This is a genomic window from Bacillus sp. JJ1773 (assembly GCF_036962035.1).
In the GTDB taxonomy this organism is placed as follows: Bacteria; Bacillota; Bacilli; order Bacillales; family Cytobacillaceae; genus Cytobacillus.
The window spans coordinates 19,532-75,697 of record NZ_JBALNX010000034.1 but is presented as its reverse complement, the minus strand read 5'-3'; the positions used below and the strand labels follow the sequence as shown (position 1 = coordinate 75,697).

Annotated in this window: 48 protein-coding genes, 3 tRNA genes and 1 pseudogene; 13 read left to right on the top strand and 39 right to left on the bottom strand. The window is 41.2% G+C overall.

What is annotated here, in order from left to right; genetic code table 11:
• Positions 1 to 128 precede the first annotated feature (128 nt).
• Both rhuM and V7127_RS09635 read right to left on the bottom strand, forming a co-directional pair.
• Entirely contained in the window at positions 129 to 218 is a 90-nt protein-coding gene (gene rhuM, locus V7127_RS09640) for a RhuM family protein (protein ID WP_335485272.1), read from the bottom strand.
• Between the two features lie 196 nt (positions 219 to 414).
• The gene (locus tag V7127_RS09635) at positions 415 to 1,059 is read right to left on the bottom strand and encodes a VTT domain-containing protein (protein WP_438823992.1); all 645 of its coding nucleotides are present in this window, start codon (positions 1,057 to 1,059) and stop codon (positions 415 to 417) included.
• A gap of 470 nt (positions 1,060 to 1,529) precedes the next feature.
• Here V7127_RS09635 and V7127_RS09630 point away from each other — a divergent pair, with 470 nt between their 5' ends.
• Positions 1,530 to 2,189 carry a hypothetical protein gene (locus tag V7127_RS09630; protein WP_335354060.1) on the top strand — a complete coding sequence of 220 codons (660 nt, stop codon included), beginning with the start codon at positions 1,530 to 1,532 and terminating at the stop codon, positions 2,187 to 2,189.
• A gap of 144 nt (positions 2,190 to 2,333) precedes the next feature.
• On the opposite strand, the gene V7127_RS09625 is transcribed toward V7127_RS09630, so the two are convergent.
• The 4 genes from V7127_RS09625 to V7127_RS09610 all read right to left on the bottom strand — a co-directional run bounded on the left by V7127_RS09625 (position 2,334) and on the right by V7127_RS09610 (position 9,656).
• Positions 2,334 to 3,581, bottom strand: a complete 1,248-nt coding sequence (locus V7127_RS09625; RefSeq protein ID WP_335347409.1) for a TerD family protein — start codon at positions 3,579 to 3,581, stop codon at positions 2,334 to 2,336.
• A gap of 131 nt (positions 3,582 to 3,712) precedes the next feature.
• Positions 3,713 to 4,813, bottom strand: coding sequence for a metallophosphoesterase (locus V7127_RS09620; RefSeq protein ID WP_335354059.1), 1,101 nt, complete (start codon positions 4,811 to 4,813; stop codon positions 3,713 to 3,715).
• A gap of 543 nt (positions 4,814 to 5,356) precedes the next feature.
• Positions 5,357 to 6,454: a serine hydrolase domain-containing protein gene (locus tag V7127_RS09615; RefSeq protein ID WP_335354058.1), complete on the bottom strand. Its 1,098-nt coding sequence runs from the start codon at positions 6,452 to 6,454 to the stop codon at positions 5,357 to 5,359.
• A gap of 712 nt (positions 6,455 to 7,166) precedes the next feature.
• Positions 7,167 to 9,656, bottom strand: a complete 2,490-nt coding sequence (locus tag V7127_RS09610; protein ID WP_335485263.1) for a beta-glucosidase — start codon at positions 9,654 to 9,656, stop codon at positions 7,167 to 7,169.
• A gap of 531 nt (positions 9,657 to 10,187) precedes the next feature.
• Between V7127_RS09610 and V7127_RS09605 the strand changes: the two genes are divergently transcribed.
• Positions 10,188 to 10,904: a hypothetical protein gene (locus V7127_RS09605; RefSeq protein WP_335346058.1), complete on the top strand. Its 717-nt coding sequence runs from the start codon at positions 10,188 to 10,190 to the stop codon at positions 10,902 to 10,904.
• Positions 10,905 to 11,187: 283 nt separating this feature from the next.
• Here V7127_RS09605 and V7127_RS09600 read toward each other — a convergent pair whose 3' ends face one another.
• Positions 11,188 to 12,150, bottom strand: coding sequence for a helix-turn-helix transcriptional regulator (locus V7127_RS09600; RefSeq protein WP_335354057.1), 963 nt, complete (start codon positions 12,148 to 12,150; stop codon positions 11,188 to 11,190).
• A 115-nt stretch (positions 12,151 to 12,265) separates the two neighbouring features.
• Between V7127_RS09600 and V7127_RS09595 the strand changes: the two genes are divergently transcribed.
• The 4 genes from V7127_RS09595 (at position 12,266) to V7127_RS09580 (ending at position 15,979) form a co-directional block, all read left to right on the top strand.
• Complete coding sequence (locus V7127_RS09595) at positions 12,266 to 12,751, top strand: GyrI-like domain-containing protein (RefSeq protein ID WP_335346060.1); 486 nt, start codon at positions 12,266 to 12,268, stop codon at positions 12,749 to 12,751.
• Between the two features lie 22 nt (positions 12,752 to 12,773).
• Positions 12,774 to 13,238, top strand: a complete 465-nt coding sequence (locus tag V7127_RS09590; RefSeq protein ID WP_335485260.1) for a phage tail protein — start codon at positions 12,774 to 12,776, stop codon at positions 13,236 to 13,238.
• Between the two features lie 688 nt (positions 13,239 to 13,926).
• Positions 13,927 to 14,856 (top strand): ABC transporter ATP-binding protein, encoded by a 930-nt coding sequence (locus tag V7127_RS09585; RefSeq protein WP_335346063.1) that lies wholly within the window; start codon positions 13,927 to 13,929, stop codon positions 14,854 to 14,856.
• A 1-nt stretch (position 14,857) separates the two neighbouring features.
• Positions 14,858 to 15,979, top strand: a complete 1,122-nt coding sequence (locus V7127_RS09580) for an ABC transporter permease (RefSeq protein WP_335485257.1) — start codon at positions 14,858 to 14,860, stop codon at positions 15,977 to 15,979.
• A gap of 229 nt (positions 15,980 to 16,208) precedes the next feature.
• On the opposite strand, the gene V7127_RS09575 is transcribed toward V7127_RS09580, so the two are convergent.
• Complete coding sequence (locus V7127_RS09575; RefSeq protein WP_335485254.1) at positions 16,209 to 17,738, bottom strand: right-handed parallel beta-helix repeat-containing protein; 1,530 nt, start codon at positions 17,736 to 17,738, stop codon at positions 16,209 to 16,211.
• Positions 17,739 to 17,912: 174 nt separating this feature from the next.
• Positions 17,913 to 20,360, bottom strand: a complete 2,448-nt coding sequence (locus V7127_RS09570; protein ID WP_335485251.1) for a beta-glucosidase — start codon at positions 20,358 to 20,360, stop codon at positions 17,913 to 17,915.
• 395 nt (positions 20,361 to 20,755) lie between these two features.
• On the opposite strand from V7127_RS09570, the pseudogene V7127_RS09565 reads away from it, so the two are divergent.
• Positions 20,756 to 20,924, top strand: a pseudogene (locus V7127_RS09565) (thiamine pyrophosphate-binding protein); the annotation flags it as partial.
• A gap of 74 nt (positions 20,925 to 20,998) precedes the next feature.
• Here V7127_RS09565 and V7127_RS09560 read toward each other — a convergent pair.
• Positions 20,999 to 21,733: a glucose 1-dehydrogenase gene (locus tag V7127_RS09560; protein ID WP_335346067.1), complete on the bottom strand. Its 735-nt coding sequence runs from the start codon at positions 21,731 to 21,733 to the stop codon at positions 20,999 to 21,001.
• Positions 21,734 to 21,942: 209 nt separating this feature from the next.
• On the opposite strand from V7127_RS09560, the gene V7127_RS09555 reads away from it, so the two are divergent.
• Together V7127_RS09555 and V7127_RS09550 are read left to right on the top strand one after the other, a co-directional pair.
• Positions 21,943 to 22,590, top strand: a complete 648-nt coding sequence (locus V7127_RS09555) for a TetR/AcrR family transcriptional regulator (protein ID WP_335346068.1) — start codon at positions 21,943 to 21,945, stop codon at positions 22,588 to 22,590.
• Positions 22,591 to 22,595: 5 nt separating this feature from the next.
• Positions 22,596 to 22,736, top strand: coding sequence for a hypothetical protein (locus V7127_RS09550; RefSeq protein WP_335485244.1), 141 nt, complete (start codon positions 22,596 to 22,598; stop codon positions 22,734 to 22,736).
• Between the two features lie 726 nt (positions 22,737 to 23,462).
• On the opposite strand, the gene V7127_RS09545 is transcribed toward V7127_RS09550, so the two are convergent.
• Positions 23,463 to 25,064, bottom strand: coding sequence for an FMN-binding glutamate synthase family protein (locus V7127_RS09545; protein WP_335353987.1), 1,602 nt, complete (start codon positions 25,062 to 25,064; stop codon positions 23,463 to 23,465).
• Positions 25,065 to 25,196: 132 nt separating this feature from the next.
• On the opposite strand from V7127_RS09545, the gene V7127_RS09540 reads away from it, so the two are divergent.
• Positions 25,197 to 26,831: an acetolactate synthase large subunit gene (locus tag V7127_RS09540; protein ID WP_335345054.1), complete on the top strand. Its 1,635-nt coding sequence runs from the start codon at positions 25,197 to 25,199 to the stop codon at positions 26,829 to 26,831.
• A 12-nt stretch (positions 26,832 to 26,843) separates the two neighbouring features.
• The gene (locus V7127_RS09535; protein ID WP_335345055.1) at positions 26,844 to 28,280 is read left to right on the top strand and encodes an aldehyde dehydrogenase family protein; all 1,437 of its coding nucleotides are present in this window, start codon (positions 26,844 to 26,846) and stop codon (positions 28,278 to 28,280) included.
• Positions 28,281 to 28,595: 315 nt separating this feature from the next.
• Here the strand turns inward: V7127_RS09535 and rlmH are convergent, their stop codons facing one another.
• The 12 genes from rlmH to V7127_RS09475 all read right to left on the bottom strand — a co-directional run bounded on the left by rlmH (position 28,596) and on the right by V7127_RS09475 (position 39,042).
• Positions 28,596 to 29,075, bottom strand: coding sequence for a 23S rRNA (pseudouridine(1915)-N(3))-methyltransferase RlmH (gene rlmH / locus V7127_RS09530; RefSeq protein WP_335345056.1), 480 nt, complete (start codon positions 29,073 to 29,075; stop codon positions 28,596 to 28,598).
• 80 nt (positions 29,076 to 29,155) lie between these two features.
• Positions 29,156 to 29,335, bottom strand: a complete 180-nt coding sequence (locus V7127_RS09525) for a CxxH/CxxC protein (protein ID WP_438823991.1) — start codon at positions 29,333 to 29,335, stop codon at positions 29,156 to 29,158.
• Between the two features lie 226 nt (positions 29,336 to 29,561).
• Positions 29,562 to 30,800: a S1C family serine protease gene (locus V7127_RS09520; RefSeq protein WP_335345057.1), complete on the bottom strand. Its 1,239-nt coding sequence runs from the start codon at positions 30,798 to 30,800 to the stop codon at positions 29,562 to 29,564.
• A 255-nt stretch (positions 30,801 to 31,055) separates the two neighbouring features.
• Positions 31,056 to 31,844, bottom strand: coding sequence for an MBL fold metallo-hydrolase (locus V7127_RS09515; protein ID WP_335345058.1), 789 nt, complete (start codon positions 31,842 to 31,844; stop codon positions 31,056 to 31,058).
• Positions 31,845 to 31,850: 6 nt separating this feature from the next.
• Complete coding sequence (locus tag V7127_RS09510; protein ID WP_335345059.1) at positions 31,851 to 32,654, bottom strand: two-component system regulatory protein YycI; 804 nt, start codon at positions 32,652 to 32,654, stop codon at positions 31,851 to 31,853.
• Positions 32,641 to 33,963 carry a YycH family regulatory protein gene (locus tag V7127_RS09505; protein WP_335345060.1) on the bottom strand — a complete coding sequence of 441 codons (1,323 nt, stop codon included), beginning with the start codon at positions 33,961 to 33,963 and terminating at the stop codon, positions 32,641 to 32,643. The genes V7127_RS09510 and V7127_RS09505 overlap by 14 nt, the downstream gene beginning before the upstream one ends.
• Positions 33,960 to 35,792 (bottom strand): cell wall metabolism sensor histidine kinase WalK, encoded by a 1,833-nt coding sequence (gene walK, locus V7127_RS09500; protein WP_335345061.1) that lies wholly within the window; start codon positions 35,790 to 35,792, stop codon positions 33,960 to 33,962. The genes V7127_RS09505 and walK overlap by 4 nt, the downstream gene beginning before the upstream one ends.
• Positions 35,793 to 35,801: 9 nt before the next feature.
• Complete coding sequence (yycF, locus tag V7127_RS09495) at positions 35,802 to 36,512, bottom strand: response regulator YycF (RefSeq protein ID WP_335345062.1); 711 nt, start codon at positions 36,510 to 36,512, stop codon at positions 35,802 to 35,804.
• A 224-nt stretch (positions 36,513 to 36,736) separates the two neighbouring features.
• Positions 36,737 to 38,212 (bottom strand): M23 family metallopeptidase, encoded by a 1,476-nt coding sequence (locus tag V7127_RS09490; RefSeq protein ID WP_335485241.1) that lies wholly within the window; start codon positions 38,210 to 38,212, stop codon positions 36,737 to 36,739.
• A gap of 376 nt (positions 38,213 to 38,588) precedes the next feature.
• Positions 38,589 to 38,661: transfer RNA gene (locus V7127_RS09485), tRNA-Phe, on the bottom strand.
• Between the two features lie 226 nt (positions 38,662 to 38,887).
• A tRNA-Glu gene (locus V7127_RS09480) sits at positions 38,888 to 38,959 on the bottom strand.
• A 7-nt stretch (positions 38,960 to 38,966) separates the two neighbouring features.
• Positions 38,967 to 39,042 (bottom strand) — tRNA-Lys (locus V7127_RS09475).
• Between the two features lie 317 nt (positions 39,043 to 39,359).
• On the opposite strand from V7127_RS09475, the gene V7127_RS09470 reads away from it, so the two are divergent.
• Positions 39,360 to 39,575, top strand: coding sequence for a hypothetical protein (locus V7127_RS09470; RefSeq protein WP_335345064.1), 216 nt, complete (start codon positions 39,360 to 39,362; stop codon positions 39,573 to 39,575).
• 360 nt (positions 39,576 to 39,935) lie between these two features.
• On the opposite strand, the gene V7127_RS09465 is transcribed toward V7127_RS09470, so the two are convergent.
• The 13 genes from V7127_RS09465 to V7127_RS09405 form a co-directional block, all read right to left on the bottom strand.
• A complete protein-coding gene (locus V7127_RS09465) occupies positions 39,936 to 41,228 on the bottom strand; it encodes an adenylosuccinate synthase (protein ID WP_335485238.1) in 1,293 nt (430 codons plus the stop codon).
• A 203-nt stretch (positions 41,229 to 41,431) separates the two neighbouring features.
• Entirely contained in the window at positions 41,432 to 42,787 is a 1,356-nt protein-coding gene (dnaB, locus tag V7127_RS09460; RefSeq protein ID WP_066296068.1) for a replicative DNA helicase, read from the bottom strand.
• 176 nt (positions 42,788 to 42,963) lie between these two features.
• Complete coding sequence (rplI, locus tag V7127_RS09455; protein WP_335345067.1) at positions 42,964 to 43,413, bottom strand: 50S ribosomal protein L9; 450 nt, start codon at positions 43,411 to 43,413, stop codon at positions 42,964 to 42,966.
• Positions 43,410 to 45,383 carry a DHH family phosphoesterase gene (locus V7127_RS09450; RefSeq protein ID WP_335485234.1) on the bottom strand — a complete coding sequence of 658 codons (1,974 nt, stop codon included), beginning with the start codon at positions 45,381 to 45,383 and terminating at the stop codon, positions 43,410 to 43,412. Before V7127_RS09450 ends, rplI begins: the two co-directional genes overlap by 4 nt.
• Positions 45,384 to 45,457: 74 nt before the next feature.
• Positions 45,458 to 46,399 (bottom strand): YybS family protein, encoded by a 942-nt coding sequence (locus V7127_RS09445; RefSeq protein ID WP_335345069.1) that lies wholly within the window; start codon positions 46,397 to 46,399, stop codon positions 45,458 to 45,460.
• Between the two features lie 257 nt (positions 46,400 to 46,656).
• On the bottom strand, positions 46,657 to 46,893 hold the full coding sequence (gene rpsR, locus V7127_RS09440) for a 30S ribosomal protein S18 (RefSeq protein ID WP_221847803.1): 237 nt from the start codon (positions 46,891 to 46,893) through the stop codon (positions 46,657 to 46,659).
• Between the two features lie 51 nt (positions 46,894 to 46,944).
• Complete coding sequence (gene ssb, locus V7127_RS09435; RefSeq protein ID WP_335345070.1) at positions 46,945 to 47,454, bottom strand: single-stranded DNA-binding protein; 510 nt, start codon at positions 47,452 to 47,454, stop codon at positions 46,945 to 46,947.
• 63 nt (positions 47,455 to 47,517) lie between these two features.
• Entirely contained in the window at positions 47,518 to 47,805 is a 288-nt protein-coding gene (gene rpsF, locus V7127_RS09430; protein ID WP_335345079.1) for a 30S ribosomal protein S6, read from the bottom strand.
• A gap of 236 nt (positions 47,806 to 48,041) precedes the next feature.
• Positions 48,042 to 48,932 (bottom strand): ABC transporter permease, encoded by an 891-nt coding sequence (locus V7127_RS09425; protein WP_335485231.1) that lies wholly within the window; start codon positions 48,930 to 48,932, stop codon positions 48,042 to 48,044.
• Positions 48,933 to 48,945: 13 nt separating this feature from the next.
• Entirely contained in the window at positions 48,946 to 49,866 is a 921-nt protein-coding gene (locus tag V7127_RS09420; protein ID WP_335485228.1) for an ABC transporter permease subunit, read from the bottom strand.
• A gap of 156 nt (positions 49,867 to 50,022) precedes the next feature.
• A complete protein-coding gene (ychF, locus tag V7127_RS09415; protein WP_335345073.1) occupies positions 50,023 to 51,123 on the bottom strand; it encodes a redox-regulated ATPase YchF in 1,101 nt (366 codons plus the stop codon).
• Between the two features lie 122 nt (positions 51,124 to 51,245).
• Positions 51,246 to 51,443, bottom strand: a complete 198-nt coding sequence (locus tag V7127_RS09410; protein WP_335345074.1) for a DUF951 domain-containing protein — start codon at positions 51,441 to 51,443, stop codon at positions 51,246 to 51,248.
• Positions 51,444 to 51,445: 2 nt separating this feature from the next.
• Positions 51,446 to 52,345 carry a mechanosensitive ion channel family protein gene (locus tag V7127_RS09405; RefSeq protein WP_438823990.1) on the bottom strand — a complete coding sequence of 300 codons (900 nt, stop codon included), beginning with the start codon at positions 52,343 to 52,345 and terminating at the stop codon, positions 51,446 to 51,448.
• 324 nt (positions 52,346 to 52,669) lie between these two features.
• Between V7127_RS09405 and yyaC the strand changes: the two genes are divergently transcribed.
• Positions 52,670 to 53,290, top strand: coding sequence for a spore protease YyaC (yyaC, locus tag V7127_RS09400; RefSeq protein ID WP_335345075.1), 621 nt, complete (start codon positions 52,670 to 52,672; stop codon positions 53,288 to 53,290).
• A 34-nt stretch (positions 53,291 to 53,324) separates the two neighbouring features.
• Here the strand turns inward: yyaC and V7127_RS09395 are convergent, their stop codons facing one another.
• From V7127_RS09395 to V7127_RS09385, 3 genes are all read right to left on the bottom strand, one after another.
• The gene (locus tag V7127_RS09395; protein WP_335485226.1) at positions 53,325 to 54,038 is read right to left on the bottom strand and encodes a DUF554 domain-containing protein; all 714 of its coding nucleotides are present in this window, start codon (positions 54,036 to 54,038) and stop codon (positions 53,325 to 53,327) included.
• Between the two features lie 162 nt (positions 54,039 to 54,200).
• Complete coding sequence (locus tag V7127_RS09390) at positions 54,201 to 55,043, bottom strand: ParB/RepB/Spo0J family partition protein (RefSeq protein WP_335345077.1); 843 nt, start codon at positions 55,041 to 55,043, stop codon at positions 54,201 to 54,203.
• On the bottom strand, positions 55,036 to 55,797 hold the full coding sequence (locus tag V7127_RS09385) for a ParA family protein (protein ID WP_335345081.1): 762 nt from the start codon (positions 55,795 to 55,797) through the stop codon (positions 55,036 to 55,038). The genes V7127_RS09390 and V7127_RS09385 overlap by 8 nt, the downstream gene beginning before the upstream one ends.
• Between the last annotated feature and the right edge of the window lie 369 nt (positions 55,798 to 56,166).

Sequence of the window (56,166 nt, the reverse complement as noted above, 5' to 3'; positions counted from 1 at the left end):
AAGGGACTGGTAAGAAAGGGACGGGTAAAAAAGGGACCGGCCATAACTGTTAAATATTTCTTGACTAGCAAGATTAAAAATCATGACCCGTGGTGATTTCTGTAGGGTCTTTTTCACGAAAATGTTATTTATTCATTTATTCGCTCTGTTGTCCATTGGTGGTACTGTGTACCTCGGTGGGAGCGAACACGATAGCCAATAGCGATAATCATTTCAATGTTATAAATTGAAGAAAAAAATTAGGATTCCTAATAAATCAAAACAGGCCTCTGTGTAACAAATGTCCATCAAATCAAATCAGCACCTCCCACAAGTAGTGGAATGGTGCTGTATCTGTTCTCAGAAAAACCGCATTTACTTATGATACTGTTCTACGTGACTATTCTAAGTGCGGAGTCCACATCTTTGGAACCGTCATCCTTTTTTCAATCTCCCCCGAATCACCCCGATAATGGCTGGCAGCACAGAAATGAAGATAATTGCTAAGAGAACCGTTGAAAAGTTGTCTTTGATAATTGGGATATTGCCAAAAAAATAGCCTAAGATCGTACAGATGCCTACCCATACTGCGGCACCAACCACATTATAAATCAAGAAATATCGGTAGTTCATCCTGCTCGCCCCTGCAATAAAAGGAATGAACGTGCGAATAAATGGCATAAACCGGGCGATCACAATTGTTTTTCCTCCATGCTTATTAAAGAAAGCCTCAGCTCTCATCATTTTATCTTGGTTAATCAATCTCCCCATTAAACTTCCATGTGAGATGGTTGTCCCTACTTTACTACCGATATGATAATTGACAGTATCCCCAATTACCGCCGCGAAAAAATAGACAAACAATAGTAAAAAAATGTTAAATGCCCCCATCGCGGCAAGAGCACCACTAGCAAACAATAAAGAATCACCCGGTAAGAAAGGGAAAATTACAATTCCCGTTTCCACAAATACGATTAAAAATACGATTCCATATGACCATCCGCCAAAGTTTTTGATGATTTCAACTAGATGTTCATCAATATGTAGGATGAAATCAATGATATTTTGAATTATTGTCAAATTTGTTCCCACTTTCATAGTTTTCTCATCAGGTAATCTGACTTAGTAATGTAGTCTTTTTCATTTTCACCTATATATGTTATCACAAAACACTTGAACTGCTCATCACTTAACGACTACGAGTTGTTCGAAACGGTAGATTCGAAAGAACACCAATGTATCCTATCTCATTATAAATTTAAAAGCTGTTAGCATGCCTTAGGAATACCATTTTTTCCATTTGTATTATTGATCTGCGACCAACTTACTTCACTTTCTTGTTAGATCCATATACATATAGTTTATTAACGGAAGATCGACAGTTAAAATACGAAATCACTTATAGAATATCTGAGTAAACTGGTTTATGGAGATTATATCCGAACATGCCTACTCCTTCGAAGATTTTTGAATAAAATAAGTTTTTTATTTATACAATAAGATAGGCTTATTATTTCTATTTCTATCTTTATTTAGAAAGGCAGCGGATCATGGATACTGTCATCTATTCATTACTTACCATCGCATACCTAATTCTATTCGCAGTAGTTGTCCTGTTAGCAAAATGGCACAGTTGGGCTGATATTGGAAATGTACTACTGATGGTTATTCTGGCTTTACTCTATGATAATGGGATCCTAGCACTGGGGAAATACATTGGAGAGGGAGACTTACTGAGGGCATTAAACCTAACCCGATACTATTTGCATGCCCTTATCACCCCCTTGCTCGTCCTATTTGCCTGGAATACTTTAGTAAAGGCAAATCTAAAATGGGCAAAAAAAGGCATCGTCCCATGGCTCGCTGTCTTATTGACACTTTGTTTGATTATCATTGAATTCGTTACAGTGGTCAGGGGAATTTCCCTAGAACCTACTATGAAGTATGGTGTCTTAAGCTATAAAAATGTAGGAGCAGGAAACTTTCCTCCCTTCATGATCATTGGTGTCTCTATTGTGTTAGTCGTCACATCAATTATGATCTGGATAAAGCAAAAATGGCCATGGTATTTTATCGGAACCTTGATTATGTGCCTCACACCAATGATCCACTTTTTAAAAACTGATGCCTTACATAATATAGCTGAATTCGTATTAATACTAGCCCTGCTTGCTACAAAGGCTTATCAAGATAAAAAAATATACAGTTGAAGGACTGGGAATGAAAAGTTCCCTCATAAAAAACAATAAAAATCCCAACCTTTGTTTAAAGTTGGGAAAAGTTAAAACTTCATTTACTTATGGTTCGGTTCACCCGCCATTAAACTAGCGGATTTTCAGATTCATATCTCTTGTCTACTTGTAATCATTTTTTGGTCCCTTATCCATTAAAACTTCTACCATATTTGAAGACCCCATCTTAAGTTTAGGCCTACACTCTGAGTTTTGCTTACTATAAAGCTCTAATGGACTAATAATAACTCCATTTGGCGTATTATGAAGTATTCCGGGCACACATGTATAAATTCGATCATTGTTATTTGCATTCTTGGAGGATATGGTAACGGAGGTTCCGCTATGATTATCTATACTCATGGATACCTTGTATCTGTAGAATGAGCCTGTTCCATTTGACTGAGCAGAATAAACCACAGGAACCACTGCGAGGATATCATCCGTTAACCTTAATTTAATTATTTCTGTCTTCGTTGACCAACCGCTTCTCCCAACATCCCCCATATGTTCCACTGCCCCGTTTCCATACCGGTAGAGGGGAGGTGTTCCCTCAGCCCCAAACATCGCTACATCTATCTGCTTACCATCCTTTGTATAGACTAAAGCATAAATATCATAATCTGTCCCAGTCTTCCAAGATACTGTAGCCGTAATCTCGGGTGTTTTCTCAATGATAACTGGCTTTTGGCCTTTTTCGAGACTTACCTTACCCTTTACCTTTTCAAGGCTTATCGTTGACAACGTGTTTTGACTATTATTATTTCCAGGAACAGTTAGGATCTTATCAGGTTCTTTTGGAGTTTGTTTTTGAATAGTTTTAGGTTCGGAAGGCTTGTTTTGCTCATCCGCTTCAACCTCAACACCGTAATTTTTACATAAACCTTCAAGACCAGAATCAAATCCGCGCCATACTGATCTTGCCTTTGTTTGGCCATTCCGTATATATAATTCTAATACTACTATTCCATTTTCATTTTTGAAGCTGGATGGGGTTAATTGGATTCTGTTATCATCGGTACATATCTCTGCCTTTAAATTCTTTACATTTGAAAAACCCTTGCTATTATCCTCAGTAAGCGTAATAGCTATTTTAGTAATACCTGCAGGGACTTTACTCATGTCAAAATTAATTTTATGTACTTTTGTATTACCTACATTCTCAGATGGTATAAGGGTAGCTACACCAGAAGAGCTCGTTGGTTGATTATAAAATATAATTCCGCTATCTCCTTGTACCTTATCTGAATCAGTTAAAAGAAAAGCTGTTAAGGATATATCTATCGAATTAGAAATTTCGTAGCTAACAGTAACATTCCCTTTTGGAGAACTTAAAACAGTGTTTGCTCCCATCTGAAGCAGTTGATTCATTTAAACCAATCCTTTCTTATCTATGCATTGATTACCTAACTCCAATTACGCCCTTAGCGTACAATCACAAAAAGCTGAGATTTACACGGCCTTTAATGGGACATGTTCTTGTCGCCCAGCATCAGTTGTCGTTATTCAAAATTCACCTGAATTCTCACGATTTCTGACCTCGTTCCGATCCGGATCGGCGGACCCCAGAAGCCAAAACCTTCTGTTACAATCGATTGCATGCTTCCTTTCTTAAGATGCCCCCATGCATTCTCATAAATTGAATCCGTAATTAAGTTACCTGGGAAAACTTGGCCATGGTGAGTGTGACCCGACAACATCAAGTCTATACCCGCTTTTTGAGCAATATCCAAGTCATATGGCTGATGGTCAAGCAGAATCACAGGTTTAGAAAGGTCAACCCCCTTCATGATCTGGTTCAATTCCAATCTATCGGGATCTCTGCGGTCTTTTCGCCCAATCAATGTAAGTTGGTCTTTTATTGTGACAGCTTCATCATAAAGTACGTTGATACCACTTCGCTCTATTGTATCAATTAATTCCTTCATCGTACCGTTATGCCGGTCATGGTTACCCAAAGTGGCATATACACCATAGGGGGCATGAAGCTCGGACAAAACCTCATCGATCCCCTGATCCACGAAAGGCTGAATATCATCGTCAATTAGATCTCCTGGCAATAGGATTATATCCGGTTCCATCCCATTGATTTCTTTAACTAGACGTTTCGCATGATCTTTACCAGACAGTAACCCAAAATGCGTATCCGCGGCCATTGCAATAGTTAGTGAATCAAGTGATGATGTACCTTGTTCTATCTGGATTGAAAAAGAACGAACAAGTGGATTATATGCATTATAAGTACCATAAATAAGGAAGGAAATCGTTAGAACCAATATCACTCTTCCTGCCCACTTCTGCGTCCCAGTGCGTGACAAACGAGTTAAGCGCAGCACAATCACAGAAATATGGGCAGCTGGTACTAACAGGAGAAGCAGATAAAAGATGGCCATCCAGTATGCGCCTATCTTGCTGAGAAGTGTAATACCAGAAATACGACCCATAATGAAGGAAGCAGCTGAAATGGCTACTACCATGATGTAAAGTGTTTTAAACCTTCGTGATGATTTTTCCGGACGCAGCCAACGGTATCCACGCCAGCCGATATAATATACCAACCCGACATAGATTAATAGGGCGATGATACCTATAATCATAAACATTTTTCATTCTCCTAATCCACGAATGAGGTAATCCTGAAGTTACCCTAATAAGTAAATAATCTAGTTCTTTCATTTTGATTTATCAAGTAGTATTCAATTTCAGAGTTAATTAACTTTCGCCATTTCTCTCGGAAACGAATAACCTCTTCGGATATAGTTTTCAAGATTAATCCTCCATAAAAATTCCTAATTTAATAGTAACATGAATTAGAAAATGGGGGATATTGTAAATCATACAAAAGATTTTGGCTAGTAATTATGAAAAGGACGATTTCCAAATAAAATAGTAAAAAAACCTTTAATAAATTACAAGCCAAAAAGGACATCGTAGAAGGTAATGTTTTTTCTACTGATGAGGTTTCAGGGATGATTGAGCAGAGAGTCGAATAAAAAACAGGACTGTTTGTCAGCCCTGTCATTAACCAAATTACAATATATTGGGGGTTTTTCAGTTCCCTCGTTCAATAGTAGAATCATCTTCTTTAGATTGCTAAACTCTTTTATATAATGTCCTTACAAAGGGCATTTCGTTCCCTGCTTCTTTTACAATAATGCCTCAGCTTTTTTTGTAGCTTTTAGAAGTTTATCCGTCAATTGAAGCATTAACCTAATTCCTTTTTGACCATATCCAAATTGGTTTAAAGTTCCGATGATATATGCATCCATCACAGGGTGGTAAAACATAAACGAACCGGTAGAGCCGGCATTCCCCCAAGAGTTATACTTTGCTGGCATTAACACAGGAACCGTTTTTATGTTCATCACTCCATACCCATAATCAATTCCTAAAAAGAATTTACCCCAGTCACTTTTCATTTTTTCAAGAGTTTCTTTCTTTAGTATCTGACCATTCACTAATGCTTTCATGAACTTTAACAAGTCACCAGTAGTGGATACGACACCGCCGCCAGCATACAAAATGCTCAGGCTCTCATTATTGGTCATGTCTGTTTGACGAATATAAAACTTCGCTACTTCGTATGGACTCTTTTCTATTGGTTCAGTACGAGAGAAATGGGAGTGTTTCATACCCAGAGGTTCAAAAATGTTCTTTCTCAGCACTTCATGGAAAGGCAACCCTGTGATATTTTCAATAATAAATCCCAATAGATGATATCCCGTATCGGAATAATGGAATCCTCCTCCTGGATGAAAATGGTTTTCCATGTTCTCCTTCGCCCAATTGATCACTTCAAGCGGAGTCCATATTCGATTTGGTTCTTCAACAAGCAAGTCAGGCATTGACTTTCCTGTTACCGGCTTATCCTCTACGAAATCATTTAGGCCAGAGGTATTATTTAATAAATGTTTGATTTTGATTTCGTTTGAATAATCCTTCTCTTTGTAAATATGCAGATTCGTTAATATTTCAGCATCCAAATACTTTGAAATTTTGTCCTCGTATGAACACTGCCCCTGTTCGACTAACTGTCCAAACAATACGGACGTAAACAGTTTACTAATACTAGCAATATAAAATGGTTGTTCGGGGTGGATAGCTTCTTCTCCAGCAGCCATTTTGAAATCAACCCCATGCTTCTCTGAATGAACACGCAAATAAGCATTTTGAATTTTGGGGTCTTTTTCTACTCTTTTCTTGAAAAATTGTTCAATTTCCATTTGCACCTTCGCCTTCTCCATTTCCCCATCTCCCTCTTTTTATGCATCTACTCTTTTTCATTTTTACGTATTCGGGCAGCCATTATGACATTTTTCCCAGAAAATGCTCAGGAAGCATACCATTCATATCCATGACGGAAAGCCCTAATTGAAACACTTGCAATTTAAACAACCTATATTTACAAGACAGTTCAGTATAATTTGAAAACCCCAATGGAAGGAGTGTCGTAAGAGGATATAGGCAACTTAGGTAACCCCTGCCCTATGATGTGCTCTTTAGGAGACCGAAGACGTAAATGTTCGCAAGAAGACTAAAACCTAGACAAGCGAAAAAGTAAAAACAAACCTATCATTAAATGGATAAAAAAATTACCCTAAGCTATGACAAGCCAATAGGGTGATTGACCGCTCTTCAGCGGTCTAAAATAATATAGTTTTATACTAATACTAATCAGTATATAAACAATAAATAGCCTTAAGCGTATTACTTATATAATCTAGTTAGAATATATAAGTACTTAGATTACCGCGCCGACTGTCCCGAACTAATCCCTTCATCAGACTTTTCACATCCTTCCTTGACACTTTTCGTTCCTCTCGTCGCCCATGGAGGTGTCGAGAAAAGCAGTGAGCCCGCGAGCTCGGCGATTCACGCCGAGGCCCGCGGGCTCACTATATTCGGGATGCCTGACGACCCCTACCAGGCCGCAGACGTCATCCCATGGCCAGAGGCCTAACGTTGGGAGTTGTTGTTTCCGTTATTCCCGTTATTTCCTTTATTTCCATTGTTACCATTATTTCCGTTGTTTCCGTTGTTTCCGTTGTTTCCGTTGTTTCCGTTCCCCTTGCTGTTGTCCTTGCTGTGTTTGAAGTTCAACGGGACATCCTTTTCTAACGGAGTGTCTGCTGAGGAACCACCGACATGCACGCGGTACTTTCCGTCAACAGTTGCCCACTGACCGTCAGCCCAATTCGCCAAGTTGTCCGGTTCTTCCGGAATGAAATAGGAGAATGGGTGGTTTGAGTCAGCATGGTTAATACGCAGAGTCATCTGCTTGCTCTCACCAGACTCAAGGTAAACCTTCTCAAAGTTAACAAGGCGCTTAGTCGGCTGCCCTGCCTCGTTTGGTAGGGTCAGATAGACCTGTGCTGCTTCTTTACCGGCAACGTCACCTGTGTTCTTGATCTTGAAGGACACGTCAATACCGGACAACGAGCCTTTACCTTGGACCTTCTTCACTTTAAGGTCATCATATTCGAAAGTAGTGTACGACAAGCCGTAACCAAACGGGAAGACCGGCTTCACGTTGTTTGCCTCGTACCAGCGGTAGCCCATCTCAAGGCCCTCTGTGTACTTGGCAATTAGTTGGTCGGAACCGTTACCGTACGGGCCCGGGCCACCTGGCTTGCCAGTGTCTTGACGGGTTCCAGGGTACTGCTCCTCGGTCGCGAATGCGGCCTCACGCTCAGTGGCACCGAACGTCATCGGCAGCTTGCCGGAAGGATTGACCTTACCGTAGAGCAGGTTAGCGACGGCATTGCCATCCTCCATGCCCGGGAACCACGCAGAAAGGACAGCTGGGACCTCATCCAACCACGGCATGAGCACCGTACCGGAAGTCTTCAGTACCACAGCGGTGTTCTCAGCGTTGGCCTTAAGGACTGCATCGATCATCGGCTCCTGCTCAACCCAGTCCTCTCTGTCCGGGTTCGTGTCGAGGTCGATGGCAGGGAAGCCGAGTGTCTTACGATCCACAGTCTCATGTGGGTTATCGCCGATCATGAGTAGCACGACGTCGGACTCAGCGGCCAGCTTGGCAGCAGCCTCCGGGTCACGGCCATCGTTGTACGTCACTTCGGTGTCGTAGCCAAGTTCTTTGATGACATTCTCTAGGCCCTCCTGTGGAGTGACCGTGTACGGTGTCACGACGTTCTCGTTGTTGTCCCGAACAGAGCGCGGAGACATCTTGGCCTCACCAGCGAACCACTCAACGCCGATCAGAGCGATCGATTTCGGCTCGCCGTCCAGTGGAAGGAAACCGTTGTCGTTCTTCAACAGCACGGACCCTTCCTCAGCTATCTTCAATGCGCTAGCGCCATTAGCCATCGGATCGACGATCTCCGGCAGGAACTTGTCGTAAGGCTCATCCATGTGGCCAAACTGGATCATCTTGATGTAACGCGGACGAAGCAGATTGTCGATGTCGTCCTCGGTCACCTGACCTGAGTCGAGTGCCTCCTGGATCTTCTCTTCAGTGTAGTACTGCGGTGCCCAGTCGAGCTCAACATTCATGCCCGCCTTAATGCCAGCCACCGTGTCGTGAATTGCGCGACGGTCACTCATAACGTAACCATCGAAGCCCCAGTTGTTGCGTAGGGCATCTTGGAGTAATTCAGAGCTGTCACAGGCAAAGGTGCCGTTGACATCCGGGAACGAACACATCACCGAAGCCGGGTCAGCATCCTTAACGGTCATCTCAAATGGCAACATGTAAAGCTCGTTCATGGCCTTTGAGGGAACTTGGACGCCCATCGTCCATCGCTCAGTCTCCTGCTCGTTACCAGCCAAGTGCTTAAGCTGTGCCTGGACCCCCTGGTCCTGGATGGCCTTGACCTGCTCGGTCGCTAAGATACCTGTCAGATATGGGTCCTCACTGAAGTACTCATAATTACGGCCATTGTACGGGTGACGAATGAGATTCATTCCCGGTCCGAGCAACACGTGATGCGCGAAAGCCCGTGTCTCCTCGCCGAGGATTCGGCCAACCTCATAGTTCAGCTCGCGGTCAAATGTCGCTGCCATAGCCGGGGTAGATGGAAGGCCCGTTGCTACCGGGTCATTGCCACACGATCCGCCCTTAACGCCTGTACCACCGTTGGTCATGCGGATTGTGGGGATGCCCAGTTCCTCGATCCCACGGATTTGTCGGCCAGTGTCCTGCCACTCACATCCGGGCAGGGTACCCTGTGGCTCGAATTCGCCGTTCATATACTTGCTAGTACCGCCCCTTTTGATGACGACCGTCTCACCGGTGTCGTTCTCATTGAAGCGCGAGATGGCGATTTGCTGGATCTTCTGTTCCATCGTCATCTCATCGAGAAGCAGCTCGGTGCGCTCTTCAGCAGGGAGCTGGGTGTTCATCCAAGGTTTGGTCCCTTCCGTTCCACCGTTCTCCGCATTAACAGGAATTACTAACGAAGACATAAAGATCGTTGCTGTCAAAAAAATTGAATTAATTCGTTTTATCATCTTAATCTCCTTCACTCTCTATTTGTCTATTAGTATTTAAATAATTCGTTTTATCATCGTATTCTCTCCCTTACTAACCGATTAAGTATATCAGTATAGAGAAAAACTATTACGCTAGTATTAACGGTTAATTACAGATCACTAACAAAAACCACGAGATTAGTAATAATCGTAAAGTCCTGAAAACGTATTAAAACACTGAGAAAATCATTGATATACCAAATAAACAATCAAAATAAATAAATTTAAATGAGCATTATTCTAAATATACTGAAACAGGCTGGAAGAACTTTTTTTATAAAATAAACTTTTTTAATATAATATTTGGGAGTCCAATCGAAGATGGCATGTAATGAATGAAATAAGTATTGCCTCTTATTTGCATGATGGAATTCCCAAGTTCCTATAACCTCATTTACTTATGATAAGGTTCACCTCACCTGTTTAAGCGGCATTTTATTTTTAAAAATACTTTGGGTAAAGAAGCAGGATAATCTTGTATATATGTTAAATGTAAAATTAAGTGGTGAATTACTAGCCGGGAAGCATTTATGTAGAATTGGGGATGAAACAAACATGGGGTTCGTTTTAATGTTCCTGCTTATCTACTTTATTGTAAGGTTAATAGGAATTTATAAAAAAGATATATGGCATTTCTTTAATAAATTTGCCAAAAGGATTCTGACTTGGAGTCGAAGTAAGAGAATCAAGTCATTGTTAACAGAATTAGAGGCTTTGGGATTTTATAAACATGCCGATAATCAACTTGTCGAAGAACTGAAAAAAAGGTCAAATAAAACAGGCTATCTCTTTTGGAATGAAACACAAAGAATGTATAAGTCCGATGCCGAGGATTTAGCTGAAGGGTTCATTGGTCAATTTTTTAAAGAAATTGCACCTTTTCTAATAAAAGAAGGTATTACAATCGAGAGCTACGAACAATCTCATACTGGAGATACTTATGAGATTATTGTTAATCATAAAAGGTTCTTAATTTTGGATGACAAAATCGACAACCATTTAGTTTTATGGGAGTTGGCTACAAATAGAACCTTTTCCGTTGTGAATTTGCTCTTACATGAAGCCGGATCCAATGAAAGGCTATACTCCTTATACGGTGGCAACGATCTCTTTGCCATATTTCTAACCAAAAAAATGTATGAAACAATAAGGAAATCCAAACTTATTAAGAAAACGGAGAAACCTGTGTGGCGCGGGTAAGGTTCTGCTGCCTAATAGGCGGCAAAACCTTAACAGCCGATCATTTTTTTCCTTCTAGCTATAAAAAAACGCCTCTATTTATGATACGGTTCCCCGTAACACATCTAAATAAGATTAAACCTTTTTTAATAAAATGAATAAGGAACAGTACTGATAAAAGTGCTATTACCCTTTTAAACTATTACCAACATTCGGAACCCCCCATCTCTTTTGGGTGTGCGAAAATAAAGGGTAACTGGCAGTTGGCCAAGCCCATAATTATTTGGGTTTTAACTGGAACTACTTATGGGCAAAATAAGGATAATCTCCCTTGTATAACTTCTAAAACTTTTTCTGGCACTTCCCTAGCCTTGATATCCCCACCTAGAAAAAGAAGCCAATTTGTTATTTCAGTCAATTCTTCGGGATTATTAACATTGATAAAGGTCTTTAGAATGGCTGTGGTTTGGTAAGGATTCGTATAGGAAATGGAAATTTTTAAAGGATGGTATTTTTTGAACTGGGCAATCGCCTTTGGACCAAGATCAAGGACAAGGTTAACTACTTCTTCCTCCTTACTTAGTTTTTCTAAAATCTTTTTCTTATTTATTCTTTTTTTCGCAGGGTATGGTTTAACATTGGTGAGATTGTCAACAGGGAAAATCCTCCTCTCTTCATCCTTTAAGTCATAGCCTTCAATCAGCCAAACGCCTTTTTCATGATAAAGGTGCAAGAGATAAATTGAATAAGACTTTGTTATCTTCTCTTCCTTGATTGTAATCAACAAATAGCTATCCAAAAGGAGGATTTGGATGAGTTTTTCTAACATTGGATCGGGTAGGTCCGACAAATCAAGCAGGTCGGGATTATTGGGGTTTGTCCCTTCAAAAAGCAAGATTTGATTTAAAAGAACAAGGTCATCTTGCTGGTTTTCTGAGATGAGGCCAAGTAATTTTTCAGCTAAAGACTGACGACTCTTAAGATAAGGGAGTTGTTGATTTCTTGTGGCCATAAAGGCAATAAAAAGAGCTTTAATCTCATTATCGGTAAAGCGAACAGCGGGAAGGACAGAGTTGTTCATGACAATATAACCCCCATCCCTTCCAACTTCAGCAACAAGCGGCATCCCCATGGCTTCAATTTCTCTGATATCTCTAATAGCGGTCGAACGGGAGATATTAAATTCTCGCATGATTTCAGAAATTGTAAAGCGGGCGCGGTTGTTGATATACCGCATGATAGTATTAATCCGTTCAACTTTTTTCATCGGGATCCCCTAAACAGTATCATTTTTTGACATGATTTAAGGCTATTATAAACTCATCAAGTGAAAAGACAAATCATTTGATTAATATAAATTAAAAAGAAAGAAGGTTTTGCACATGGCAAATTACACTATAGAAGAAAAAGACAGCTTTACCGTTTTAGGCACTGGAACTGAGCTTAAGAGCGACTACAGGGACTATGCAGGTATAAACAAGGAAAAGGCAGACTTTTGGCAGGCCGTCAGCCAAGATGGAAGGCTAGATACTTTAAAAGCGATAGCCACAAACGACTACGTTTTTATCGTGAACGAAGCCGTGAATAACAAGATGATGCATTATGCTGGCGTCATGACAGAGGCAGCGGCACCAGAACTAGGAGAAACTAGAGTTATCCAATTTCCTAAGGGTGAATACTTAGTTGTTAAAGGGGAAGGTAATACTTTAGATGAATTGAGTAATAAAGTTACTGGTATTGCTTTTGGTCAAGCCTTACAAGAAGCAAACAATGTTGCCTATGTTGGTGGACCTAATGCAGCGGTTGTGATGGAGCAGCGAAACGGAGTCTTTTATGGTGAAATGTGGATTCCTGTAGTTAGGAAATAATGAGATAAAAGGAAGGTTGGAAATGCACTATATCGTTGATTTTAAAAATGTGTCTACAATTGGTTTAGAGTCTTCACCTGTAGCAGAAGCGCTCGCTGGTTTACGTGCAAATGAAGCCCGTTACTTTATGAACAAATACAAGCATGAATTTACGGTTGTACCAGCTAGCGAAAGCCAGGAGACCCTTGATTATGTGAACCGAATTTTGAAAGAAGAACGTGATATTGAGTTTGCAGCCAAACCTTTAGAAACATCGCGTTTTCAAGTGGAAAATATCAAAATGGCCTACGTCTTTTATGAGGATGGTCTTTCGGTCAACGTCATGTATACGGTTGATGGCTCTAAGAAGCGGGCTGTTGGTTTTAAGCTTTCTGAGGGGATGGAGGTACCACAGGAATTAGAAGGGAAGTTTAAGTTTGCTAGGCAGAAGTCTAAACTAGCTGGAACAATTCGAGGCTCGTTTTTTGTAATTAAAGGAGAATATTAAAGTAAGTAAAAGTGAAAGAGAAGTAATTCATCAATCTTTTATAATTGGTCACTCTTTTTCTTCATTTAGATATGAAAATCCTGATTGTACCAAATTTGCTGCAAAAGCAAAAATGACCATTCATGCAATAAATATCATATAACAAAGCAGCACCTTTCTATCATATTAGAAGGTGCTGTTACTTTTTTCGCAAAGCCTCATTTACTTATGATACGGTTCTGCTCACTTTACGAGATGGTAAAGCATTGTCTGAGGGAAACCAGAAGGTTATCTTCTTAACCTCCTTCCAGTTTTCATTCATTTGAACCTCTTTTTTTAGTGACCTTACAAGATGCTTCATTTTCATCCTTATGATACTTCTTCAATCCTATCTATTTCACGTTGTAACCGTCCCTAGCGAGATGCTCCAGAACAGCATAGCCCAGCCTTAAAGGTACTTGGCTTCTGACCCTCAGGAGCCTGCCACTAGAGGCTCCATGTAAATACTCTGCATTGGCAATTAATTCTACAAATGAAGAAAAAGAATTCGTCAAAAGAAGGGATTCTCCACCGTTGCTAATCCAGCCCTGAGTTTTCTCTGAAATTCATGAATCTTTTAATATTCAACAACATAGGAATAACTTGGTAATATTTTTTGAATTGGGACTTTTGTGAAAATGGCTGGTTTTCAAGGAAAGGTGATGTGACTATGAATATTTTAGAGGTTCGGAATTTAAAAAAATCCTTCGGTTCCATTCAAGCCGTTAAAGATATTAGCTTTTCTGTAAAAGAAGGAGAGATTTTTACCATCATCGGACCAAATGGGGCAGGAAAAACAACAACACTTGAGATGATTGAAGGCTTGGTTACGCCTGATCATGGAGAAATACAGTTTGGCGAATTGAACTGGAACAAGCACGCAATAACCATTAAAAGAAAAATCGGTGTACAGCCGCAATCTAGTGCCATGTTTGACTTATTGACCCCTGAAGAAAATTTGAATCTATTTGCTTCATTTTACGATAAGGCACGGTCAACTGAGGAAATTCTCAAATTGGTAAATCTGACCGAGCACCGAAAGAATCAAGTCAAGAAACTATCTGGCGGTCAGCGGCAACGACTTGCAATCGGGCTTGCCATGATTAGTGATCCCGAAGTCGTATTTCTTGATGAACCAACAACCGGACTCGATCCCCAGGCACGACGCAATGTTTGGGAGATCATTCTTGAGCTTAAGAAATTAGGGAAAACGACTATTCTCACAACTCATTACATGGAAGAAGCGGAAAAACTAAGCGACAGGGTGTGCATCGTTGACCAGGGGTTGGTCGTAATCTTGGATTCCCCCTCCGCATTAATAGAAAAATTAACAAATGAAAGAGAGGTTCGATTATCCTTCCTTGATGGAGAGAAAGCCGCCCATGATGCAGAGCTTTTTGCAAAAGCTCTTGATTCTGTGACACGGACAGTACGTGAAGACGCCGCACTTAAGCTATGGACCATTAAACCCGAGGATTTACTTTTTGACCTATTTAAATTTACAAAAGACAAGGAATATCAAGTCGAGCAAGTTTCGATTCACGAAATGAGTCTTGAAGATGTCTTTATCGCTTATACCGGTAAGGAGTGGAGGGATTAAGATGAATAATCTCAAGCAATTTAAACAAATGTTCCTTGCTCAATTAAAATTAACATTCCGTGAAAAACAAGCGTGGTTTTGGGGGATCTTTTTTCCAATTATTTTAATGGTCATCTTTATGACGATATTTGGCGGTGGTTCAAATGATGATTTCAGCACGAAAGTTGTTATTGTTAATGAATCTTCAAATGAAACGTCTACTATGATGGCTAAGCAATTACAACAAATTCCTATTATTAAAGCAAGTGGAAATGATTCTGTTAATGAAGATAAAGCAAAAGTTTTAGTAAAAGAGAAGGAAGTTGATGCTGCCATCATTTTGCCAGAATCAGCACAGGCAACATCGATTAAACTGATCGTAAACAAAGAAAATGAACAAAGTGTATCAACCCAAGTCGTTTCGGGTATTCTGGATAAATTTATTCAGCAGGCAAACTTGCAAGCAGTTGGTGCAACCCCAACCTATGAGCAGCAATTTGAAACCATTTCCTCAGGCAGCCAGGAATTAAAGTATACTGATTTTCTCTTAACTGGAATGATTGCTTTATCAATTGCCCAAGGCGGCTTATTCGGAATGGTTGACTTAGTGGATATGCGCAGAAAAGGGTTAATAAAAAGGCTGCGGATGACCCCGGCAAAAATGGGGATCTTTGGTCTTAGTGATATGGTGATGCGCCTGTTATTTAGCATCATTCAAATCATTCTCTTATCCTTAATTGGCGTATTCCTATTCGGGGCTAATTTGTTTATTAATTTCCCTAGTTTACTGCTGGTCATCTTAATCGGAGCCCTCTCCTTCAATGCAATTGGCTATTTTATTTCTTCTTTTAGCAATACAAATGAGGCCTACATGGGAGCAGCAAACATTGTCAGCTTTCTGATGATGTTTGTAAGCGGTATTTTCTTTCCGGTTGAAACAATGCCCGAATGGCTGCATCCTGTTTCAAACATTCTTCCGCTCACCTATTTTGCAGACGGTCTAAGAGACAGTATGGTCTATAATACTTCTATTCTTTCAGCCTCTCTTTGGTTTGGTTTTGGAAACATGCTTCTTTGGGGTGGAATTGCCTTTATCATTGGTTCCTTGTTATATAAAAGAAAATCAATTGTGTCAACCAGGTAAAACGATGAAACAAAGGACGGTACTATTACCTCAAATTTATTAATTCTTCTTGGATTATCAAAATTTCGCAAAAAAATCCTGTCCCTAATTTCCAAAGGCCCGACTAGTTCCTATCCGCTAGTCGCGCCTTCGGTTTATATGAAAAATGAGTGAACTTTTTAGAAGAACCCAGCCCTCTTTTTCATGAAGGCTGGGTTCTTTATAGAAGTTATAATAAAATGACTAGTACTCAACTTTCGCACCGTTGCGTTTTTATAGGAAACCGCTGGATCACCTCGATCCCATCGGCCACCCTCAGCTTGGCTCCGTCGATGCCATCAACGACATTTTCGACCAATCTGAGGTCCTTCCCGGCATCGATCCTAATGCCATTGGCGGCCTGTCGAATGACGTTGCACTCGATCCTGATGCCTGAAGGGATTCCTTTGCCCCGTCCGTCAGCACCGCGGTCCTCACTGAGCCGGATCGCCCAGAACCCGTCAGTCCCTCCAGTGATGTGATTACCGTGCAACTCTGTGCCTGGCGCATTGCGGACCTCGATGCCAGCCTTCGAATCCTTCCCGGCGGTGATCCTGTTATCCTCGATGAGGGTCTCAGGAGTTCCTAGGATGACGAGGATTCCCTGACGGTTTCCAATCAAATCGTTGGAGTGCACCCAGTTTCCAGGTCCTGAGGCATCGTGCTTGTTCTTGGACCCGCCGGAATTTCCCAGCGCGATGCCCGCCCCCTGCCCGCCGATAACCGTGTTGTCCCGGATCTCGTTCAGATACTCACCCTCGCCGTGCAGGTCGATTGCGTCGAGGTGGCTGCCGGTGATAGTGTTCTCCGCCACGAGATTGTTGTGTGTGGGGAACTGAAGCAGAATGGCGTGCCTCAGATGCCTGCCATTAAAGGTATTACCGATAACGACATTGTGCCGGGAATCATTGGTGGCATCCGGGTCGTGCTGGTCCGCTGAGCCCTCGATAGCGATGCCGTAGCCCTGTCCGCCTGGACCGACAGCAGTTGCCTCACTTACGTAGTTTCCAGAGAGGGTCACTTCACGGCTTGCCTTGACGGAGATCCCGTGGCGCTCGAACCTGCGAATGCCCACGTTTTCCACAAGTACCTGTGAACTAGCCTTCCGTTTGAGGGCTCCGAGGTAAATCCCGTACATCGGGCCGCCACCCGCATTGCCGTTGTCTGGGTCATCTCCGAGGGGACCCTCATGACGGGAGGTAATGGTGAAGTCAGCGATGATGACATCGTGAATGCCCGAGCCACGGATCACCCGGCTGTTATCCTCGCCATCGAGGGAGGTCAGCAGCACAGTCCGTTCCTGGCCCTCACCGCGCAGGTCTACACCACTGCGCAACACGATGTTCGCCGACTTGTCGGCCGGGTCAGTGGAGCGCAGGTCATATGTGCCGGCTGGCAGTACGACCTCGTCACCTGGTTCAGCCGCGTCCAAGGCCGCTCGGATGGCTGCTGCATCGTCTTGTGAGTCCGGATCCGGATCTGCCCCGAAGTCTGTGACGTACAGGGTCCTGCCTGTGGCCGGACCTGGTGTCGGCACCTCGATCGGCGCACCGGACCGGTCTACCAAGCCCGGGACCTGCCAGTCACCGTGCCCGGACGGGGCGGGTTCCACGGCGTCATCGCTCCCAATCGGCCCTTCGGATTCCTCAACGGTACATGCGGTCAAGAGGGCCATCAGGCCAAGGGCCACCCACCACAAATACGCCGGACCTCGCCTGCTTTTTCGAACGGATTCCTTCATAATACTTCTCACGTCCTTCCTTAACTCTTTTCGTCCATTCGTCGCCTATGAAGGTGTCGAGAAAAGCAATGAGCCCGCGGGCCTCGGCTTGATTCACCGAGTCCGCGGGCTCACCACCTTCGAGATGCCTAACAATCCCTGCCGGGTCGCCGATGTCATCCCATGGCCAAGGGCCTATCGATGTGATTTATCTTTGCCTTTGCCCTTGCTCTTGTCCCTGCTGAGTTTGAAGTTCAACGGGACGTCCTTTTTTAACGGGGTGTCTGCTGAGGAACCGCCGACATGTACACCGTACTTTCCGTCAGCGGTAGCCCACTTGCCGTCAGCCCAATTCACAAGGTTGTCCGGTTCTTTTGGAATGAAGTAGGAGAACGGGTGATTGGAGTCAGCCTGATTAATCCGCAAAGTCACTCGCTTGCTCTCACCGGGCTCAAGATAAACCTTTTCGAAGTTGACGAGTCGCTTGGCTGGCTGTCCCGCCTCCTCTGGCAGGGTCAAATAGACCTGGGCGGTTTCTTTGCCGGCAACGCTACCCGTGTTCGTGACGGTGAAGGACACGTCAATACCGGACAACGAGCCTCCTGGGCCACCTCCTTCACCGCGAACCCTCTTCACCTTGAGGTTGGCATACTTAAAGGTCGTGTACGACAGGCCGTACCCAAATGGGAAGACAGGCTTCACGTTGTTGGCCTCGTACCAGCGGTAGCCCATCTTAAGGCCCTCTGTATACTGGGCAATTAGCTGGTCGGAACCGTCACCGTACGGGCCAGGGCCTCCTGGCTTGCCAGTGTCTTGACGGGTTCCAGGGAACTGCTTCTCGGTCGCGAAGGCGGCCTCACGATCAGTGGCACCGAACGTCATAGGCAACTTGCCGGACGGATTGACCTTACCATAGAGCAGATTGGCGACGGCATTGCCATCCTCCATTCCCGGATACCAAGCCTCAAGCACTGCAGGGACCTTATCCAGCCACGGCATGAGCACCGTACCGGAAGTTTTCAGGACCACAACCGTGTTCTTTGCGTTGGCTTTCAGAACAGCGTCGATCATCGGCTCCTGCTCCACCCAGTCCACTCGATCCGGGTTCTTGTCAAGGTCGATAGCCGGGAAGCCGAGTGTCTCGCGGTCCTTGGTCTCATGCGGGTTGTCGCCGATCATGAGAAGCACGACATCGGACTCAGCGGCAAGCTTAGCAGCAGCCTTCGGGTCACGGCCATCATTGTACGTCACTTTGGTGCCATAGCCCAGCTCCTTGATCACATTCTCTAGGCCCTGTTTTGGTGTGACCGTATAAGAGGTCACGACGTTCTCATTGTCGTCCCGAACGGAGCGCGGGGACATCTTGGCAATACCAGCGAACCACTCGACGCCGATCAGCGCGATTGACTTCGGCTTGCCGTCCAGTGGCAGGAAGCCGTCATTGTTCTTCAATAGCACAGAACCTTCCTCGGCCATCTTCCGCGCGCTAGCGCCGTTGGCCTTCAGGTCGACAATCTCCGGTAGGAACTTGTTGAAAGGCTCATCCATGTGGCCGTACTCAATCATTTTGATATACCGTGGACGAAGTAGATTGTCAATGTCGTTCTCTGTCACCTGACCCGAGTCAAGGGCCTTCTTGATCTTCTCTTGAGTGTAGTATTGTGGTGCCCAATCGAGCTCGACATTCGTACCCGCCTTGATGGCAGCGACCGTGTTGTGAATCGCGCGACGGTCACTCATGACCCAACCGTCGAAGCCCCAGTTGCGCCGCAGAGCATCTTGGAGCAATTCAGAACTGTCACAGGCATAAATGCCGTTGACATCCGGGAACGAACACATCATGGAGGCCGGGTCAGCATTCTTGACGGTCATCTCGAATGGCAGCATGTACAGCTCATTCATGGCCTTTGAGGGAACCTGGACACCCATCGTCCACCGCTCGGTTTCCTGCTCGTTGCCAGCTAGATGCTTGAGTTGGGCCTGGACCCCCTGTTTTTGGATGCCCTTGACCTGCTCGGTCGCCAGGGTACCAGTCAGGTATGGGTCCTCACTGAAGTACTCATAGTTCCGGCCATTATACGGGTGGCGCACGAGGTTCATGCCCGGTCCCAGCATCACATGATGCGCGAAGGCACGTGTCTCCGCGCCGAGGATTCGACCGGCCTCATAGTTCAGCCCTCGGTTGAAGGTCGCGGCCATAGCCAGGGTGGACGGCAGGCCCGTCGCCACTGGGTCATTGCCACACGATCCGCCCTTCACACCCGTACCACCGTTGGTCATGCGGACTGTGGGGATACCCAGTTCCTCGATTCCACGGATCTGCCGGCCGGTGTCCTGCCACTCACACCCGGGCAGGGTACCCTGAGGCGGGAATACGCCGCTCATATACTTGTTACTACCGCCCCTTTTGATGACGACCGTCTCACCTTTGTCGTTCTCATTGAAGCGCGAGATGGCGATTTGCTGGATCTTCTGTTCCATCGTCATCGCGTCAAGAAGCAGCTTGGTGCGCTCCTCAGCAGAGAGCTTGGTGTTCATCCAGGGCTTGGTCCCTTCCGCTCTACCGTTCATCGTATTAATAGGCATTACTAACGTAGACATGAAGATTATTGCTGTCAATAAAATTGGAAACATTCTTTTCATCTTAATATCTCCCTTACATCTAGTTGTCTATTCGAATTGAAATAATTCATTTCATCTTAATATCTCCTTCACATCTAGTTGTTTATTCGTATTAAAATAATTCGTTTTTTAAACTCTCCTTTACTATCTAGTAAGTCCATTATTAGAGAGATATACTATTACGCTAGTATGACTGGTTAATTGCAGAACACCAACAAAAACCAAGAGAATAGCAATGCTCCTAAAGTCCTAAAAAGGTTTTCAAACACTGTAGCAGCAATGATTTCCAGATAAACAATCAAAATAAATTAAATTTAATAAGCATTATGCTTCATTATTCTTACCACAAGTAAATGAAGTTTTTTTAATAAATTCAGGGGAAAATAGGAAAAAACAAGTTGGTAGAGGGGCGTCGTATGACGAAAGCAACAGATTTACTTGTTCAGTGCTTAGAAAATGAGGGCGTTGAGTATATTTTTGGCATCATGGGTAAAGAAACCCTTGACCTGATGGATTCATTTCATCAATGTTCATCATGAACAAGGGGCAGCTTTTATGGCAGATGTTTACGGTCGACTAACAAATATCCATTTCTATAACACTAAAAAAGCCTCTATAAAAAGGTTATCCCTCTTTATAGAGGTGTTGAAACTACTCTATTACATTGCCGTTAATCCACCGTCAATGACAAATTCAGAACCTGTAGAATAGCTAGATTCATCCGATGCTAGGAAAAGTACCATATTAGATACTTCTTCTGGTTTTGCTATACGTTGAACTGGAATGTGTTTTGCAAACTCTTTTATTTGTTCTACTGCATCACCTTGTGTAACCATTGGAGTTTCGATTACACCAGGGTGAACAGAGTTAACACGAATTCCTAATCCACCAAGTTGAAGAGCTGCCGCTTTTGTAATTCCACGTACAGCGAATTTTGTATCTGTGTACCCTATCGCACCACCAACAAGTCCATTTATGGATGAAATGTTGATAATTGAACCACTTCCTGCTTTTTGCATTGAAGGGATTACCGCTTTCATTCCTAAGAAGACGGATACTTGGTTAATATCAACTATTTTGCGATATTGTTCTTCTGTCATTTCCATTAGTGGAACACTCATGCTGATCCCAGCGTTGTTTACTAATATGTTGATTGGACCAAATGCTTTTTCAGTCTCAGTAATAACTGTGGCCCAGTCATCTGCACTGGTTGCATCTTGCTTCACAAATTTTACGTTTTCTCCTAATTCATTCGCTAAAGCATTTCCACCTTCTTCATTTAAATCTGTGAAGACTACTTTTGCTCCTTCTTTCGCAAAAAGTCGTACATGAGACGCTCCCATTCCCCGTGCGCCACCAGTAATAACTGCTACCTTATTCTCTAATCGACCCATTAAATTTCCTCCATTCTATTCGGGAATGCTTCCGCCGTAATCATTCCCATAAATGTTTTTTATTACGAAACCACTTCATCATAACTTTATCATGATAAATTAATGATAGTCTAACTATCATTAATCAAATTGTAAACGAATTCTGATATAATTGCAAAACAAATAGATTCCATGTATATCTAAAATAGATTCAAACGAAGGAGATTGTTATGGAGGCTTCCAACAAAACTGGATTAAGAGAAAAAAACAGAAACAAACGTTACCAAGGTATTATAAAAACAGCTGAACGATTATTTGCAGATTCTGGATTAGAAAACGTCAAAATGCAAGTTATCGCTGATGAAGAAGGAATTGGCATCGCTACTTTATTTCGATACTTTCCAAAAAAAGATAAATTAATTGTCGCGGTTGCAACATCGATAATGGAAGAAGAGCTTTATCAATTTCAACGAATTGCCAATGAGCCAAACAATGCGTATGAAAAGTTTAGTAAGATATTTGATTACCTAACGGAGAGTGTTACCCACCCATCCAAAAACTCTACGAAGTTTATTGATGCATTCGAAAATTATGTAGCTATTTCAAAGGAGCCATTGGAAGATATCGTTATATATGACGAAGTTAGAGAAGAAATCTATGTCTTGATGTTGGGAATTATGCAAGAAGGAGAACTCGATGGATCGATTCGTAAGGAAATAAATATAAAGGAAACCATGATTTCCCTCATAAACAGCTTTGGTTTATTCGCTCGAAAGTTGGCCCTTATGAAATCAGTTAACTATTACGATGTAGAGGTAAAACCGAAGCGACAATTACAGATTATGAAAGAACTCTACTTATCACATATTAAAGCTTAGAAATCATGAATAATGTCCTATTAAATAAAACAACGACAATTGACCGTTGTGTTAAACGTATTCATGAAGTGAACGATGGCAATTCTGCAAACTTAACAGACTTCACAAACTGGACAGTTTATAAATGCCTTTGTCCAAGAATTTGACATTAGTGATATTAACGATAAAAAATTATATAATAGCCAGCTAAACGATTACATTACAGTTCATGATGATACCGTTCAAAAATTAATCGAATCTTTATCAATTATGAAAACCTGCTTTCATTCTTTAAATCGACAAGAATTTGGGTTAGTTTATCCTGATATTACGATCATTCCTCCTGAATCATTAGCTTTAGATATTGTATTATCAAATAAAGCACTCTGTCTTTTCGATGAAATCTCAGCATTATGTGAAAAAATTCAACTAGCCTCAAAATAAAATAAATATATGATTCATTTTAGTATATAAATTCAAGACCACCTAAAACATTGTAAAATTTACGTTTTGGTGGTCCTTTTAAAAAACCGCACCTACTTACGGTACGGTTCACCGCAACGCATCAAAATGAGGTTCTCTTGGATTTCAAAAAGAATGCTAAAATTAAAGCGCCTAAAACCCGTTCATCTCACTTCCTTTTAAATAAGAATTCTTGTCCTTAATTAAGTAAAGTAAAATAAGGGGAGATTTTCCGATTATGCAAAGAAAATCCCCCATTTTCACGTTTTTCGAGTCAATAGGCGGAATCTATCCGTCTATTTAAGCGATTTTTGACTATTTACCTGATCGGGTACTTAACATGATCCCCCAACCGATAAGAGCGGATACTCTTGACCCCAGATGCAGGAATCAACATCTCAAAATTCGGGGAGGGACAGGCACGGACAGTTTTACCCAGCATCCACTTGTTCCTGGATTTCTTTTAAAATTCTTTCAAGTGATGTCACGACGCCTTTTTCGTCTTTGTAGCTGATATGTTTCGGCCGGAAATGAATGGGAGAGTCAATGCCCGCCGCTGCTGAAATTCGAAACAATCCCTGTCTTAGGGTAACTAGGTAATTTACTACCCGAAATTTCTTTTCATCAATGACAAGTGCCTTTTGGAGATTAGGGTCTGTTGTCGCAACGCCGACTGGACAGGCGTTTGAATTGCATTTCAAGGTTTGGATACATCCAACCGTGATCATAAATCCACGCGCGATGTTGACTAGGTCAGCCCCCATAGCCAGAGCGATGGCTATTCGGTCAGGGGTGAATAGCTTGCCAGAGGCAATGATTTTGACCCGGTCACGGACCCCATATTTTTTTAGAGTGGCGACTAAAATGGGCAGGGCTGATTTAATAGGCAAGCCCACAGTGTCTATTAATTCCTGATAGGATGCCCCCGTACCTCCTTCACCGCCGTCAACCGTTATAAAATCAGGTCCTTTTCCGGTATCGCGCATATACTTGGCTAATTCTTCGACGCTGTCATTCCCACCAACCACAATCTTCATTCCTACAGGCTTGCCGGTATGTTCACGTATTTTTTCAATAAATTCGCACAGTGAACCCACATCGCTAAATTGGTGAAAGCGGTTTGGACTATCAACGGATTTCCATGCCTCTACCTTGCGAATCTCCGCGATTTCCGGAGTTACTTTTTCACCGTCAATATGGCCGCCACGTGTTTTGGCTCCTTGAGCAAGTTTAAGTTCAAAGGCTTTTACTTGGGGGATTTCACTTTTCCTCTTCAACTCGTCCCAATCAACCTCGCCATTTTTATCTCGAATCCCAAATAGGCCTGGGCCAATCTGCATGATGATATCGACCCCTCCTTCTAAATGATAAGGGGATAATCCACCTTCACCGGTATTCATCCACGCGCCTTTTGCCAATGCCAATCCTTTTGATAAGGCAGTAATGGCACTTTTTCCAAGTGCTCCATAACTCATTGCCGACATGCCGATAAGGCCTTTCAGAACAAATGGAAATTTGGTGTCCGGGCCAATGACGACGGCATCATCATCATGCAATAACTGGGCGAGCGAGTCCTCGTCCTCCCATTTTTCCTCACGTTGGGAAAAAAGCGGGTCCTTCAATAGGATGTATCGTTTCGTAAACACTTTTGTTTCACGGTCCATTTTTATTTCTTCGGCAAGTCTAGGGAACATCGCGTTGCGGATATAGAGACCTTCCTCATCAAAATCCCGTTTTGATCCAAATGCAACGACATCCCTTTTGTATTTAGCACTTTTCACAATATGCTCATATTCGTCGCGTGAAAATGGCTTCCCTTCCGTATCACTGTTGAACCAATATTGGCGAAATTCCGGACCTATTTTTTCTAAAAAATAACGCATCCTGCCAAGCGCGGGATAGTTGCGTAAAATCGAGTGGGCCTTTTGATTACGGTCAAATATGTATAAGTAAACAAGAAAAATAATAATCCCGAGAAGAATAAGCGCTCCTAATCCTATTACTATAACAATCAAAATATTTGCGATATACATCTGAATCCAGCCCCTTAAAAAGACATATGGGCTTAATTTATACAGGTTTTAAAAGTTTATACATTCCTACATATTTCTTCCATTGCGAGGGAAAATAAGCAAACGAAAAAATTAGGAAATGGGGGCGATGAATTGAAAGCTTCGGATTTATTTGTGAAATGTTTAGAGAATGAAGGGGTTAAATACATATTTGGGATCCCCGGCGAGGAGAACACTGATTTCGTTGATTCTCTGATTGAGTCAGATATTGAACTAATCCTGGTTCATCATGAACAGGCGGCCGCATTTATGGCTGATGTATATGGCCGCTTAACCGGTAAACCCGGTGTTTGCTTAGCCACACTTGGGCCGGGTGCAACCAATTTACTAACCGGAATCGGGGATGCCTTTCTTGACCATGCACCGCTTGTCGCCATCACAGGTCAAGCGAGTTTGGAGAGAATCCATAAAGAATCCCATCAATATGTAGATATTGTCGGTGTTTTTGATAAAATCACCAAATGGAATCAACAAATCCGGGTAGCCCACACGATTCCGGAAATCGTCCGTAAAGCATTTAAACAAGCCGTACTGGAGAAACCTGGCGCTGTTCATATTGAGCTTCCTGAGGATATCGCCATGCAAGAAACGGAAGGAAAGCCACTTCCAGTATCGCAAAAGCCATCTTCCAGTCCTTCAAGAAGTTCTTTGAACAAAGCAGCCGAGGCAATAAACCGTTCGAAAAAGCCAATTATTTTAGCAGGAAACGGCGTGATTCGCGATGAGGCTGCCGTAGAGTTAAGACAGTTTGCCGAAGCAAAAAATATTCCGGTCGTAAACACCTTTATGGCGAAAGGCGTTCTGCCAGCCAATCATCCTTTAACACTATATACAGTAGGAATGCAAGCCAAAGACTATGTTCTTTGCGGATTTGATCAAGCGGATTTAATTATTACGGTTGGCTATGATTTTGTAGAATACTTACCAAAATATTGGAATGACGAGGCCGGGAACAGAATTGTTCATATTGACAGCCTTCCAGCGGAGGTCGATGCCTACTATCCACTTGAAGCTGAATTAGTTGGGAATGTGAAGGAAGCACTAGAGGCGTTAAGCCCTTTGGTTGAAAAGAAAGAACTGTGGCCGGCAGTTGTGAAGTTAAAGGAGCAGCTGGTGGAAAAATTGCATGCTTCCGATGAGCTGTCAGGAAGCCCCGTGAAACCACAGCGAATCATTGCCGATATAAAAAAAGCAGAAAAAGGCGAAGCCATTATTATTTCAGATGTTGGGGCCCATAAATTGTGGATTGCCCGCTTGTATCAGCCTGAAAAGCCAAATCATACGATTATCTCAAATGGCTGGGCAACGATGGGTATTGCCGTACCTGGAGCTATTGCCGCGAAACTTGCCCATCCGGAAAAACCAGTAATTGCGGTAACGGGTGATGGTGGTTTCCTCATGAATGGGGTCGAGCTTGCAACAGCCAAACGGCTAGGACTAGCGTTTGTGGTCATTATTTTTCATGATTCGAAATTTGGCTTAATCGAATGGAAACAGCTGAATAAATTTAATCGGTCAGCGAATATTGAATTTACAGATCCAAACTTTTTAGATTTTGCCAAAAGCTTTGGGGTAAAAGGGATGAAAGTGACTCATTCTGATGAATTGCTTCCCATGCTTGAAAAAGCACTATCGAGTAACGAAATTGTGCTGATTGATGTGGATGTTGATTATTCGGAGAATGTCAAGTTATCAAAAACACTTGGTGATTATATTTGTAAATTATAGGAGGTTTATCAGGTGAAAAAGAAATGGCAATTGTGGATTGGCGGAAAATGGCGAGAAGCAAAAACGTATGAACCTTTATATAGTCCCCATACAAATGAGTTTCTTTCAGATATTGGCCAGGCAGAGCCAGCCGATGCCATAGAGGCGATTGTCGAGGCAAATGCGGCTTTTCAAAAATTTAGGAACTATCCGGCGCATGCCCGTGCCAAAATTTTAGCAAAAGTCGCCGACATCCTGGAGGAACGAAGCTTGGAATGTGCGGAAATCATGGCGCTAGAGGGTGCAAAATCCATCCGTAATGCTCGCGAGGAAATAAATCGCACAGTGCAAACCTATCGTTTCGCAGCAGAAGCCGCCAAGAGTAATTACGGGGAACAAATTCCGATGGATGCAGCTGAAGGCGGGGAAAACCGCTTTGGATTTACGATTCGCACGCCAATTGGTGTGGTGACGGCTATTACCCCGTTCAATTTTCCGTTTAATCTTGTTGCCCACAAGGTCGGGCCGGCCATTGCTGCAGGGAATGCGATCGTGTTGAAACCAGCCGAACAAACGCCGATTTCTTCTTTATTTTTAGCAGAGGCTTTTAAAGAAGCGGGGCTGCCGGACGGAGTGCTAAACATTATTCCGGGCAAGGGAGATGTTTTAAGTGAGGCATTAACCACACATCCCTATGTAAAAAAGGTGACATTTACGGGGAGTGTGGAAGTCGGTCATATCATTCAGCAGCAGGCCGGGTTTCGCAAACTCACACTTGAACTTGGGTCTAATTCACCATTTATCATCGACGAAGGTGTCGATATTGACCAATTGATCGAGCGATCGGTCATGGGGGCTTTTTCCTATAATGGCCAAGTGTGTATTTCAATTCAGAGGATTTATGTCCATCAATCCTTATACGGCGAATTCTTGGAGCGATTCGTCAGCAGAACGAAGCAACTGGTGATTGGTTCACCACTGGATGAAAAGACGAATATCACCGCGGTTATTTCGAAAAAGTCTTTAGATCGTCTACAGAGCTGGATCAATGAAGCCGTTCAGGAAGGCGCGAAAATCGAATGCGGTGGAACGGTGGAAGGCAATGTTTTGGCACCAACGGTTCTAACCAATGTGAACCGTGATTCAAAAGTGTCTCGTTTTGAAGTTTTCGGACCAGTCGTTTGTATTGCACCGTTTGATACCCTGGACAATGCAATAGCCGAAGCAAACGATTCCCGCTACGGTTTGAATTCCGGAATCATCACGCCAAGCATTGAACGTGCCTTCTATGCGGCCACCCGCTTGGAAACAGGCGGTGTCATTGTGAACGACATTCCCACCTACAGAATCGACAATATGCCCTATGGCGGCTGGAAAGACAGTGGCGTAGGCAGAGAAGGCGTTAAATATGCCATGCGCGAAATGATGGAAGAAAAATTCATCAGCTTAAAATTCAGCGACAACAATTAAACCGGGGAAGGTTCGAAACAAGCTATAACCTTTCTACCTGGGCTTTTCTAAAAACATATTAAAAAATTCAGGCTAACACTCCGCATGACTTTTTCTATATATATACCAACATGTAGCTTAATCAAGCTTTCAAGCACTCTTCAACCATGGTGCATTTCAGCATTAAGGGTTCCGTTTTGAGGTGCTTTTCTTAAAATACGTGCCGAAATGGCAGTCGTATTGGCATCGTTTTTGGTATATAAAAAAGTAAGACTCGCCAAGCATGGCGAGTTTCTTTATTAGGAATACAAAAACCTTATTTATATAAAACTGCACTTACTTATGATACGGTTCCCCCCGATTTATCCGAAAAGCCCGATAAACCTGTTCCACTAAAACCAACCTCATCAACTGATGCGGAAACGTCATCTTTGAAAAACTCAATTTCTCATTAGCCCGCTTCAACACATCCTCACTCAACCCCAGCGATCCGCCAATTACAAACGCCACCTTACTCTTCCCATATGTAGCAAGCTTGTCCAACGTGTCAGCAAGCTCCTCCGATGATTTCATCTTCCCTTCAATCGCAAGAGCAATCACATGGGCATCCGGATTAATTTTGGCTAGAATCCGCTCGCCTTCCTTTTGCTTCACCTGCAGCATTTCAGTCTCACTCAACTCTTCTGGTGCCTTTTCATCTGGAACTTCAATAATATCCATTTTGGCATAAGCAGATAATCGCTTTAGATATTCATCGATTCCCTGTTTTAAATACTTCTCTTTTAATTTTCCAACGGTAACTATCGAGATATTCACAAGTCATCCTCACTTTACAAACAAGATATCAACAGGAGTTATCCACATATCCACATTTTCTATCCACATATTGTGTGAGATCATTCGTTCGCCACAAGATATATTGCCTGATTTCGACAATATTCACAGGGTGTTGATAACTTTTTCTCGTCTGAAATTTTCGTTAACATTGGAAAGGTCTCATACTCATCAACGATTGTATCTATTGCTATATCAACATGTTCGTCACAGCTGTATATGATTTGCTCGTTTTCTTTCATGCTCATTCCACCTAGTTTCTAAAATTGTATTGTGGATAATTTAAAATCCACATCGTTTTTCAGTTATCCACATTTCATCTTAACAAAACAAAAACAAATGTGAAAGCACCCACATTTTTTATATAGCCAGACCTGCAAAAAGTTATTCACAGTTTAAGCCTTCTTTCAAATTCAAAAAAACAGGAGAGCAATTATCGCTCCCCTGTCTCAAATCCTATTCACTTATTTAAAACGTTTCCCCACTCAGTTTCACCGTTACTTCCTGAAGCTTTCCATCGCGGTAGAATTTCACTTTCATTTGGTCGCCGACTTTCTTTTTATTGTAAAGGTGCTTTCGAAGGTCTACGACATCTTTGATTTGTTCTCCATCCATTTCAACGATTACATCGAGCTCCTGCAATCCCGCTTGTGCAGCTGGTGAGTTTGGCACAACTTGCCTTAAAGCAACACCATAGTTCACGTCTCTTGGCAGCTTCAATGCCTCCTGCTGATAGTAAGATGGGATTTCGTTAACGGATTTTAAATCTACACCCATATATGGTCTTTTGACATCGCCGAATTTTTCAAGATCATTAATAATCGGAAGTGCGGAGTTGATTGGGATCGCTAAGCCAATTCCTTCAACTGCACTCTGGGCTATTTTCATGGAGTTAATTCCAATGACCTGCCCTTTAATATTGACTAAGGCTCCGCCACTGTTACCAGGGTTAATCGCTGCATCTGTTTGAAGTACTTCGGCATTCCAGTCAATGACGCCATCACGGTTAATATCTACTGGAATGGTCCGCTCTAATCCGGAGATAATCCCTTGTGTCACTGACCCAGAAAAGGTTGGACCAAGCGGATTTCCAATGGCGATCACCGGTTCTCCCGCTTTTAAGGAATCGGAATTTCCGAACTCGGCAATGGCTTTTACGTCCTTCGCATCAATTTCCAGGACAGCAAGATCCGTCCAAATATCACTGCCTCGAAGCTCGGCTGGAACCTTCGTCCCATCCGCTAGTGTAACCTCTAGCTTACTAGCATTCTCCACTACATGATGATTCGTGACAACAAAAGCTTTATTTCCGGACTTTTTATAAATGACGCCTGACCCTGTTCCAGCAGGCTCTTCCACGTTTCCACCGTTGCTGCCTTCACCCCAGAAGCTTGTTGATTGAATATTGGATACCCCAACAACCGCATCCCCTGCTTTATCTACCGCTTTTGTTACGTCTGAAACTACATTCAATGAAACATTTTCAGTAGGAATATTTGCGTTGTTATTAGATGCAGCACTCTCTTCTAACTGCGCATCTGGCTGAACAGAATAAGGCAATACATTAAAATCAGCTAATTTCGGGATGGCAATAAGTACAAGAATGGCACCTAGAATTGCCCCGACAAGACTTGCTAAAAAATAGCCGCCCCTATTTCCCTTTTGCTTCTTATACCGGTTTTGATAATCTTGATCATAATAACCCACACTGGACCATTCCTTTCCTTTATTTCATTTAGAAACTTCTTACAAGCTCTATTTAAAAGGTGTCAAATATAAGTGCTAAGTTCTATTCTTCCACCTTATTTATTATTATACTCGCCTCTTTTTAAGAATCTATTGAAATGCTGGTCAAATCAGCAATCTTACGAGTTTGTTCATAAGTTAGAACCATTTTTTTAATAATAAAAAGGAGCAGGAAGCCCCTCACAAGAGGCTCCCCACTCCTTTCCTACATCCACCTTAAACTGCCGTCAGTGCTGTCGGTGTCTTTGGATCTGTATCATACAGCTCAAACTGTTCTCCCACAATAATGCCTCTGCTTTCAAGCGTCTGCGTTACTGACATTCTTGCTAGTTCCTTAATATTATTATCCTGGCTTAAGTGTGCCAGATAAAAGCGCTTTGTCCGATCACCGGCCACTTCACTCATTGCGATCGCCGCATCCTCATTGGATACATGTCCGACATCACTGAGAATTCGTCTTTTAATGCTCCATGGATATCGGCCCATCCGCAGCATTTGAACATCATGGTTGCTTTCAAACACATACGCGTCCGCATTAGATATGAGCCCCTTCATTCGATCACTTACATACCCTGTATCCGTAATCAAAACGAGCTTTTTCCCAGAATGGTGGAACACATAAAACATCGGATCTGCGGCATCATGTGAAACCCCAAAAGATTCAATATCTAATGAACCAAATGATTTAACCGTCTCCATGGAAAAAGTAAATTTCTGCTCCACAGGGACCTGTCCTATTAAACCATCCATTGCATTCCATGTCTTTTCATTTGCATAGACGGGTAATTTATATTTTCTTGCGAGTATCCCGACACCTTTAATATGATCACTATGTTCATGTGTTACTAAGATGCCAGAGAGCTTCCCCATATCCCGGTCAATCTTTTGAAACAAGGCTTCCATTTGCTTTCCGCTCAAGCCCGCATCGACAAGAAACGAATGATCCTCAGTCTCGACAAAGATCGCATTCCCCGTACTACCACTCGCGAGTACGCTGAATCGCATATTCTCTCACTCCACTATATTTTTATCTTCGTTGTTTAATTGGATGATCTGCCCTTCAAAGGCGTGAACAAATACATCTTCTTTATCATTAATCACAAACCGCCATGCAGGAGTCAGTACCTGTGACGTGCTTGTTTGAACAAAGTTGAAATAGCCAAGCTCCACATTTGTAATCTTACTCTTTGGCTTTAAGGAGCCATTTTCATATAGCGTTTCAATCGCCTTCAAGGGCTGGATAATCTTCTGTTCTTCTGATAGTTCTTCAATTTCCTCTAGCATGGATTGCTGATAGGTCACAATATCATTCTCTTCATTTAAATAAATAGTTAGCTCGCCGCTCATATTATGATAGAAAACCTTATCATCGAATTGTTGGTAATACGTAATCGCATTCTCTTCCTTCTTCCAAAAACGATATTGATCCCCATACAAAACATTATTTTTGACAAATGAATTTATTTCTGCCGTATCCAATTTATCACTAAGCTCATATGGCTTATCAAGAACAAACTTTAGCACATTGCCTGTATTGACTTGCAGTCTCTGCCCCTTTAGCTTCGTTCTCTCTAATGATTCAATTTCATCATTATTGAAGTTTTTCGGCTTTGCACTTAAATACGTATCTTTTGCATAGTTTTTTGGGAGCTCAACATACTCGATTTCGTCTGCCTTTAATCGCTTTTCAAAGGAAGTTTCTGTACTATACTCATACTGGCTGGAGTCGTTTAGCTTAAAAAACTCATACATTAAATAGATATCCAAGACGAGGAAGGTTAATATGAAAATGGTTTTGATTCTACTCCAATCCACGATTAGCCCCTCCCATTGTCTCATCAATGGATAACTGATTCCAGGAACCATTATATTTATAGAACCAGCTGGGCTCTAAATACACTAGCCTTGAATCCTTTTCCATCGCATAGCCGAGCATCATATCCTGCAGATGAGCCAGTTCAATTCCTTTCAATTCCAATAACCCAAGGGCCTCTTGTCCTGATGGAAGATTAACTTCAGTCGCTTCCATTCTGAGCCCAATTAAAAAGTTACTCCTGAAATACTTATAGATTTCACTTTGGCCCCAAGTTTCGCGAATTTCTGAAATTCCGCTGCCTTCACTAAAAATAGGATATCCTTTGTCATCATAAATACGGAACAATACCTGGCGGCTCGTTTCGTCCATTTCAACAAAACGGTAATTATCGGTCCAGCCCCCATGATCATTGACAAAATCAATACTCCTTTTCAGAAGGCTTTTTGAAGTCAATTGGCTTTCGCTGCCTCCTACTGGATTCACATATGAGAGTGTATTTCGATCGTTATTCACACGCATTAAGCTTGAGCCATTTGTGTATTCCTCTCCAGATTGCTGAAAGCTCTTCTTGACGACAGTAGGATCCTTAAACAAAGCATTCTTGAACTTTTCTGACTCTAAAGGAGTCGATAAAAACTGATATTGAAGCATTTTAGGCGCATCCTCTGGCAGGTAAATAACCCGATTGCTAGAAACCTTAAACAGAAAGTACTTAGCATAATGAAGGCTATATTCGGCATTATTAAAAAAGCCATTATAAAAACTTTGCACGAAGGATGCAGGCACTTGGCTTCGGAAAGCCTGGCCCTTTTCAGATGAGATGAAATAGACAAATCCTTGATCCTTTTGAATTCCCTCAGTATCAATAACAATTCGGTCAAAATAAAAATCTGGGATCTTTTTTTCCTTCATATCAATGATTGTTCGGTAAAAATCAATTGGTATCGAATCCGGAAAAAGAATGACTGCATTTCCGGAATTATGAATGAATGATGGGTAATTCTTTATTTCACTAGTGACATTTATAAAATCTGTAAAATTCCATCTGCTAATTTCAGAAATGATCTTATCAATTTCACCCGCATCTGTCGTCCCAAAATGCTTTTCCTTCGTATAATGGTAGATCACTCTGTCTGGCTTAACAATCTCTTCGGCATCCTTTTTCTCACTGATGGCGACTTCTTGAACTGTTTTTGTTTTTTTCATCGTTTCTAAGTTTGGCTGATATGTCCAGATGCTCCATGTTAATAGCACACTAAAGCATACTAAAATGACTAATATGAGTGATTTAATATTTTCATATGTCATTCCCAATCATCCTCTTCAGTACGATCATATGGCAGGCTGAACGAAATGGTTGTTCCTTTTCCTTCTTTACTTGTCGCCCATATTTCCCCGCCGTGTGCTTCTACCATTTCTTTAGCGATTGCAAGCCCTAATCCAGTGCCTCCAAGTTTTCTCGTTCTAGCCTTATCCACCCGGTAAAATCGTTCAAAGATCTTATTGATATTTTCCTTCGGTATCCCTACTCCCTGGTCAGAAACACTAATAACGACAAATTCATTCTGTTCCTCAAGCCTAAAGGTTATTTTTCCACCCTCTGGGGAGTATTTAAGAGCATTCGAAATGATATTATCAATAACCTGCGTTAGTTTGTCTCCATCCATTTCAACGAACGCTGAATGGTCGGGGAGTTTTCTTTCAAAAGTAACATTCTGCTGTTTCGATAATTCAAAACGGTCGATAATTCGATTATAGAACCTAATAACATCTATCCATTCCTTCTTCAAGCTTAATTCCCGGCTGTCCATTTTTGAAAGCTGAAGCAGATCATTAACAAGGCGAATCATTCGCTCTGTCTCCGTCTGAGTTACATCTAAGAATTTCGGAGCAATTTCTTCATCCTGCCAAGCCCCTTCTGCCAAGGCCTCTAAATAACTTCTCATTGTTGTTAGTGGCGTTCTCAGCTCATGGGAAACATTTGCAACAAATTCCCGGCGCTCCATATCAATCTTTTCCTGCTCCGTAATATCATGGAGAACAGTAATGAGTCCATTAACAAATCCCGTTTCCTTCTGAATGACAGAAACATTAGCTCTCAGGATTAATGTATTTGAAGGCTTGCTATAGTCCAAAATGATTGAATCCCGTTCAGATAGCAATTCATCAAATGTATAATCTTCATCAAGACCAAGAAGTGAAACAATCGGCATCGATAAAACTGTTTCACGTGAAACATTCAGCATGTCGGCAGCAGGTTCATTGATTAAAATAACCCTTCCTTTTCGATCTGTTGCAATCACTCCGTCTGTCATATAGGAGAGTACAGATGACAGCTTGCGTCTTTCCCCCTCAGTTGTAGCCTGAGCTTCCTGCAATTTTTTCGTTAAATTGTTAAAGGTCATGGCTAGCTGGCCAATTTCATCATTGCCATATATTTTAACTTTACGGGAGAAGTTTCCCTTCGCCATAGCAAGAGCCTGTCTTCTCATATCTGACATTGGCCGTGTAATGGTTTGAGTTAGAAGGACACCCAAAATCGCTGTAATGGCAAGGGCAATTGCTGTACCGGAAATAAAGATACTGTTAATTTGCCGCATCTGCTCGAATACATTTTCTATTTTTGCAACGAGGTAGATGGCTCCTCTTACCTCGCCATTATGCTTAATCGGTGTAACTAAAACCCAGATTCGATTGTCCGTTTGGGAATCAATAAGCTCGTCACTTGCCTGTTGAGAGGTGGCAAGCGTCATTCTTATTAATGTATCAGTATCTCTTTGCCCGACAACGCCTTGGTTATCAGGGTCAGAGGTTCCCAGGATTTTTAACGTATCCCCCTCAATAACCCTAACCTCAGTAATGTCTTCCGAATTATAATCTCTTAACAGCCGGTAAACATCTTCCTCTAGGGTCGGACCCTCCTCATCGGGCAAGCGCTCCTTCGTCATCTGCTCCTCCAGATAATAAGCAAGCAGATTTACACGATCCTGGATGGTTGTTTTAAAATTATCCTTAAGTGTGGATTCTAATTGTCTAACAAAGTAAACGCCAATAATTTGCATGGCAATCAATATGAGCAACACATAGATGATGACAAACTTAAGATGAATAGAACGAAAAAAGCCTACCTTTTTCATTGAATGTCCTTACTCCTGTTCAGGGTTTCGTAAATAGTACCCAACTCCCCTTCTTGTCACAATCCAGGTTGGATGACTTGGGTTATCCTCAATTTTCTCTCGGAGTCTTCGAACAGTTACGTCAACTGTCCGAACATCCCCGAAATAATCATAACCCCAAACTGTCTGAAGAAGATGCTCACGGGTCATGACTTGTCCAATATGCTTTGCCAAGTAATGAAGAAGCTCAAACTCACGGTGAGTCAGTTCAATGGTTTCTCCTCTTTTTGACACAATATAAGCATCTGGATGAATGATTAAGGTGCCGACCGTAATTTCATTCGTCTCATCCTCTTCATTCGCATTGGCAGCCATATGCTGATGCCTTCTCAAATTCGCTTTGATACGGGCAATTAACTCTCTTGTACTGAACGGCTTTGTCACATAGTCATCTGCCCCAAGCTCAAGACCGATAACCTTATCAATTTCAGAATCCTTTGCTGTCAGCATTATGATGGGCATATCGTATTTTTTCCTTACTTCCCGGCAAACCTCAATTCCATCTCTCTGCGGAAGCATAATATCAAGAAGAATAAGGTCTGGTTTAATTTCTTCCACTTTTTCGAGAGCGTCATTTCCATCATACGAACAAAATACTTCAAAGCCTTCTTTTTTTAAGTTAAATTGCAATATGTCAGCAATCGGCTTCTCGTCATCAACTACTAGAATTTTTCTTTCCATGTAATTCTCCTTTTCATGAAGATTGATTTATTTTGATTGATAGATTTTGTTTATTATCATTCAATTTTACTTTAACATGTTATAAATGTGAATTCATCTATTAAGAAAAAACGTTGTATTCTCTAGGATGTCAGAGGCAGGGCTGGATAATTATTAAATAGTTACCATTACCTAGTTTGTTAAAGTAGAAAAGCCTCTAGTATCGAAACTAGAGACTTTGATCATTAACGAATATATTTTAGAGGGTTTTGGAGTGCACCATTTTTATAAAGTTCAAAATGTAAATGTACACCTGTAGAATTTCCAGTAGACCCCATTACTCCTATTTTGGAGCCCTTTGAAACGACTTGTCCCGGGCTTACACTAATAGATGATAGATGTGCATAGATGGTACGGTAGCCATTCTGATGGTCAATCACAATTTTGTTACCAAAGCTGCCTTGATAGCCTGCAGATACAACTACCCCATTATCAGCTGCTTTGATCGTGCGATTGCTCGGTCTCGCTATATCAATTCCTTTGTGCAATCTTCCCCAGCGATTGCCTACATGACTTGAAACATATCCTCCAACCGCAGGCCAAATAAAGCTGCCTTCACCGCGTGATGGAATCACCTTAGTACCTTTGACGACAATATGATTAACAGGCTTTTCAAGAATTTCCTCTTTTACAATTTCCTTCGTCACCACTTGCCCATTCTGTACGGAGATATGATAAGTGGCAGCCCGTTTTCCATCTTTTCCTTCTTGCTTAACCTTTGTATCCCCTTTGAACATATTTGCATTTTCCACTACTTCTTTTTTAAAAGGGATCACTTCATTTGTGAAGTATTCCTTATCAATAATTACGTGAATAAATGGTTTTAAAATGGTTACGTTCAATTCCTGACCAATTTGCAGAAGGGAGTCTTCTGATAATCCCGGATTAAGGTCTAGCAGCTGCTCGACTTTAAGGTTATGAGCGTGTGCAATTCCACCTAGCACATCCCCTTCTTTCACCATATATTTGACTTCCTCTAAAGATCCCTTTTCAAGAAGCTTAACAGCATCCCCAACAGAAATAATATTTGCTGGCTCAACTTTTTCAGTTTTGATGGAAACTTCTTTTGAAAGTTTTACGTCTAATATACGAGTTTCATTTTCTTTCAATGGGGGTAATGTACTAGTATCAGAAGTTTGCATTGCCTCAACTGCTTTTAATTCATCTTCTGACACATATTTTAACTTCAAGTTTTTAATAATTTCATTTGCTTGATCTTGGTTTTGGACGTAGGCAACTGGATTCCCGTCAATGATAAGGGCAGAAGCCTCGGCCTGTACCTTAATTTCTTTCATTACTTCCTCTGCCACCTCTGTATGATTCGTTTCAGAGTTTGCATGGAAAACCTGCTCTGGTACATATGTAACCTCAGAGTTTAAAGAAAGCTTTAGCGTTTCATTCGAGGACTGAGCCTCTTTCAATTTCTTATCAATTAAACCTTCTATGGCCGTTTTATCAGTAACTGTCCCAATATATTGTTTATCTACATAAACATAGTAAACAGTTGTCAGCTTTTCAGTATTGGCATGTGCTGAAATACCAGCAGCAAAAGAAATTGCACCTACAGCAAAAACAGTTAATGCGGTAGTTTTGAAGGCAGTTTTAAATTTATTATATGTATGTGTTTTGATCTTCGTGAATTTATTTGTCGAATCTTGCATTGGTATATCCTCCTAGACTACGGCAACAAATACACTTCCAATTAGTGCTATATAACTATTATTCTATTTACCATAATTTTTTCACTTCTATACTTTACCATAAAATCCATCTAATAGACTATTTGACTTCATAATGTAACATAATTGTATAAATGATGACAATTTACTGTCATAAGGGCCTAAAATGTCGATTGAATTTTGTCGAAATGAAGAGAAAGACTAGTACATAAAGCTTATTATGACTAGGTTTTTCCTACTATTTTTTATAAAAGAGGGTATAAGCGCGGTATTTAAACATTTTCTTGTTATAGAGAGTGGATTATTACAGTTATGTAACAAAAATAGAGTATGAACAGGTTCATACTCTATTTGGTAATGGCTCAGGACGGAATCGAACCGCCGACACAAGGATTTTCAGTCCTTTGCTCTACCGACTGAGCTACTGAGCCGTATATAATATAGTTTCCTAAAGTTTGTTTAGCTTAAAGAATGTGCTCCAAATCCCTGCGTGATTTGTCGCAGATTTTAAAAGTTTACCATTCGGGGAAGGGTTGCTTTGTAGCTGTAATCTTTTAAAATCCTCTACCAACTGAGCTACTGAGCCGTATTATATGTATTAATGCCATCCAGCAAGGTGGCCGGGCTTGCCTGCCGCTTACTGGATGGCATTTGCCATGACCCGTACGGGATTCGAACCCGTGTTACCGCCGTGAAAGGGCGGTGTCTTAACCGCTTGACCAACGGGCCTAAGAAATGGTGAGCCATGAAGGACTCGAACCTTCGACCCTCTGATTAAAAGTCAGATGCTCTACCAACTGAGCTAATGGCTCGTATAATATGTTGTTTCCTAAATATTGATTGTAGTCATAAATGTGCTCCAAATCCCTGCGTGATTTGTCGCAGATTGCTACAGCTGCTATTCGCTGATGTAATGCTCCGGACTGCAAGCTTCTGCAATCAGCTAATGGCTCGTTTATGACGACGCTTTTTATAATAGCATAGAAATATAATAGTGTGCAATACTTTTTAAAAAAAATACTTTTTATCATACACTCTGCATTATTCTACAAATAGGCAAATATCCTATTCCTCTTTAAAAATGGACACATATACTAAGACTGTAATAATTTGAGGAGGGATATATAAAATGGAAAGACAATTCGGGTATGGAGGATATCCCGGCTATGGTGGGTATCCTGGTTATGGCATGGGGGTTGGTGGATATCCTGGTCATGGTATCGGATATGGCGGGTATCCTGGTTACGGCATGGGATATGGTGGGTATCCTGGCTATGGTATGGGTTACGGCGGTTACCCTTACCATCATCATTACCATCATCATGGATATGGTTGCCATTACTGAGAGGGGCTCTATCGGATCTGATAAATTATTCAAATTAATTTAGTATTTGAACGCAAGGCAATCCTGAATAAATTGATTGAACCTAAATTTTAATAAGAATGAAATGAAGATGAGCTGTTTGGTAAAGGTAAGTTTTATTTAAATTGCATAATTGGACAAAAAAAGGCATCTAACAGCCAAAATCCGGCTTATCGGATGCCCTTTGCCTATTGATGACCTCTTTGTGTAAATTTGCATTGAGAGTGGGAAGCTGATGACCACCGTTGTAATAAATTTTTCTACTTGCTTAATTTTACGGACTTATTTGACAGCGCCCTAACCATTCCCTTTAAAAAATCCTGATTTTTATATTCATAGCTATTAGTTTTGCCGCCAAGGGCTTCTTACTACATTAGTTTGTGTGCGATCAGGGCCTACTGAGAAGATGGATAACGGAATTCCAGTTACTTGTGAAACGCGCTCAATGTAGTGCCGTGCATTGGCGGGTAGCTCATCTAATGTTCTACAGCCAGTAATATCCTCTTTCCAGCCCGGCAGTTCCTCATAAACAGGTTCACATTCTGCCAGCACCTTTAAGCTTGCAGGGAATTCCTCTATCACTTCCCCTTTATAGCGGTAGGCTACACAAATTTTTAAAGTTTCAATTCCAGTTAATACATCTACGGAATTCAATGACAGATCTGTAAGCCCGCTCACACGGCGTGCATGGCGGACAACTACACTATCGAACCAGCCGACACGGCGCGGACGGCCTGTCGTTGTTCCATATTCCCGGCCTACTTCCCGGATTTGATGGCCAATTTCATTATCAAGCTCTGTTGGAAATGGACCGTCCCCCACTCGAGTTGTATAAGCTTTACATACACCTACAACATGTTTAATCTTGGAAGGGCCTACACCTGAACCAATGGTTACTCCCCCGGCCACAGGGTTAGAAGAGGTAACAAATGGGTAGGTTCCCTGGTCAATATCGAGCATGACCCCTTGTGCCCCTTCAAAGAGAACTCTGCGCCCCTCATCAAGGGCATTATTAAGTACAACTGATGTATCACAAACATAATGTCGGATCTGCTGTCCATATTCATAATATTCATCTAAAATCTCTTCTTTTGTAAAACCCTGTGTATCATAAATACGTTCCAATAAACGATTTTTTTCTTCCAGATTGCGTGCAAGCTTTTCTTCAAAAACTTCCTTATCTAATAAATCAGCAATACGGATACCAATCCTCGCTGCTTTATCCATATAGGCAGGGCCAATTCCCTTCTTCGTTGTTCCAATTTTATTCGCCCCTTTTCTCTCTTCCTCCACTTCATCCAATTTAAGATGATATGGGAGAATGACATGGGCACGGTTGCTTATGCGGAGGTTATCAGTTGCTACTCCTTTTTCGTGCAGATAGGCAATCTCCTTAATAAGTGCTTTAGGGTCAACCACCATCCCATTACCGATCACACTGATCTTTTCACGATAGAAAATCCCTGAGGGAATCAAATGCAGTTTATACGTTTCCCCGTTAAATTTAATCGTATGGCCCGCATTGTTTCCACCTTGATATCGAGCAATGACTTCAGCATTTTCAGATAAGAAATCGGTAATTTTGCCTTTTCCCTCATCTCCCCACTGTGTTCCAACAACGACAACTGATGACATTTTTACAAGCACCTCCGGATTTATCAATCACGATTGATTTCCATTTGAACAACACCATTTTAGCAATCTTTTTACGGAAAAGTCAACAAAACACGAACTATTCTATTAAATTATTGAAATATGTTCGTATTTATATGAAAATAGGAAAATAAAAAAGAACCAGCTATAAAAACTGGATCTTCCACTATAATTATATGAATTTTTTAAGCACCAGGAGGATCATCATATCTTCTCTCTAAGTTTACGAATTTATTATACTCTTTCACAAAGGCAAGCGACACAGTACCTGTTGGACCATTACGCTGCTTCGCGATGATGATCTCAATGATATTTTTATTCTCTGATTCCTTGTCATAATAATCATCACGGTAAAGGAATGCGACGATATCCGCATCCTGCTCGATACTCCCTGATTCACGGATATCAGACATCATTGGTCTTTTATCTTGACGCTGCTCCACTCCACGGGAAAGCTGGGATAGAGCAATAACAGGAACTTGTAATTCACGTGCTAACCCTTTCAATGATCGGGAAATTTCCGAAACTTCTTGCTGGCGGTTTTCCCCAGAGCGTCCGCTACCGAGAATGAGCTGCAAGTAATCAATTAAGATCATCCCAAGGCCATGCTCCTGCTTCAGACGGCGGCATTTGGAACGAATATCTGTAATCCGCACACCAGGTGTATCATCGATAAATATCCCTGCATTCGACAAGCTTCCCATCGCCATCGTCAGCTTGCCCCAGTCTTCATCCGTCAAGGAGCCTGTACGCAGTCTTTGTGCGTCAATATTTCCCTCTGCACAGAGCATACGCATGGCGAGCTGCTCGGCACCCATCTCAAGGCTAAAAATCGCTATATTTTCCCCTGTTTTAGTTGCTACATTTTGCGCAACATTTAAGGCAAATGCCGTTTTCCCAACGGAAGGACGTGCCCCAACAATAATCAAATCGTTGCGCTGAAATCCAGCCGTCATTTTATCAAGCTCGGCGAAACCAGTCTCAAGCCCTGTAATGTCGCCCTTCCGGTTATGCATGACTTCAATATTATCGTATGTGCGAACAAGAACATCCTTAATATTATGAAAGGCACCTGCATTTTTCCGTTGAGCTACTTCTAGAATATTCTTTTCCGCTTCCCCTAGTAGGACCTCTACCTCATCCTCACGGGTATAGCCGTCCTGAGCAATGCCAGTTGCCGTACGAATTAATCTGCGGAGAAGAGATTTCTCCTCAACAATCTTTGCGTAATACTCAATATTAGCTGCTGTCGGAACAGATCCCGCAAGCTCACTTAAATAGCTGACTCCACCTGTATCCTCGATCAACTTTGCTGCTGCAAGCTCTTCCGTCACGGTAATTAAGTCAACTGCTTTTCCCTGATCGCTTAACTTTAACATCACATTGAAAATCTTTTGGTGGGCTGCACGGTAAAAGTCCTCAGGAATCAAAATTTCAGAAGCTAAAGTAAGGGAAGATGGCTCGAGAAAAATAGCCCCTAGAACCGCCTGCTCCGCTTCAATATTTTGGGGTGGAAGACGATCTGCAACTAATTCATTCATCTATAAAAACCTCCTTTAATATTGTCCAGAGGAATATGAAAATTAAATAACGATTACAGTAAAAAAAATAATTAAAAATGGCTAAAAGCTTAGAAAAAATGTGACCAGCAGAACCGATCACATTTTTTTCAACTCTTCTATTTTATCATGTTTATGAGCTAATGGAACTTCCAAATTTAGTTTGCTTCTTTTACATGGACATTCAAAGTGGATGTCACTTCTGTATGAAGTTTAACAGGAACCTTCGTATAGCCTAATGAACGAATGGCATCTGGCAGCTCAATTTTGCGCTTGTCAATTTTGATATTGTGAGCCTTCTGCAATTCTTCTGCAATTTGCTTACTTGTAATCGAGCCAAATAGTCGACCGCCTTCGCCCGCTTTTGTCGAGAATTCCAATGTAATTTTATCCATTGTTTCCTTCAACTTTTTGGCATCAGCCAGTTCTTCTGCCGCTAACTTTTCTTCTTTCTTCTTTTGAGCATTTAATGTGCTAATATTTGCTTGGACTGCCTCAACAGCTAGGCCCTGTTTAATCAAGAAATTTTGTGCGTATCCGTCCGCAACATTCTTGACTTCCCCTTTTTTTCCTTTTCCTTTAACATCCTTTAAAAATATGACTTTCATTCCTTTTTTCTCCCTTCCATATATTCATCAATGGCGGCAAGTAAACGCTCTTCTACTTCATCTAGAGAATGATCTGTCAGCTGAGTTGCCGCATTCGTTAAATGCCCTCCGCCATCTAGGCTTTCCATGATGACTTGAACATTGATATCCCCTAGAGATCTTGCGCTTACTCCGACTGTATTTTCAGATCGCTTCGAAATAACAAAGGAAGCAAGTACGCCGTCCATCGTCAGCAATGTGTCCGCTGTCTGTGCAATTAACACTTGATGAATTTCCTCATCAGGCTGCCCCTTTGCAATCGCAACGCCTTCACGATAAAAATACACATTTTCGATTAATTTTGCCCGTTTAATATAAGTCTTAACATCTTCTTTAAGGAACTTCTGCACGAGAACGGTGTCAGCTCCCTGAGAACGTAAATAGGAGGCCGCATCAAAGGTTCTTGAACCAGTCCTTAGACTGAAGCTCTTCGTATCAACAGTAATACCAGCTAGTAAGGCAGTTGCCTCAAGCATATCGATCTTTCCATACTTCGGCTGGTACTCGAGGAGCTCGGTCACTAGCTCAGCAGTCGATGAAGCATAAGGCTCCATATAAACAAGGAGCGGATTATGAATGAACTCTTCTGCCCGGCGATGGTGATCGATGACGACAACATGGTCTATTTTCTGAATGAGCTTTTCTTCAATAACCATCGAAGGCTTATGAGTATCGACAATCACTAACAGCGTATCGTCTGTTGCCATTTCTAATGCTTGTGCCGGGGTAATAAATTTGGAATACAATGATTCAGTTTTTTTGATTTCTGTCATAAGTCTTTGAATTCCGGTGTCAATATCTTGAGGATTAATGACGATATACCCTTCACGCTGATTCATCTGGGCAATTTTTCGAATGCCAATGGCCGCTCCGATGGCATCCATATCCGGATTCTTATGCCCCATAATAATCACCTTATCACTCTCAGTGATCAACTCCTTCAGAGCATGGGCAATGACACGCGCACGGACCCTTGTTCGCTTTTCAACAGGATTCGTTTTCCCGCCGTAGAACTTAACTTTTCCGTTTGTCTGCTTAATGGCCACTTGATCTCCGCCGCGCCCAAGAGCTAAGTCGAGACTTGATTGAGCAAGAACACCCAATTCAGGCAAGGATGAGACACCCGTTCCAACTCCGATACTTAATGTTAGAGGAAGGTTTCTCTTTGCCGTTATTTCTCTAATATCATCTAGAATCGAAAATTTCCCTTTTTCAAGGTACTGAAGTATTTGTTCATTAAAGACAGCAATAAATCGATCAGAGGATACCCTTTTTAAGAAAACCCCATTATCTGTTGCCCATTTGTTCAAAATGGAGGTCACAATATTGTTAAGGCTGCTTCTCGCCTGATCTTCCATCCCTTGGGTCAGTTCATCATAATTATCTAAAAAGATAATAGATATAACGGTTCTTTCTTCTTGATACAATTTTTCAATTTCTGTTTGTTCTGTTACATCAAAAAAGTAAAGCAGTCGCTCTTCCAATTTCAGAATAACACGAAGCTTACGGTCATGAAGCGTAATCACTTCTGTTTCCACTTCCTGTTTGATTAATGGGACTAGGAAATCTGCAACATCATAAAGCGATCTTCCTACTAACGTATCTTCATCAAAGCATGAAGCCAGAAAAGGATTGGTCCATTCAACGTAATAATCATCATTAATGAGCATAATCCCAATTGGCATCTCCATTAAGGCCTCTTCGCCAACCTTTTTTACCCGGTAGGATAAAGTAGATATGTATTCTTCTGTTTCCTTCCTCTGTAAATAAATGATTTTAAATAGGTAATAGAAGGGAAGAACAACAAGAAGAAGTCCGATCAGGCCAAAAATCCAGTTATAATACGCTAATATAATAAGAAGCACCACTGTTATGCCCATCAATCCATAGATTGGATAGCGAATGGAGCGCTTTTCTAAATATGACGGCATGTTTTCAGCTCCTAAACAGCAGTGTTTAGAGCATGCCCTATTCAGGAGATAGATTCATCCTTTTGGACATACATTTATTTACTCTTTTCTAATCTTTTTCTTAAATCAAACCCTAAGTCAATTATACCTAATATCCTTACAATAGAAAGGAAAATTGGAATGATGAATGTAAAGACCACCGCAAAAATAGGGACAGCCTTCGAAATGCCCTTTTTATGGCAAAAATAAGAAATAAGCGATAATCCTTGAAGGACCATAAACATTTGAAGCAGAAATCCAATATTCATTAACGCCATATACCAATAGGTGCCTTCTTCAGGATTTAGGGCAAATGAGGCCAACATCGTTAATAAATAATACCAAAGAATACTTTTTGGCAGGACAATCTCTCTAAAGGCCTTCCAGCGTTCTATCTCTACTCCAAAACGTTTAACGATTGGAAATGAGACTAGTTCTATTAATAAAACCCCAAATAGGGCAATTAATACAAATAAACTTGGTGTTAGAGTATCAAGCAAATTTAACGATGCTTCAAACTGCTCGATTATTTTCTCACTTGATCCTTGCCCGATCGTTTCTAGCATGCTTCGCGACTCATCAATAGATTCCCTTAGCACACTAATAGATTCCTTTATAAAGTTAATTTTGAAGAAAACGACTGCAACTGCATATTGGATTAATACCGTTGCGAGAAATACTAATGAAGCAGCTAAATAGGAAACGGTCCTGCTTTTCCTCTCCTTAATCAATTGCCCGATTACGATGCCTGTCAAGCCATAGGTGAGCGTAAGAGGAACCGCAAGCAGCGTTCCTACAATCAGGGAGATTAGAACAGCAGCAATAAAGAAAACAAACGCAAACATGCGTGTGTTTTTCGCCCCAAACATAATAAAGGGCACTGCCAAAAATAGATTGCTGACGACACCAAGTATCGGAATATACATCGTTATTAATATGAGAACGGCATAGGCTGCTAATAAAACAGCCCCTTCAGTCAGCTTATGTACATTTTTCATTTTTACACCTCTTTTTAACGGGACACCATAAATTCTATTTTAGCTAGTATTTTAGTCATATTCAACTAGGAAGGGCGGGATGTCCTGTCATCGGTGGTAGGCGCTCCTCCTAATAGCAAACGCTTCTACTCGTGCGATGATTATGATGTTGGAGCACCCCTTGTGGAGCTAGACAGTTCTCAAACATTAGAAATGTTCGCCTATCATTGTAATAAAAAAAGCACAACAGGTTGCCCCTTGTTGTGCTTTATTATCTATTATTCACCTGCAACGTATGGCAGTAATGCCATTTGGCGTGCACGCTTAATCGCAACAGTTAATTTACGTTGGTATTTAGCGTTTGTACCAGTTACACGACGTGGTAAAATTTTACCGCGCTCAGAAATGAACTTTTTAAGAAGATCTACATCTTTGTAATCGATGTGAGTGATTCCGTTTGCTGTAAAGAAGCAAACTTTACGACGTTTTGCACGTCCTCCTCTACGTCCTCCCATAGCCATGGTCATTTCCCTCCTTTTGTTTTATTTAGTCGTTCAATAATCAAGTTAGAATGGCAGATCGTCATCTGATATGTCGATTTGTCCACCGTCATTTGCAAATGGATCGTTATCTACCCGCGTATAGCCTTGATTATTTCTGTTGTTTTGTGGTTGTTGATTCTGATTGTTGTTATTTCCAAATGGGAAATCCTGTTCTCTAGGTGCGCCATAATTAGCATTTTCGCCTCTGGAGCTATTCCGAGGCTCAAGGAATTGAACACTTTCAGCCAATACCTCTGTAATATATACACGCTTTCCATCCTGACCATCAAAGCTGCGAGTTTGAATTCTTCCATCTACTCCGGCAAGACTGCCCTTTTTCAAGAAGTTCGCCACGTTTTCAGCAGCTTTTCTCCAAATAACACAGTTGATGAAGTCAGCTTCTCTTTCACCTTGTTGATTCGTAAACGTACGGTTTACAGCAAGAGTGAATGAAGCAACCGCTACACCATTTGGGGTATATCGTAAATCAGGATCCTTTGTCAAACGTCCAACAAGAACAACACGGTTCATCATCAGAATCAACTCCTTTCTTCCAAATGTTTCACATGGAACATTTTGGAGGTTACAATTTATCTATTATTTCTCATTTTTAACAACGATATGACGGATAATGTCTTCGCTGATTTTCGCTAAACGAGAGAACTCGTCAATAGCTGGAGCTTCAGCGTTAACATGGATTAATTGGTAGAAGCCATCACGGAAATCATTGATTTCGTAAGCTAAACGGCGCTTACCCCAATCCTTTGCTTCAGTTAACTCCGCACCATTTTCAGTTAAGATTCCGTTAAAACGCTCAACTAGAGCTTTTTTAGCTTCATCTTCAATGTTTGGGCGGATGATGTACATAATTTCGTACTTTCTCATCACTTTTACACCTCCTTTTGGTCTAAACGGCCCTTTCTAAAGGGCAAGGAGCAATTATTCATTACTCACAAGATGAAAGTATAGCACAAAATATCAGCTTTTGCAATGGACTAGACCTCTACAAATGAATATTTGATTTATGGGCTTCATCTTTATCGTTTGGTTTTTTATCCCCCTGCTTCTTCTTCACTATGTATCTCGGATTGTTTTAATACTGAGGCTCCTCCATTCATATCCTACTGGATATGCCGATTAAAATGCTGCCTAATTCCTTCTCCCAAAATGTTAAATGTGAGCGTGGAAATCACAATAGCCAGCATCGGAAAGAACGGAATCCAAAACGCCCGTATAACATCCTTCCGTGCCTCCCGAATAAGAGTTGCCCAATCCAGACTTGTATTGAACAGCTCACTATACCCATATGTAACTTGCACAATGTCCTGTGTAAGAAATACATTGATAATGGCAAGTTGCCCAATTAGGATGGCCACCCTTCCTGCATCGATAAAAAAGTTAACAATAATACTTGGAAAAAGGTTAGGAAAATAGTGTGAAACTAACATTTTTATTGGATCAACTCCGATCGTTATCCCTGCCTCAATAAATGGTTTTTGAGATAGACCATAAGCCTCCCTCTGAATAATAAAGCTAACTCTTCCTACTTCAATTAAGGCAATAATGACAATTGTCCAATAGTATCTATGCTCATGAAAAAGAAGAAATGGCAATGTTAGAACTAAAGCGGCTGTAAAAAGGACTGGAAAGCTGGAAAATAGCTGATTCCACCATTTATTAAGCCATGAAATAACCCCTCTATTCCTCATTCCAAGAAGCCCTAACGGAATAGCAAATATATACCTTAGGATCACAATGCTAAATATGAGAATAAACGTATCTTTTGCCCCCATGATTAATAGACTTAATAAATCTCGCCCCTCCCGATCAGATCCAAGAGGGAACATGTCAGAGGGGGGAAAAGGAGCTACAGAAATTTCCCCTGGCCCTGGGAAGATCACCCTTTCCCCCTTTAAATCCGAATCCACAAACGAAAGAGAAGGGCCCAAAATGGTGAAAAAGGCCAATATACTAGCCATGATTAGTCCTATAATTAAATAATAGTTACGCAAATATATCTCCCCTTTAAGGAATCCGTAAACTTCTCTTAATGATAAATCCAAGGACTTGTGCAATTATGACAAATAGGAGAAAACATAAACTGATTCCAATAATCATACCCGGCTCGAAGTTTCGAAAAGCTCCCATGTGAAAGCCTAAGCCGAAACCAAGGGCTGTAATTAATCGATAGGCCATCCCTTCATATCCAATTAAATATTCAACAATGATTAAACTAGACAATAAGTGAATCATGAGTGAGGTCATATGATTAATAACCGTTTTCAAAGCATTGCGAAACATATGTTTATTAATGACCTTTGACATCGGAAATCCCTTTGACTGTGCCACTTGGATATAATACTGGCCTTCTTCATTAGCTAAAGCATCTGAAGTGATTCTAGCCATATACATCATTGGGTAAATGGAAATTAGAATGGCTGGCACAATAAACCCATACCAATTCGTCTGACTAAAAAGGCGCAACGTTGGAAAGGTAAATATAACGAGCCATTGAATACTTATGACAAGGAAGAAATCAGGTATCGATTGCAAAAGCCATGTGAACCCATGGCCAATGATTCTCTTCTTATTTGATCTATTGCGATAATCAAAGATTCCCTTCCCAATCCCTATTAATAGGCTAAGAAAAAAAGCAGGAAGAAGCAGCTTTAAACTATTGGGCACAAAACGCCTAAGCTCATCCTCGACCGTCAAACGTTCATGCTTCGTTCCCCCTAAGCTTTTTTTATCCCATATATGCTGTATGTATGTCGTAATATCTTTCTTGTACTCCTGCCAAGAGAATTGATATTCCATCTGTACCGTTAAAGCCTTTCCACTAACAGAGAGTACTGGATTTCTTGGAAATAGGACAACGAGAAATAATCCCGCAATGATAACAGCATAAAGCAGTACATTCTTCAAAATCACCCTTGCTATATTCATGTAAAAGACTCCCCTTATGTTCTATCTTCTTTTGAAAGTATAGCAAAAAAAGGTAAAATTTTCTATAAATTCGGTATATTCGTAATTCTTCCCCTTCATGAGGCTAAAAATGGCGTTAAAAAAACACTGCAGATTCGTACTCTGCAGTGTTTCCTTTTATACATTAAAACGGAAGTGGATAACATCTCCGTCTTGAACAATATATTCTTTTCCTTCTAAGCGAACCTTCCCAGCTTCACGTGCCGCAACCATATTTCCTCCAGCTAACAGATCATCATAGGAAACCGTTTCTGCACGGATAAAGCCTCTTTCAAAGTCAGAATGGATAACCCCGGCACATTGTGGAGCTTTCATGCCTTTTTTGAATGTCCAAGCACGCACTTCCTGTACACCAGCTGTGAAATAAGTAGCTAGTCCAAGAAGGTGATAAGCGGAGCGAATTAATTGATCCAGTCCGGATTCCTCAATTCCAAGCTCCTGAAGAAACATTTCCTTTTCTTCTCCTTCTAGCTCAGCAATTTCTGATTCTATTTTGGCACAAATGACAATGACTTCCGCATTATCATTTTTTGCAAATTCTTTTACCTGTTGGACATATTCATTAGAATTCGGGTCTGACACATCGTCTTCCCCAACATTGGCTACATATAGAACCGGTTTAATGGTTAAAAGATGCAGTCCCTTAGCAACCTTCATTTGCTCTTCTGTAAATTCTACTGTTCGAGCAGGCTTGTCCGCTTCGAAAGCCTCTTTTAATTTCTCAAGAATCTCCATTTCAAACATAGATTCTTTATCTTTTTGTTTCGCCATTTTTCCAACTCTGGCAATCCGCTTTTCAACAGATTCAAGGTCCGCCAAAATTAACTCCAGATTAATCGTTTCAATGTCAGAAAGCGGGTCAACCTTGCCGGCAACGTGAGTAATATTATCATCCGCAAAGCAGCGGACTACCTGGCAAATGGCCTCTACCTCACGGATATGGGATAGAAATTTATTTCCTAGCCCTTCTCCTTTGCTCGCTCCTTTTACAATTCCCGCAATATCCGTAAATTCAAATGTTGTTGGAACGGTTTTCTTCGGCTGAACAAGCTCTGTTAATTTATTTAAGCGATAATCAGGAACCTCTACAATTCCTACATTCGGATCAATCGTACAAAATGGGTAGTTCGCCGATTCTGCCCCCGCTTGGGTAATCGCATTAAATAATGTCGACTTTCCGACATTCGGCAACCCTACAATACCTGCTGTTAAAGCCATCCAAGTCACTCCTCAAATAAAAAAATATCTATGAAAATCACTTACAATCGGTATATGAATTCCTTCACAATTATAGAGATTAACTAAGAAAAGCGCAAGGTGCTCGACCAAACCGCCGGAACTTATTCCTCATGCTTCACAAGGATTTTCTTCATCTTTCTCGCAAATTCCCTTCTTGGGATTAATACACTGTGTGAACAGCCTTCACATTTTATCCGGATATCGGCTCCCATACGAATAATTTTCCAGCGATTAGTTCCACATGGATGCTGCTTTTTCATTTCGACAATATCATTTAAATTGAATTCCTTTTGTTCCACGATTAGCCCCCCATTCCGTCTTTTGTTTTCTTTAATTCTTCTTCATTTCGCGAATACATGACAAGGCGAGGGAACGGCACATCAATTCCATTCTCCTCTAAGCATTGCTTAATTTCCTTCCTTAATTGCCGTGCGATATAGAAATGCCTCATAGGCAATGTTTCAGACGTAACTCTGATTGTGAGATTGGAAACATCTAAAGTTTGCACACCAAGAATTTCAGGCGGCTTCACCATATCCTCATACTTTTCCGGCAGATTCTCCAGCAGCTCCTGCAGAACCTTCTCTGCTTTATTGATATTACTTTCATAAGCAATATTTACATCCACAAAAGCCACACTATTATTGATTGAAAAGTTCGTTACCTGGTTAATACTTCCGTTAGGCAATATATGTATTTCCCCGGTCCAACTTTTAATTTTCGTTGTCCTTAGTCCAATTTCCTCTACGGTCCCCATAAACTGGTCCACCTGAATATAATCCCCTACCGAAAATTGATCCTCAAAAATAATAAAGAATCCCGTGATGATGTCTCGAACAAGATTTTGTGCTCCAAATCCAATAGCCAATCCAACAATTCCCGCACCAGCTAATAAAGCCTTCACATCGATGGTCATCGTTTCCAAAATCATCATTAAGGCAAAGAAAAACGCCACATATGTAAGAATATTGACTAATAGCTTTACTAATGTAGCCTCACGCCGCTCTGAAATTCGAATAAGCGAACTGTGCGTCCTAAGTTTAAATATTTTTAAAATGACAGCCTTTCCTATTTTAATAAAAAGACCCGTCAAAATAATAATAAATAAAATTTTAAGAGCCCCATTCCCGATTGCCATCCAAGTTTCTTCATTTGATAAAACTTCAATTTTTTTATTAAAAAATGTCCTTATATGGTCCAATCTTTCACCTTCTTTAAATAGAGGTTCGCTTTTTTGTATCAAAAAACTTACTTTATTTAAGCTTAGTGCATCTATTGAGGGCAAGCAATCATAGATTAGAATAACCCAGTAATCATAAGAGATAAAGCAAGTTCATTTTAACAATTTCTCTCTTAGTTTTGTACCCCTTCACAGCACGATTTCCCCACATACTAAACACCATGTATAGATTACTAATATTTTCCGTATACTGTTACTACCTAAAATGCGGATGTGGAATAGCAGGTGAAAACTGTATACATATAAAGAAAATTTCCCTGTTCCCAACAAAAAGGAGTGGATCCAATGGATTTTAGACCTCAGCTTTTTGAAAAAAAAGCAAATTCGGAAAGAATTGTGCATGATGAACCGACTGCCGCCCATCAGTTAGCTTTGCAAATCAACCAATTATTGCCAACTAATTTCAGAAACCGGCCTATTGTATTTGTCTGTATCGGGACTGACCGATCAACAGGGGACTCATTAGGTCCACTCATCGGAACACTTCTTGAAGAAAAAAGAATGCCCTCCTTTTTCGTGTACGGAACTTTAGAAAATCCCATTCATGCTGTAAATATGGCTGACAAACTGGCGGAAATTCAAAAAAAGCACTTTAATCCTTTTATCATTGGCATTGATGCGTGCTTAGGGCGTTTAAAAAGTGTAGGTGTGATTCAGATTGGAGAGGGCCCTGTGAAGCCTGGTGCTGGTGTGAATAAAGAACTTCCAGAGGTAGGGCATATGCATATTACAGGAATCGTCAATGTTAGCGGCTTTATGGAGTTCTTTGTCCTGCAGAATACAAGACTTCATCTTGTGATGAACATGGCCAAAACCATTGCGAACGGAATTTACAACGCAAACTTACTTTACAAACCAGAACGAACTATATCAAGATTTGATTCAGAACAAGAGAAAATAACATAAGGAGAGGATAATAAGGCTCCCCTCCTTTTCTTTTTTAAAAATATAATTGATAAAAATAAATAATCGTCACAATTAACCCTACTACAGCAATTCCTGGAAGTAAATTAGCTACGCGAATTTTGATAATGCCGGTAAGATTTAAACCAATAGCAAAAATCATGATTCCTCCAGTAGCTGTCATTTCTTTAATAAAGCTATCCATAAGAATCGGCGGAACAAATTGATCGATCTGTGTAGCAAATAGGGCGATTAGTCCTTGGTAAATTACAACTGGGATAGCCGAAAACAGGACGCCAATTCCAAGAGTAGTCGTTAAAATCAACGCAGTAAAACCATCAATTATCGACTTTGTGTAAAGCACATCATGATCGCCTCTAATCCCGCTGTCCAATGCGCCAATAATGGCCATGGCACCAATCACAAAAATAAGTGTAGCCGTGACAAATCCTTGAGAAATACTCCCCTGACCATTAGAGCCAATTTTCCTTTCCAACCAATCACCAAGTGCATTAAGCTTATTCTCCAAAGCAAAATACTCACCCAGAACAGCCCCAAATACAAGGCTGATAATAACGACTAGGAAATTCTCACCCTTTAAGGCCATTTGAAGGCCCAAAACCATGACAGCCAGTCCAATGGCATGCATGACAGTCCCTTTCATATTTTCAGGGATTTTATTAAGCATTTTCCCTAAAAGGGTACCAATAATAATCAATAATCCATTTACAAGCGTACCAAGTAGAAACATTTTTTCACCTTACTAGTTAAATTTCGACATACGAATGAAGTTAAAGATACACTACCATGAACGAGAGATAGATGACAATCATTTTTTCAAAATTTCGTTAATAGATAAGTAGAAATCTCCAAAAGCCAAAAAAATAAACCATCCTATGATGGCTTAAAAAAATTATTTACTTGTTTCAAGCAGTTCTAAAATCCGATCTAAATCTTCCTTGGAAAAGAACTCTATCTCAATTTTTCCTTTATTATTTGTTTGTTTTATATTAACCGTTGTTCCGAATCTCTCACGTAGGAAGGACTCTTGCTCTTTAATAAAAATATCCTTTTTAGGTGCAGGCTGTTTTGTTTCACGTGAAACATTATTGAGCTGTTGAATTAACTGTTCTAACTGCCGAACATTTAAGTTATCTTTAATGATTTTCTCAACTAACACCATAAGCTTCTCTTTACTTCTTAGCCCCAATAAGGCTCGGCCGTGGCCCATGGTGATTTTCCCTTCGGAGATCAGTGTCTGGATTTTTGGAGGCAAGGAGAGTAAGCGAATATGGTTTGCAATATGCGGCCGGCTTTTTCCAAGACGCTTTGCTAGTTCTTCTTGGGTAATCTTCAATTTTTCCATTAGAAGCTGGTAGGCAGCACCTTCTTCAATTGGGGTTAAATCCTCACGCTGCAGATTTTCTAATACAGCTAATTCCATCATCTGCTGTTCATTCAATTCTCTAACGACTACCGGAACCGTTTCTAATTTCGCCGCTTTTGCTGCGCGATACCGTCTTTCCCCTACAACAATTTCATAGCCCTTTAAGCTTTTCCGTGCGATGATTGGCTGCAAAATACCATGCTCTAGAATCGACTGGGTTAACTCTTCAATTGCTTCCTTCTCAAATATTTTACGAGGTTGATAAGGATTAGGACGCAGCTCTTTTAAATTGATTTCCCTAACTGATTCCTCTTTGGTCTCCATGTTGGAAAAAAAAGCGTTAAGCCCCTTCCCTAAACCTTTAGCCATTCGAAACCACTTCCTTTGCTAAATCTAAATACACCTCTGCACCACGTGATTTAGGATCATAAGTAATAATAGGTTCACCATGACTCGGCGCTTCACTAAGGCGGATATTTCTAGGAATGATTGTTTGATACACTTTATCCTGGAAATATTTTTTCACCTCTTCGATAACTTGAATGCCCAAATTTGTTCTCGCATCCAGCATCGTCAGTAACACGCCTTCAATTTTTAAATCATGATTTAAATGCTTCTGAACGAGGCGGACTGTGTTCAAAAGCTGGCTTAGCCCCTCGAGGGCGTAGTATTCACATTGAACTGGAATGATGACAGCATCAGATGCTGTAAAGGAATTTAATGTTAATAAGCCAAGAGATGGCGGACAATCAATAATAATGTAATCGAAGTTCTCTTTAATTTCCTCTAAGGCACGTTTTAAACGCACTTCCCTTGAAATCGTCGGCACTAATTCAATTTCTGCTCCAGCTAGTTGAATCGTTGCAGGAATAGCATATAAATTCTCAACTGTAGTTGGGCGAATAACCTTCGCAGCTTCTACATCATCTACTAACACATCATAAATACATTGATCAACATCTGCTTTCTCTATTCCTACCCCGCTTGTCGCATTCCCTTGAGGGTCAATATCTACTAGCAAAACCTTTTTTCCTATGTATGCTAAACAGGCACCAAGGTTCACGGATGTAGTCGTTTTTCCTACTCCACCTTTTTGGTTTGCAATTGCAATGACTTTGCCCACGATATCACCTACTTTCATCTATAAATAAACTTCTATGAATATATTTAAGACTTCGAAATTACTGTCAAACTATTAAAAAGGCAATCATGTATTCTATTTTAACATGAAAAAGACGAGAGAATAAATTTTAATTGATAAAATGCAATCTTCTAAATTGAACATAATCTGAATGAAAGGAATAGCAAGTATTAAGGGGAGATTTAACTTGAGGAGTAGTCGAAGCTTATGATCAAAAAATGAGGATAAAATCGAGCTTCATGAAAGATTCATAGTACGTGTTTTCAACTGTACCCTTACTAAACGAGAGTCATGAACACTTCATAGTGCGCATTTTCGACTGTACCCTTGCAAAACGAGAGTCATGAACAC

Excerpts from the sequence above, each read along its gene's own strand:
- V7127_RS09630 (WP_335354060.1), top strand. The coding sequence starts at position 1,530 with ATGGATACTGTCATCTATTCATTACTTACCATCGCATACCTAATTCTA.
- V7127_RS09625 (WP_335347409.1), bottom strand. The coding sequence starts at position 3,581 with ATGAATCAACTGCTTCAGATGGGAGCAAACACTGTTTTAAGTTCTCCA.
- V7127_RS09620 (WP_335354059.1), bottom strand. The coding sequence starts at position 4,813 with ATGTTTATGATTATAGGTATCATCGCCCTATTAATCTATGTCGGGTTG.
- V7127_RS09615 (WP_335354058.1), bottom strand. The coding sequence starts at position 6,454 with ATGGAGAAGGCGAAGGTGCAAATGGAAATTGAACAATTTTTCAAGAAA.
- V7127_RS09605 (WP_335346058.1), top strand. The coding sequence starts at position 10,188 with ATGTTAAATGTAAAATTAAGTGGTGAATTACTAGCCGGGAAGCATTTA.
- V7127_RS09600 (WP_335354057.1), bottom strand. The coding sequence starts at position 12,150 with ATGAAAAAAGTTGAACGGATTAATACTATCATGCGGTATATCAACAAC.
- V7127_RS09595 (WP_335346060.1), top strand. The coding sequence starts at position 12,266 with ATGGCAAATTACACTATAGAAGAAAAAGACAGCTTTACCGTTTTAGGC.
- V7127_RS09590 (WP_335485260.1), top strand. The coding sequence starts at position 12,774 with ATGCACTATATCGTTGATTTTAAAAATGTGTCTACAATTGGTTTAGAG.
- V7127_RS09585 (WP_335346063.1), top strand. The coding sequence starts at position 13,927 with ATGAATATTTTAGAGGTTCGGAATTTAAAAAAATCCTTCGGTTCCATT.
- V7127_RS09580 (WP_335485257.1), top strand. The coding sequence starts at position 14,858 with ATGAATAATCTCAAGCAATTTAAACAAATGTTCCTTGCTCAATTAAAA.
- V7127_RS09575 (WP_335485254.1), bottom strand. The coding sequence starts at position 17,738 with ATGAAGGAATCCGTTCGAAAAAGCAGGCGAGGTCCGGCGTATTTGTGG.
- V7127_RS09570 (WP_335485251.1), bottom strand. The coding sequence starts at position 20,360 with ATGAAAAGAATGTTTCCAATTTTATTGACAGCAATAATCTTCATGTCT.
- V7127_RS09560 (WP_335346067.1), bottom strand. The coding sequence starts at position 21,733 with ATGGGTCGATTAGAGAATAAGGTAGCAGTTATTACTGGTGGCGCACGG.
- V7127_RS09555 (WP_335346068.1), top strand. The coding sequence starts at position 21,943 with ATGGAGGCTTCCAACAAAACTGGATTAAGAGAAAAAAACAGAAACAAA.
- V7127_RS09550 (WP_335485244.1), top strand. The coding sequence starts at position 22,596 with ATGAATAATGTCCTATTAAATAAAACAACGACAATTGACCGTTGTGTT.
- V7127_RS09545 (WP_335353987.1), bottom strand. The coding sequence starts at position 25,064 with ATGTATATCGCAAATATTTTGATTGTTATAGTAATAGGATTAGGAGCG.
- V7127_RS09525 (WP_438823991.1), bottom strand. The coding sequence starts at position 29,335 with ATGAAAGAAAACGAGCAAATCATATACAGCTGTGACGAACATGTTGAT.
- V7127_RS09515 (WP_335345058.1), bottom strand. The coding sequence starts at position 31,844 with ATGCGATTCAGCGTACTCGCGAGTGGTAGTACGGGGAATGCGATCTTT.
- V7127_RS09505 (WP_335345060.1), bottom strand. The coding sequence starts at position 33,963 with ATGACATATGAAAATATTAAATCACTCATATTAGTCATTTTAGTATGC.
- walK (WP_335345061.1), bottom strand. The coding sequence starts at position 35,792 with ATGAAAAAGGTAGGCTTTTTTCGTTCTATTCATCTTAAGTTTGTCATC.
- yycF (WP_335345062.1), bottom strand. The coding sequence starts at position 36,512 with ATGGAAAGAAAAATTCTAGTAGTTGATGACGAGAAGCCGATTGCTGAC.
- V7127_RS09490 (WP_335485241.1), bottom strand. The coding sequence starts at position 38,212 with ATGCAAGATTCGACAAATAAATTCACGAAGATCAAAACACATACATAT.
- V7127_RS09470 (WP_335345064.1), top strand. The coding sequence starts at position 39,360 with ATGGAAAGACAATTCGGGTATGGAGGATATCCCGGCTATGGTGGGTAT.
- V7127_RS09465 (WP_335485238.1), bottom strand. The coding sequence starts at position 41,228 with ATGTCATCAGTTGTCGTTGTTGGAACACAGTGGGGAGATGAGGGAAAA.
- dnaB (WP_066296068.1), bottom strand. The coding sequence starts at position 42,787 with ATGAATGAATTAGTTGCAGATCGTCTTCCACCCCAAAATATTGAAGCG.
- rplI (WP_335345067.1), bottom strand. The coding sequence starts at position 43,413 with ATGAAAGTCATATTTTTAAAGGATGTTAAAGGAAAAGGAAAAAAAGGG.
- V7127_RS09450 (WP_335485234.1), bottom strand. The coding sequence starts at position 45,383 with ATGCCGTCATATTTAGAAAAGCGCTCCATTCGCTATCCAATCTATGGA.
- V7127_RS09445 (WP_335345069.1), bottom strand. The coding sequence starts at position 46,399 with ATGAAAAATGTACATAAGCTGACTGAAGGGGCTGTTTTATTAGCAGCC.
- rpsR (WP_221847803.1), bottom strand. The coding sequence starts at position 46,893 with ATGGGAGGACGTAGAGGAGGACGTGCAAAACGTCGTAAAGTTTGCTTC.
- ssb (WP_335345070.1), bottom strand. The coding sequence starts at position 47,454 with ATGATGAACCGTGTTGTTCTTGTTGGACGTTTGACAAAGGATCCTGAT.
- rpsF (WP_335345079.1), bottom strand. The coding sequence starts at position 47,805 with ATGAGAAAGTACGAAATTATGTACATCATCCGCCCAAACATTGAAGAT.
- V7127_RS09420 (WP_335485228.1), bottom strand. The coding sequence starts at position 49,866 with ATGAATATAGCAAGGGTGATTTTGAAGAATGTACTGCTTTATGCTGTT.
- ychF (WP_335345073.1), bottom strand. The coding sequence starts at position 51,123 with ATGGCTTTAACAGCAGGTATTGTAGGGTTGCCGAATGTCGGAAAGTCG.
- yyaC (WP_335345075.1), top strand. The coding sequence starts at position 52,670 with ATGGATTTTAGACCTCAGCTTTTTGAAAAAAAAGCAAATTCGGAAAGA.
- V7127_RS09395 (WP_335485226.1), bottom strand. The coding sequence starts at position 54,038 with ATGTTTCTACTTGGTACGCTTGTAAATGGATTATTGATTATTATTGGT.
- V7127_RS09390 (WP_335345077.1), bottom strand. The coding sequence starts at position 55,043 with ATGGCTAAAGGTTTAGGGAAGGGGCTTAACGCTTTTTTTTCCAACATG.